This window comes from Sphingomonas sp. Ant20 (assembly GCF_000783375.1).
In the GTDB taxonomy this organism is placed as follows: domain Bacteria; phylum Pseudomonadota; class Alphaproteobacteria; order Sphingomonadales; family Sphingomonadaceae; genus Sphingomonas; species Sphingomonas aerolata.
The window spans coordinates 1-43,767 of record NZ_JRVI01000004.1; the positions used below are offsets into that span (position 1 = coordinate 1).

Consider the following 43,767-nt stretch of genomic DNA (forward strand, 5'->3'; position numbering starts at 1 on the left):
TGAGCCGATCGAGCGGCGCGCGGCCGGCGTCGACCTCACCGATCACCGCATCGGCATCGACCTCCACCCCGTCGAAGTCGAGCCGTGCGGCGAGGCTCGCATCGGCAAGCCGCTCAGCGTTCGCGCTGAGCCCGGCGGCGTCCTTCGGGACCGCGAACAAGGTGATCCCGTCGGCATCGTCCGCGCCGCCTGCGGTACGCGCGGCGACGATGATCAGGTCGGCGGTGTGGCCATGCGCGACGAAGCGCTTTGCGCCGGTCAGTTTAAAACCGTTGCCGGCGCGTTCGGCGGTCATCGCGATGCTGTCGCGGTGCTTGGCGGCCTCGTCGATCGCCAGCGCTGCTACCGTTTCGCCGGCGATGATGCCGGGGAACCAGCGTTCGGCCTGGCCGGTGCCCTTGAGCGCCTCGACCGCGGCAACGGCGGTGGTCAGGAACGGGGAGGGCGACAGGTTGCGACCGATCTGTTCGAGCACGACGCCCGCCTCGATATGGCCGAGGCCGAGTCCGCCCTGGTCCTCGCCGATCAGGATGCCGGTGAAGCCCATTTCGGCGAACTGCTTCCACAGGTCGCGCGAAAAGCCCGTGGCGTCCTCCGCATCACGCACGCGCGCATATGGCTGACGGGGGCGTGTTCCGCCACAAAGTCGCGGATCGTGTCCTGAAGGACGGTCTGGTCGTCGTCGAGATAGAGTGGCATTTCTGTTCCCCCGCGGAGGCGGGGGCCCAGGAGCCCCGCGCGCAGCGTTCGTGATTCTGGCTCCCGCTTCCGCGGGAGAACGGTAGAGCTCAGGCCGGCAGTTCGAGGATTCGCTTGGCGATGATGTTGAGCTGGATCTCGCTCGTCCCGCCCTCGATCGAGTTCGCCTTGGTGCGGAGCCACGAGCGCGGGATCGCACCGCCGCGCGAGCGGTCGCTGTCCCATTCGAGCGCGTCCGAGCCGCCCGCCGCCATCATCAGTTCGTAGCGCGACTTGTTCAGCTCGGTGCCGTAATATTTCATCATGCTCGGCTGCGCGGGGTGCGCCTTGCCCGCCTTCAATTCATCGATGAAGCGTTCGGACATCGCCCCGAACGCCTTGGCGCGCACCTCGAACAGCGCGATCGACGCACGAAGCAGCGGGTCGGCAAGACGGCCGTCATGGCCGAGCCCGACGGTGGCGATCGCACCGTCGATCAGCGGGTTGCCGCCCGACGAGGCGAGCCCCATGCCCGAGATCATCTCGCGTTCGTGGCCGAGCAGATATTTGGCGACGTCCCAGCCCTTGTTCTCCTCGTACACGCGGTTGACCTTGGGGACCTCGACATTGTCGAAGAAGGTCTCGCAGAACGGCGAATTGCCGCTGATCAGCAGGATCGGCTTGGTCGAGACGCCCGGGGTCGCCATGTCGAACAGCACGAAGCTGATCCCGCCCTGCTTCGAGCTCTTGTCGGTGCGGACGAGGCAGAAGATCCAGTCCGCCTTGTCCGCGTAGCTGGTCCAGACCTTCTGGCCGTTGACGAGATAATGGTCGCCCTTGTCCTCCGCCGAGGTCGCGAGGCCGGCGAGATCGGAGCCCGCATTGGGTTCGGAATAGCCCTGGCACCAGCGGATCTCACCGCGCGCGATCTTGGTCAGGTGATCGAGCTTCTGCTCCTCGGTGCCATATTTCAGCAGTGCCGGCCCGAGCATCGAGATGCCGAAGCTGTTGAGCGGGTTGCGCGCCTTGATCGCTGCCATCTCCTCGCGGAGGATCTTGGTCTCGGCAGGCGACAGGCCACCGCCGCCATAGGCCTTGGGCCAGTCGGGGACAGTCCATCCCCTGGCCGCCATCCGGTCGAGCCAGTCCTTCTGCGCGGGGCTCGATGGCTTGAACTGGCGACCGCCCCAGCAGACATCGTCCTCCGAGCGGACGGGCTTGCGCATCTCGGGCGGGCAGTTTTCCGCGAGCCAGGCGCGGGTTTCGGTGCGAAAGGTGTCGAGGTCGGTCATCGGGTCTTCCTTTCTCCCTCTCCCCTGAGGGGAGAGGGCGTAGAATTTACTTGATCTTTCCACCGCTCGCGGCGGCATCCTTCAGCGACTTGGCAACCGGGAAGCCGTATTTCTCGAGCCCGGCGACGACCTTTGGCAAGCCTTCCGACTGCGCCCAGAACATCGGCCCGCCGCGATAGACCGGCCAGCCGTAACCGTAGATCCAGACGACATCGACGTCGGACGCACGCTGCGCCTTGCCCTCTTCGAGGATCAGCGCGCCTTCGTTGACCATCGTGTAGAGCGTGCGCGCGACGATCTCCTCGTCGCTGATCTCGCGCGGGGTGACACCCGACTTGGCGCGGAAATCGTCGATGATTTCGGCGACGCGGGGGGAGTTGGACGGCGTGCGCTTCTCGTCATAGTCGTAGAAGCCCGCCTTGGTCTTCTGGCCCCAGCGGTTTTCGGCCGCCAGCGCATCGCGGATATTCTCGATCCGGCTCGGGTCCCGGTGCCAGCCGATGTCGACGCCTGCGAGGTCGCTCATCTGGAACGGGCCCATCGGCATGCCGAACGCGACATGGACGCGGTCGATCTGCTCGGGGCTTGCGCCTTCGAGCAGCAGCTTGGTCGCCTCGACCTGGCGCGGCATCAGCATGCGGTTGCCGATGAAGCCATAGGTGACGCCCGCGACCACCGCGACCTTCCTGATCTTCTTGGCGAGCGCCATGACGGTCGCGAGCACGTCGTCCGCGGTCTTGTCGCCACGGACCACCTCGAGCAGCTTCATGACGTTGGCGGGCGAGAAGAAGTGCATGCCCACGACGTCCTCGGGCCGCTTCGTGCACGCCGCGATCTCGTCGATGTTCAGATAGGAGGTGTTCGAGGCGAGGATCGCGCCGGGCTTGGCGATTGCGTCGAGCTTGGTGAAGATGTCCTTCTTCACCTCCATCGTCTCGTACACCGCCTCGATGATCAGGTCGCATTCGGCGAGATCGGCGAAGTCGAGCGTGGGCTTTAGCGCGCCCATCGCCTGTTCGACCTGTTCGGGCTTCATCCGGCCCTTGGCGGCGGTCGCCTCGTAATTCTTGCGGACGACGCCGGTGCCGCGGTCGAGCGCGTCCTGCTGCATCTCGACGATCGTGACGGGGATGCCGGCGGACAGGAAGTTCATCGCGATGCCACCGCCCATCGTGCCCGCGCCGATCACGCCGACGCGTTTGATCTCGCGCAGTTTCGTGTCCGCGGGGACGTCGTCGATCTTGGCGGCCTGGCGCTCGGCGAAGAAAATGTGGCGTTGTGCGGCGGACTGGACCCCCATCATGAGCGCCATGAACTGCTCGCGCTCGAACGCGACACCCTCGGCGAAGCTCGACCCGTCGGCGGCCTTCTCGACGCAGGCGATGTTGGCGGCGGGCGCGTCGAAATTGCGGAAGCGGCGCGCGTTCTCCTTCTTGAATGCGGCGACCGCGTCGGGATCGGCCTGCGCGGTCTTCTCGGACGCGCGGGGCAGGGGGCGCTTCGCCGCGATCTCGCGCGCGAAGGCGATCGCGTCGGCTTCCAGGCTGTCCTCGCCGACGATCTTGTCGATCAGGCCGGCGTCGAGCGCCTTCTTCGCAGAGATCGGATCGCCCTTGGCGGTCATCTCGAGCGCAAGCTTGACGCCGGCGATGCGCGGGATGCGCTGCGTGCCGCCCGCGCCGGGTAGCAGGCCGAGCTTGACCTCGGGCGTGCCGATCTTGGCCGAGGGAACGGCGACGCGGTAATGGCAGCCGAGCGTGACTTCGCAGCCGCCGCCCAGCGCGGTGCCGTGGATCGCGGCGACGACGGGCTTGGACGACGCCTCGATCATGTCGACGACGGTCGGCAGGCCGGGCTCGACCATAGGCTTGCCGAATTCGGTGATGTCGGCGCCCGCGAAGAAGGTACGGCCGTCGCAGCGGATCACCATCGCGGTGATGCTCGCGTCGGCGACGCCGTCCTTGATCGCGGCTTCGAGCCCCTGGCGGACTGCGGCGCCAAGTGCGTTGACCGGCGGGTTGTTCGAGATGATGACGAGGACGTCGTCATGGCGTTCGGTGCGGATCGGGGTGGTCATTATTCTCTCCTGGTGACGGCCGCTGACGGGTCAAGTCATGGCGGCGTAGATCATCGTCTTGAGCTCGCGGCGGATGGGGTAGAGACTGCTGGGCGAGACCTGGGTCATGAAGACCATCGACAGGCGTTCGACCGGATCGATGAAGAAGGCGGTCGAGAACATCCCGCCCCAGTAATATTCGCCCTTCGACCCCGGCATCATCGATCGGACGGGATCGATGGTCACCGCGAAGCCCAGTCCGAAACCGGTGCCGGCATTCGTCGCCTCGCTGAACATCGACCGAGACATCGTCGTCAGGTCGGCGCCGCCGGGCAGATGGTTCTGCGTCATGAGTTCGAGCGTCTTGCGGCCGAGGATCCGCGCACCGTCGAGTTCGCCGCCGTTGAGGCACATCTGGCAGAAGCGTTGATAGTCCAGCGCGGTCGAGACGAGCCCGCCCCCGCCCGACAACAGCGTCGGCGGACGGCTCCACGCGCTCTTCTCGCCGCGATCGAGCATCGTGCGCCCCTTGCCCGGTGCGACCGTGTAGCAATCGGTCAGGCGATCCGTCTTGTCGGCAGGAACCTGGAATCCCGTGTCGTCCATCTTCAGCGGCACGAAGATCCGCGTCGTGAAGAAGGTGTCGAGCGTGACGCCCGAGACGCGCTCGACCACCGCGCCAAGCACGTCGGTGGCCACCGAATAATTCCACGCGGTCCCCGGCGAGAATTCGAGCGGCAGCGCGCCCAGCGCGGCGACGAACCCGTCAAGATCGAGATTGCCGTGCCAATTCTCGATCTTGCCTTCGCGATAGGCGGCGTCGACATTCGAGCGATTCTGGAAGCCGTAGGTCAGACCCGAGGTGTGGCGGAGCAGGTCGATCATCCGCATCGGCTCGGCGGTCGGTTTCACCGCAAAGGGGACCCCCGCACCGCCGCCGTTATAGACGCCGATCCCCTTGAACGCGGGCAGGACGTGATGAACCGGCGTGTCGAGCGCGACGAGGCCCTGTTCGACCAGCATCATGAACGCGACCGAGGTGATCGGTTTGGTCATCGACGCGATCCGGAACAGCGAGGTCTCGTCGATCGGCGCGCCGCCTTCGCGGGCGAGGCCCTGATGCGAGAAATGCACGGTTTCGCCGTCGCGCGCGATCAGCAGCTGCGCATTGGGGAGCTTGCCGGTGACGATATAGCGGTCTTTCAACAGCCTATCGATCGCGGCAAGCCGTGCCGGATCGAAGCCGTGCCGTTCAGCCGCCCCAGCGAACGCGGCGGTCATCGCCAGCTTCCCCGCATGCACCATACCCCCGGTTCGAACATGGGCACTCCTATTGCCTTGAGTGGCGTGCAAATCAACTCTAAACGTGCATCCGGTTGGCGGATAAGCCAAACCCGAAATTCATATTTGGAGTAGGCTGGCCTTGGCTCATGAACCAATCATCGCCCTGGACCCCAACTGGCCGGTCATGTCGATGGCGGAAACCGAACGGCGTCTGACTGCGCCCGGCGGCAAGTTCGAGATGGAGACCGTGACGATCGGCGGGGTCGCGACGCGCGTGTGGAAGAATGCGCCGCCGTCGCTGCGTTACCTGATCGAGGCCGCGCGCGGTCATGGCGAGCGCGTCTTCACCATCTATGAAGACGAGCGCGTGACCTATGAAGCGACGTGGCGCGCGGTGACGACGCTGGCGGCGCATCTGCGTACGCTGGGCATCGGGCCGGGCGACCGTGTCGCGCTGGCGATGCGCAACCTGCCCGAATGGCCGGTCGCGTTCTTCGCAGCGACCGCGATCGGCGCGGTGATGGTGCCGTTGAACGCGTGGTGGACGGGCGCGGAGATGGCCTATGGTCTCGCCGATTCGGGTGCCCGGGTCCTGATCACCGACGATGAACGCCATCACCGGCTCGAGGATATCTACGCGACGATTCCGTCGCTAGAGCAGGTGCTGGTCAGCCGCGCGGTCGCGCCGCTGACCGGTATCGCAGCGCCGCTGGAGGACGTGATCGGGGCGTCGTCGCACTGGGCGACGCTGCCCGACCAGCCGCTGCCCGACGCGGTGATCGCGCCCGACGACGATGCGACGATTTTCTATACCAGCGGCACGACCGGTGCCCCCAAGGGGGCGCTGGGGACGCATCGCAACATGATGTCGAACATCCTGACCGGGGGCTATTCGGGCGCGCGATCGGCCCTGCGGCGCGGCGAGATGCCGCCCGAGCCGACCCCGCGCGTGACGCTGACCGTCATCCCGCTCTTCCACGTCACCGCCTGCTCGGCGGGCATGATGGGGGTGATCGCGACGGGGAGCACGATGATCTTCATGCGCAAGTGGGACACCGTCCGTGCGATGGAGATCATCGAACGCGAAAAGGTGAACGTGACCGGCGGCGTGCCGACGATCGCGTGGCAGCTGATCGAGCATCCCGACCGCGGCAACTATGATCTCTCGTCGCTCGAATCGATCGCCTATGGTGGCGCGCCCTCGGCACCCGAGCTGGTCAGGCGCATCCATAGCGAGCTCGGTGCGCTGCCCGGCAATGGCTGGGGCATGACCGAGACGATGGCGACGGTCACGCATCACGGCGCGGAGGATTATCTCAACCGGCCGAGCAGCGCGGGCCCCCCCGCGCCGGTCGTCGACCTGAAGATCGTCGCGGAGGACGGCGTCACCGAGCTTCCGGTCGGCGAGGTCGGCGAGCTCTGGGCGCGCGGGCCGATGATCGTGAAGGGCTATTGGAACAAGCCGGAGCGACCGCGACGACGTTCATCGACGGCTGGGTGCGGACGGGGGATCTCGCGCGGCTCGACGAGGAGGGGTTCTGCTACATCGTCGACCGCGCCAAGGACATGATCATTCGGGGTGGCGAAAACATCTATTCGTCGGAGGTTGAGAATGTCCTCTATGCGCATCCCGCGGTCACCGACTGCGCGCTGATCGGGCTGCCTCACCGCACGCTGGGCGAGGAGCCGGTTGCCGTCGTCCACCTCGCTCCCGGTGCGCAGGCGAGCGAGGCGGAACTGCAGGCCTGGGTGCGCGAACGGCTCGCGGCGTTCAAGACGCCCGTCGCCATCCGCTTCGTGCCCGAGACCTTGCCCCGCAACGCGAACGGCAAGATCCTGAAAAAGGACCTGCAATCGCTTTTTGCGGATCGGATTCCGACCACGGCATCATAGTTTAGGGCGATTCGTTCTGCATCTCGCAGGCGGAGCGTCAACACCGCTTGAATGCCGCCCCGATTGTGACAAGGGGAAGGGCAAGCGAGGGGTAACGGCATGGCGAACGACGATTATACGGCCCAGGCGGGTACGGCGGACGTCCATGAGGGAGGGCCGCCGCCCGCTAGGGGCGGGGCAACCACGGAAACCAGCGCGGAAGGGGTGTTCGAACCCCCGATCGGCGTTGGTGTCGAGGATGCGATGCGGATCGCGCAGCGACGCGATCGCCTGCTCGCCGCGCTGACGCTGACCGCCGGAATTGGGCTGGTCATCGCATTGCCGTTCGCGTTGAAGGCAGGGGCGGAGTTCTTCCTGCCGCTGACGACCGCGCTGGTGATCGCCGTCGCACTGATTCCGGTGCTCGAATGGCTCGAACGGCGGGGCGTGCCGTCGCCGATCGCGGCGCTCGCGTGCATTCTGGTGTTCTTGGTCGCGGCCAATGTCGCGATCGCCGCGATCCTCGTGCCGGCAACCGACTTTTTTCGGCTGCTGCCGACACGGCTCGATCGGATCCAGAGCAATCTGGCGCCGCTGCTCGATCTTTATTCGAGCCTCGAGAAATATGTGAACAAGACGCTGCGGCAGGTCGCGTCGACGCCGATCAAGCAGCCTGCAACCGCGGGCGTCGCGGCACCGAGTTCGATCCTCGAATTCGCCGCGACATCCGCGCCGGCGGTCATCGTCCAGCTGCTGTTCGGGATCCTGATCGTGTTCTTCTTCCTGTCCGGCTGGACGGGCATGCGACGGCAGACGATCACGGGCCGCACGAGCTTCGACGGGGCGATGGCGACCGCCCGCGTGATTCAGGACGTGGTCGACGATGTCTCGGCCTATCTCGGCACGATCACCGTCATCAATGTCCTGCTCGGGATCGTGACCGGCACCGCCTTGTGGGCGATCGGCATGCCCTATCCGGCGATGTGGGGCGGGATCGTCGCCCTGCTGAACTACATCCCCTATTTCGGACCCGTGATCGGCGCGTTCCTGCTCGGGCTGGGCGGGTTGATGACCTTTTCGGATATCTGGATGGCGCTGCTTCCCCCGGCATTGATGTACGGGCTGCATCTCGTCGAGGCGAACGCGATCACGCCGTTCATCGTCGGCCACCGGCTGACGATCAGCCCGCTGCTGATCCTGATCTCTCTGAGCTTCTGGGGCTGGGTCTGGGGCACGCTCGGCGCGTTGCTGGCGGTGCCGCTGCTGATCATCATTCAGACCGTGCTGGGCGCAGCGGGGAAGCCCGATATCGCGGGGTTCCTGTTCGAGCATGGCACGCTGGTGCAGCAGAAAAGCGGGCGGAATCGGCGCCGGGGGGACGCGTCCGACGACCAACGTGAAACAGGCGGCTGAATGGGGGTTGACGCTATCCCAACCCTCGCCTAGTTGCCGCCTCCACGCTGTTTCAGCGGGTGTAGCTCAGTTGGTTAGAGCGCCGGCCTGTCACGCCGGAGGTCGCGGGTTCGAGTCCCGTCACTCGCGCCATCGTTCGTCGATGGTGTGAAATAGTGTCTACGACGGTGACGACTGCCAGACCGGTTTGCGGGTGCTGTGCAGAGGTCGTCATTGGGAATGCGGGTGTAGCTCAGTTGGTTAGAGCGCCGGCCTGTCACGCCGGAGGTCGCGGGTTCGAGTCCCGTCACTCGCGCCACCCTAAGGGGTGGCCGAGCCCCCCTTTAAAATATTAGCCGCCGTCCGGACAGTGACCGGGATCAGCGCCCCGTTTCCATCCAGCGCAGCACGGGTTTCAGCGGCGCTATCCAGATCAGCCCTGTGACGAGATAGAATGCCAGCTGGCCCAGCCAGTGCCAGCTGCCGACGATCGTCGACAGGCTGACGATCGCGACGCACCACAGGGTGATCAGCAACAGGATGCCGAGCATCCCGGCGGGTTTGCGCCAGCTAGGTGTCATGGCGTGATCCAGTCCTTGTCTGTGGCGATGGCGTGAAGCGGCACGTCCCAGGCGTCGGGCGTCAGCGCGTCGACCTCCTGGATCGCCAGCGCGATCCCGATTCGCCATGCGTCGGGATGCGCGAGAAATGCGCGGTCGTAATAGCCTGCGCCCTGGCCGATGCGATTGCCGTGACGATCGAACCCCACCAGCGGGGTGAGGATGATGTCAGGGGCGAGCGCAGCGGCATCGGCCGGGGGCTGGTGAAGCCCGAAGGGGCCTGCGATCAGCGCCGCCTCGGTCTCCCACGCGAGAAACCGCATCGGCTGGTCGCGGCGCACGACGTGGGGAAGCGCGATGACGCACCCTGCCTCGACAGCAGCGCGTGCGAACGGCAAGGGATCCGCCTCACCAGCCATCGGAACATAGGAGGCGACGGTCAGGCCGGGCGAAAGCCGGGCCAGGAACGCGTCCGGGACGCGGATCTCGACCGGCGCGGCGGCCGCACGGGCGGCCCGCAATGCGGTACGTAGCGCGGCCTTGTCGCTCACGGGTGCGGATCGATCATGCGGGTATCGTCCGATGACGGGAATGGTGATGTGGCGGGCCCACCATGGCCGTGTGCCGGGTTATCCACTGACGCACGGTACGTCAGGTGGGGACCATATGCTTCGGACCAGGGTCCTAACAGGGACAGCCCCCTATGGATGATGAATAGCCTCAGGGATAATAAAGGCTCGTACCGGGCAGAACCCGCCAAGGCCAATCTAGGCGCTCGGCGGGCTTTGCTCAAGGGCCTGTGCAAGTCCTTCGAGACGATCGGCGATGCGCGTCAGCGCGATCTCGCTGACCGCCGATCCTTCGGGCGGACGATGCGCGGCTTCGTCGAGATCATCGGCGAGCATCAGTGCGACGAACAGCATCGCGCGTTCGGCGCTGAGCCCCCCGGCGGCGCGGTCCGCGACCGGCCAGCGTTCGGCGAGCATCGCGCCGAGCAGACGCACGCGCGATTCCTCGCCGTCGCGACACGCGACCGCATGCGGGCGGCCACCGATATCGAGCATGACCTGTGCCATCAGTTGGGGCTCCCGCGGGTGATGACGTCGTCGAGCGCGGCGACCGCCTCCGCCATGCGCGCCTTCAGCGCGGCATGCCGCCTGGCGAGTGCGTCGCCGCTTTCGGCGCGTGCGTGGATCGCGGCTTCGATCCGGCCGATAGCGGCGTCGATCCTGTCGACCGCGGTTGGACCGTCGGGAGGCCTGTCGACGGCCGTCGGCGCGTCGGGAAGAGTATCTGGCATAGATTGCGAGATAGCATGGCCGGGGGGCGCGGCAAGCGGCTTTCGCCCGTGCCGCACACCGTCCATGGTGTTGACAGGGCGCCCCACCGCCCCGCAAAGGCAGCGCGCCCGGAACGGACTCACGGGCGTAGCGGAGATACAGCAATGACGGTCAAGGTTGCGATCAACGGTTTCGGGCGGATCGGCCGGCTCGTTGCCCGCGCGGTTCTCGAGCAGTCGAACGGCGCACTCGAACTCGTCGCGATCAACGATCTCGGCGACGCCAAGTCGAACGCCTGGCTGTTCAAGCGCGACAGCGTTCACGGCAAATATCCGGGCGACGTGTCGGCCGAGGGCAATGAACTCGTCGTCGACGGCAAGCGAATCCGCGTCACCGCCGAGCGCGACCCCGCCAACCTGCCGCACGCCGAGCTGGGCGTCGACATCGTGCTCGAATGCACCGGCTTCTTCACCGACAAGGCAAGCTGCCAGAAGCATCTCGACGCCGGCGCCAAGAAGGTGCTGATCTCGGCACCGGGCAAGAATGTCGACCTGACGGTCGTCTATGGCGTCAATCACGACAAGCTGACGGCCGAGCACACGATCGTGTCGAACGCGTCGTGCACGACCAACTGCCTGGCCCCTGTCGCCAAGGTGCTGAACGACGCGATCGGCATCGAGCGCGGCCTGATGACGACGATCCACGCCTATACCAACGATCAGAAGATCCTCGACCAGATCCACCCGGACCTGCGTCGCGCACGTGCTGCGGCGATGTCGATGATCCCGACCACGACGGGCGCCGCGCGCGCCGTGTCCGAAGTGCTGCCCGAACTGAAGGGCAAGCTCGACGGCTCGGCGATCCGCGTGCCCGTGCCGGACGTGTCGCTGATCGACCTGACCTTCACGCCCTCGCGCGACACGACTCGCGAGGAAGTGAACGCGGTGCTGAAGGCGGCGTCCGAGAGCGGCCCGCTGGTCGGCGTGCTCGACTGGTCGGACGAGCCGCTCGTCTCGATCGATCTCCAGCATACCCCGGCCTCGTCGACGATCGACAGCCTGGAGACCGCGGTGATCGACGGCAAGCTGGTCCGCGTCGTCAGCTGGTACGACAATGAATGGGGCTTCTCGAACCGCATGGTCGACACGGCCACGGCGATGGCGAAGTTCATCTGAGGTAGAGTACGAGAATGCGGTTCCGCTTCCTCCCTTGCCGTTCGCTTCGAGCGAAGTCGAAAAGTCGCGGCTCGTGACAGCTGGTGTCTCGACTGCGCTCGACACGAACGGGAAAGAGGCCGGGGCCGCAGGCACGATCGCCGGCATCGCGCGTCACGCGCGCGCGAAAGCTCCGATGGAGGTCATCGACCATGTCGAGATCACCATCGAGGCCGGTCTGCACGGTGACTTTCGCGGCTATGTAAAGCCCGGCGGCAGGGGGCGGCGCCAGGTCACGCTGCTCGAACGCGGCGACTGGGACGCGGCGATGGCCGAGGTCGGCTGTGATATTCCCTGGTACGAACGCCGCGCGAACCTTCTCGTCGACGGCTTCGACCTTCCCCAGATACCCGGCACGCGGCTTCGCATCGGCGCGGACGTGGTGCTGGAGGTGACGCGCCACACCGATCCGTGCGAACGGATGGAAGCCCTGGCGCCAGGATTGTTCGCCGCGCTCACGTCCGACTGGCGGGGCGGGGCGTGTACCCGCGTTTTGATGGGCGGCAGAATCGCCGTCGGTGACGAGATCAGGATCGAAGAACCATGAGCAAGCCATACAAGACGCTCGACGACATGGGCGATGTGCGGGGCAAGCGCGTGCTTGTCCGCGAAGACCTCAACGTGCCGATGGCCGAAGGCGCCGTCACCGACGACACGCGCTTGCGGGCGACCGTCGCGACGGTCGGCGAACTGGCCGACAAGGGCGCGATCGTCCTGATCCTCGCCCATTTCGGCCGCCCCAAGGGCAATCCGAGCCCGGAATTGTCGCTCTCGCAGGTCGTCCGGCCGTATAGCGACGTGCTGGGCCGCGAGGTTCGCTATGTCGACTGGGAGGGCGCGGACGACGCGGTCGCCATACTCGAACCCGGCAATATCGCGGTTCTGGAGAACACGCGCTTCTTCGGCGGCGAGGAGACGAATGATCCGGCGGTGGTCGCGCGTTTTGCGAGCCTCGGCGATCTCTACGTCAACGACGCCTTCTCCGCCGCGCACCGCGCGCACGCCTCGACCGAGGGTCTGGCACACGTCCTGCCGGCCTTTGCTGGTCGTGCGATGGAGGCCGAACTCGACGCGCTCCAGAAGGCGCTCGGCGCGCCGGAGCATCCCGTCGCGGCAGTCGTTGGCGGCGCGAAGGTTTCGTCGAAGCTCGACGTGCTGCGGCACCTGGTCACGCGCGTCGATCACCTGATCATCGGCGGCGGCATGGCCAACACCTTCCTCGCAGCGCGCGGCGTCGATGTCGGCAAGAGCCTGTGCGAGCATGAACTCGCCGCCACCTGCGAACAGATCATGGAGGCCGCCGACAAGGCGAACTGCACCGTCCATCTGCCGTACGACGTCGTCGTCGCGAAGGAGTTCAAGCCGAACCCCGCCACGCGCACGATCAACGTGCACGAGGTCGCAGCGGATGAGATGATCCTCGACGTCGGCCCGGCTGCGGTCGAATCGCTTGGCGACGTCCTGAAGAATTGCCGGACTCTCGTCTGGAATGGTCCGCTCGGCGCATTCGAGACGCCGCCGTTCGACACCGCCACGGTCGCGCTCGCCAGGACGGCGGCGGCACTCACCGAGGGTGGTTCGCTGGTCTCGGTCGCGGGCGGTGGCGATACGGTCGCAGCGCTCAACCATGCCAGGGTCGCGGATGCGTTTACCTTCGTGTCGACCGCCGGCGGTGCGTTCCTGGAATGGATGGAGGGCAAGGACCTTCCCGGCGTCGCCGCGCTGACCCGTTAAGGCGTCGGCGCCGGCTCGTTGAGCAGGGGCACAAGCAGCGTGTTCAGGTCGGCCAGGTCGAACGCGCCGGGTTTCGCATAGCGGACGACCCCGGCGCGATCGATGATGTAGTTGGTCGGCAGCGCGCCCATCACGCCGAACGCGCCCTTGATCCGCCGCGCCGATGGTATTGCCAGCGCCGCGAAGACCGGTTTCAGTTTGTACGCCGGGAGCGAATCTTCGGTTGCGACCGCGAAGACGCGCAGAACGTTGTCCTTGCGCAGCCGGTAATAGGTGTCGAGCAGCGGCAATTCCGCCTTGCACGGCCCGCACCATGTCGCTCAGAAATTGAGGATGACGACCTGTCCGTGCAGGTCGGTGCTGCTGATCCTGCTGCCGTCGATCAGCGTCAGCTCGAATTTTGGCGCCCGGTCGCCGACCTTGATCGTCGCTGACGCGTGAGACGGCGTCATCGCGATCGCCAGCGCCAGTGCGCTCGCGATCACGCCCTTTATCGAAACCGTCATTGCCCGCTCTCCCCCCGGAGGTTTTCCCGACGCCAACCTCGGCGTCCGGGGATGGTGCGTCAATCCGTCCCTGGCGCGCGTTCGAGTACAGTCGAGCAGGGGTTGATCAAGCGCCGCCCCTTGCCTATGTTTAACATGTTAAACGGAGACTCGGATGCTCGGCGTCAGGCTCGATAGCGACCTCGAAGAACGACTCGCGGCGGTCGCCCGCACGCAAGGGCGCAGCAAGAGCGATATCGCACGTGAAGCCGTGCGCCGCTACGTCGAACGCCACGATGAAGCGTTCCTTGCGGAGGCAAAGCGGCAATCGCTCCTCGCTGCCGCACATGATCGACACGCGAAGGACGAAGACTGGGATGCCATGTTCGCGGAGTCCCTGACGTGAAAATTACACGGGGCATGGTCGTGATCGGGGCTGGCAAAGGGGAGTCTTCCCGGAAGCCACGACCGTTCCTCGTCGTTCAGTCAGACCTGTTCGCTGATCATGGCACGGTCTCGCTGTGCCCACTCACCAGCGTCATCACCGGCACCAGCCTCTTTCGCGTGTCGCTCGAGGCGTCGCCCGAGACGGGTCTTCTCTGCGACAGCGAGATTCAGGTCGACAGGCTCGACACGCTCGACCGCAACGCCATCGTCAAGATTATCGGTACGATACCCATCACCACCATGACCCGGGTCGACGACGCGCTGCGCCGCTGGCTCGAACTCTAAGACAGGAATGACCATGACCTCGACGATCACACCGCAAATCAAGACTATCCTCGACAAGTATGAGGCCACGAGTTCGGCGGTAAAGGCGAACCTTGCGCGCATCCTGATGCAGGGCAAGCTCGGCGGTACCGGCAAGCTGGTGATCCTGCCCGTCGACCAGGGTTTCGAGCACGGCCCGGCACGCAGCTTCTCGGTCAATCCGGCGGCCTATGACCCACACTATCATTACCAGCTCGCGATCGACGCGGGGCTCAGCGCCTATGCAGCGCCGCTCGGCATGCTCGAGGCGGGCGCGGACACGTTCGCCGGGCAGATCCCGACGATTCTGAAGTGCAACAGCTCGAACAGCTGGGCGACGACGATCGACCAGGCGGTGACCGCGACCGTGGCGGATGCGGTGCGGCTCGGCTCGGCGGCGATCGGCTTCACCATCTATCCGGGCGCGGACCAGTTCTTCGACCTGGTCGAGGAAATCCGCGAGCTGAGCGAAGAGGCCAAGTCGGTCGGCATCGCGACTGTGATCTGGTCCTATCCGCGTGGCGGCGAGCTGACCAAGGACGGCGAGCTCGCGCTCGACGTCGGCGCCTATGCCGCGCACATGGCGGCGCTGCTCGGTGCGCACATCATCAAGACCAAGCTGCCGACCGATCATATCGAGCAGAAGGAAGCCAAGCCGCTCTATGCCGGCACCGACTGGTCCAAGCAGGCCGATCGCGTCCGCCACGTCGTCCAGTCGAGCTTTGCCGGGCGTCGCATCAACGTGTTCTCGGGCGGCGCGTCCAAGGGTGCCGATGCGGTCTTCCAGGATGCACGCGATATTCGTGACGGCGGTGGCAACGGCTCGATCATCGGCCGCAACACCTTCCAGCGTCCGCGCGACGAGGCACTGGCGATGCTCGACCGGATCATCCGGATCTACAAGAACGAGGAATAAGCGCGGCTTCGCCCGTCCGTCATCCCGGCTCTGCGCCGGGGTGACGGGCGCGGCGCGACCCGCTAGGGGCGGGGAATGACCGAAGAAGATCCACTGGGCCCGCTCGACCCGACATTCGCCGAGAATTTCCGTCGCGACATGCGGCGGCCGCCATGTCAGCTCTATCTCGTCTCGCCGCTCGACGTCGGCGGCGACTTTCCCGAGCGGCTTGCGCGCGCGCTCGACGCCGGGCCGGTGGCCGCGTTCCAGTTCCGCGTGAAGGACATCGACCAACACGCCGCCGCCGCGCTCGGTGCGCCGCTGCGTGCGATCTGTGCCGAGCGCGATGTCGCGTTCATCGTCAACGACGATATCGGGCTGGCAAAGCGGCTCGACGCGGACGGCGTGCATCTCGGGCAGAGCGATGGCGATCCGCGCGAGGCGCGCGCGCAGCTCGGCCCCAATGCGCAGATCGGCGTGACCTGTCACGGCAGCCGGCATCTGGCGATGGAAGCGGGCGAGGCCGGTGCGGACTATGTCGCATTCGGGGCCTTTCATCCGACCACGACCAAGACCGTCGAGCATCTGGCCGAGCCCGTGCTCTTGTCCTGGTGGTCGACGCTGTTCGAAATGCCGTGTGTCGCGATCGGCGGGATCACGCCCGACAATGCCGCGGCGCTGGCGGCGGCGGGGGCCGATTTCATCGCGGTGTCGGGCGCCGTCTGGAATGGCGACGAGGTCGCTGCGGTCAAGGCATTCGGCGAGGTGCTCGCCAAGCGTTGAGTAGGTTGTCCGTCGCCGGATGCTTCGGGCGGCGCGCTGCTTGGCTCTGGATCCTGACTTTCGTCAGGATGACGGGAGGGGTCTTGGCTGGCGTCACGGAAACAACCGTCGTTCCAACCGTTTGATGCAGTAGCGTAACGGTTGGGATGACGAGCATGACGGCATTTGTGACGAAAGCTTCGGTTCTTGCAGGTTGCCTGCTCGCGGCCCTGCCGGCGATGGCGCAGCCTGTCCCTGCCAAGCCGGTACCGATCGACCGCAACGTACTTCACGTCCAGGTGATCCTCGATCATCTGGGTTTCGGTCCGGGCGTACTCGACGGTCGCGGCGGGCAATCGCTCGTGGCCGCGCTCAAGGGATTCCAGGAGGCGAAGGGGCTGCCGATCACGGGCAAGCCCGACACGCAGACGATGCGCGCGCTGTATCCCTATCGTGCGGCACGGCCGACCGTCACGGTCGCGCTGACGCCCGATATGCTGGCGGGGCCATTCGTCAATCCGCTGCCCAAGGACCCGGCGAAGCAGGCCGAGCTTCAGACGATCGGCTACCGGACGATCATGGAGAAGCTGGGTGAGATGTTCCACACCACGCCTGCGGTAATCATGGCCCTCAACTCGCCGTCGACCAAACTGTCGGCGGGGACAAAGGTGGTGTTCCCGAACGCTCTCCCGACGTCGCGCGACTATGATCCCAAGTTCCGTCCTGACTGGCGCGCGACGCTCAACATGCTGAACGTTGATGCGAAGCAGCCCCAGGCGGATCACGTCGTCGTCGACAAGTCCGACGGCGTCCTCCGGGTGCTCGACGCGAACGACAGGCTGATCGCGCAGTTCTCCGCGACGATGGGGTCGAGCCACGACCCGCTGCCGCTGGGGACGTGGACGATCAAGGGCTCTGACTATAACCCCAAATTCCACTTCAACCCGGCGCTGTTCTGGGATGCGAAGAAGGGACAGAAGAAGGAGATGCTGCCGCCGGGGCCGAACGGTCCGGTCGGCGTCGTCTGGATGGACCTTTCGAAGGATCATTACGGCATTCACGGCACGCCCAACCCCGAGACGATCGGGCGCGCCGAAAGCCATGGCTGTATCCGCCTGACGAACTGGGATGCGGCAAGGCTATCGATGATGATCAAGCCGGGGACCAAGGCGGTCTTCCAGGCCTGATCGCATGACGCGGACGTTCTGGGTTATTCTCGCGCTGATCGTCCTGGTGGTTGGCGCGTTCGCTTCGATGCTGTCTTTTGGGGATGGCGGGCGACGGTCGGTGGCGTGGCGCGCGTCGTCGCCGACGGCGTCGAACGTCGCGGTCGCGGAGGACGGGGTTGCGGACGCGCCCCGTTCGTTGACGATGCCGGTGCTGGGTGTCCCACGCACCGCGGTCGGCAACAGCTGGAACGATCCGCGCGGCGGCGGGCTGCGCGGGCATCATGGCACCGACATCATGGCGGCGGGCGGCACGCCGGTCGTCGCGGCGGCGCCAGGACGAATCGAGAAGCTGTTCCAGAGCGCGCTTGGCGGGATCACCGTCTATGTCCGGTCACCCGACCGGCGCTGGACCTATTATTATGCGCACCTCGCGGGCTATGCGCCGGGCGTGCGCGAAGGGATGGCGGTCGCGGCGGGGGACCGACTTGGCTATGTCGGCGACACTGGTGACGCGGGCGCAGGCAATTATCACCTGCATTTCGGGGTGAGCCGGATGCAGCCGGGCCAGCGCTGGTGGCAGGGCGAAGAGGTCAATCCCTACCCGCTGCTTGCCCGCGCGCGGCCATCCCGCTAAAGCGCGCGGCTTCGGGTTTCCGCACGGCCTTGCCTGGCGGACGGCCCCTAGCTCTTTCCAGCAGGAATCGGTCATGAAGATCAACGCGGTCGAGATTCGTCCCGGCAACATCCTTGAATATGAAGGCGGCATCTGGCGCGCCGTGAAGATTCAGCACACCCAGCCCGGCAAGGGCGGCGCCTATATGCAGGTCGAGATGAAGAACCTCATCGACGGCCGCAAGAGCAACACGCGCTTCCGCTCTGCCGAGAGCGTCGAGAAGGTCCGGCTTGACACCGTCGACTTCCAGTATCTGTTCCGCGACGGCGACGCGCTGACCTTCATGGACAAGGTCAATTACGAGCAGATCACGCTCGATGCCGACATTCTGGGCGACGCCGCGGCGTTCCTGCAGGACGGCATGGATGTCGTGATGGAGCTTTGGGAAGAGCGGCCGATCTCGGTCCAGTTGCCCGACACGATCGAGGCGCTGATCGTCGAGGCCGATGCCGTCGTGAAGGGGCAGACCGCCTCGTCGTCGTACAAGCCCGCGGTGCTCGAGAACGGCGTGCGCGTGATGGTCCCGCCGCATATCGGTGCCGGCACGCGGATCGTGGTCGATGTCTATGAGCAGACCTATGTAAGGCGTGCTGATTAAGGCCGAGCGGCCGAGACGGATAGCTTAAGCTATCCGCACGACCCGCCGGCCCGGCCGGCGGGCATGGCCCGGCCGACGACGCGGGCTTTGCCCGCGGCCTGGGTCTGCGGCACTGCCCCACCCCAACCCCTCCCCTGAAGGGGAGGGGCTGAAAGGATTGAAATGCCCAGCCATTCCGGCATCATGACCGTCATCGAGCGCGCCGCCCGCAAGGCCGCGCCGCGCCTGCGCCGCGATTTTAACGAGGTCCAGCAGCTGCAGGTCAGCCGCAAGGGCCCCGCCGACTTTGTCAGCCAGGCCGACCAGCGCGCCGAGCAGACGATCTTCGAAGAGCTGAGCCACGCACGCCCCGACTGGGGCATGTTGATGGAGGAGCGCGGCGAGGTCGCGGGTGATCCCAACAAGCCGCGCTTCATCGTCGACCCGCTCGATGGCACGTCGAACTTCCTCCACGGCATCCCGCATTTCTGCATCTCGATCGCGGTCGAGGAGCCGATGCCGAACGGCAAGCGCGAGGTCACGACTGCGCTCGTGTATCAGCCGCTCACCGACGAGAGCTTCTGGGCTGAGCGAGGCCGCGGCGCGTGGCTGACCGACCAGCGCCTGCGGGTGTCGTCGCGGCGCGATCTAGCCGATTCGCTGATCGCGACAGGTATTCCGTTCCTCGGTCATGGCGATTTTGCGCAGTGGAGCCGCATCTTCGGTGCGGTCGCGCCCGAGGTGGCGGGGATCCGCCGTCTCGGCGCGGCGGCGCTCGATCTCGCCTGGCTGGCAGCCGGGCGGTTCGACGCTTCTGGGAATCGAACCTGAAGCCGTGGGACGTCGCGGCGGGGATGTTGCTGGTCAAGGAAGCGGGCGGCTACGTGACTGACTTCCGCGGTGGCGACCGCGCGATGGAGCGCAACGAGTTCCTCGCGGCGAATGATGCGCTGCATTCGCGGCTGCATAGCTGGTGGCCGGCGCGCTGCGCTGAGGCATTGGGTCGTAGGCCGGGCCGGCCTACCAAATGTCCGTCACCCCAGTTTTTTGCTGGGGTGACGGTCTTGCTGGGGGCTACGACCGGCGCCTGGCGGTTGCCGTTGCTTGCACAACCATGCAGGTAACGCAGGTTTCCCGCGACGCTCATACGGCTGTTGCGAGTGATTCTCACGGGCCGCCAGCCTTGCCCCACGGGGCCCATCGGCCTAAAGGCTCCCCATCTGTTCGCATCTGCGAGAAGCCATTTGGTCGACCTGTCGCACTATCTTCCGATCCTCCTGTTCCTCGGGGTCGCCATCGCATTGTCGAGCACGTTCGTGTTCCTGCCGATGGCTGTCTCCAGGCTCACCGGGTCGCACAAGCCTACGCCTGAGAAGCTGAGCGAATATGAGTGCGGCTTCCCCGCATTCGAGGATCCGCGCAGCCAGTTCGACGTGCGCTTCTACCTGATCGCCATCCTCTTCATCATCTTTGATCTCGAGGCGGCGTTTCTGTTTCCCTGGGCCGTCTCGGTCTTCACGCTCGGCTGGACCGCGTGGATCTCGATGATGATCTTTATCGGCGAACTGGCCCTCGGCCTCGCCTATGCATGGAAGAAGGGAGCACTCGATTGGGAGTAGAGCTCACATCGCAGCCCGGTTCCGGTCTGCTGGCACCCGCCGGCGGTGGCGCGATCGTGCCGCCCGACCAGGGCTTTTTCGACGGCCTGAACGGTGAACTGACCGACAAGGGTTTCCTGGTCACCTCGACCGAGGAGCTGTTCCAGTGGGCCCGTACCGGCTCGCTGTGGTGGATGACGTTCGGGCTCGCCTGCTGCGCGGTCGAGATGATCCACGTCAACATGCCGCGCTACGATCTCGAGCGCTTCGGTGCCGCACCGCGCGCGTCGCCGCGTCAGTCGGACGTGATGATCGTCGCCGGAACGCTGTGCAATAAGATGGCGCCCGCACTTCGCAAAGTCTACGACCAGATGTCGGAGCCGAAATACGTGATCTCGATGGGATCATGCGCGAACGGCGGCGGCTATTATCATTATAGCTACAGCGTCGTGCGCGGCTGTGACCGGATCGTCCCCGTCGACATCTACGTCCCCGGGTGTCCGCCGACCGCGGAAGCGCTGCTGTACGGCATCATGCAGTTGCAGCGGAAGATCCGGCGGTCCGGGAGCATCGAACGGTGAGGGCGCCCGCACCAGCCTATGCCGCCAATGACGGCACGATCGACGCGGCCCGCGCCGCGCTCGGCGGCATGCTGCTCGACGCGGTCGACAAGGTCGGCGAGGTCGCTCTCCACGTTCGTCGCGAGGACCTGTATGACGCGATGATCGCACTGCGCGACACGCCGGGGCTTGCCTATCAGCAGCTCATGGAGATCGCCGGCGTCGACTATCCCGATCGTGCCGAGCGGTTCGAGGTCGTCTATTGCATGCTGTCGCTGACGCGGAACCACCGCCTGCGCGTCCATGTCGCGACCGACGAGGACAAGCCGGTACCGTCGGTGACCGACATCTGGCCGGTCGCCGGCTGGCTCGAGCGTGAAGTGTACGACATGTACGGCGTGCTGTTCAGCGGCAACCCGGACCTGCGCCGCATCCTGACCGATTACGGCTTTCGCGGGCATCCGCAGCGCAAGGACTTCCCGCTGACGGGCTATGTCGAGCTGCGCTATTCGGAAGAGGCGAAGCGCGTCGTGTACGAGCCGGTGCAGCTCGCACAGGATTTCCGCACGTTCGACTTCATGAGCCCGTGGGAGGGCGCCGAATACGTCCTTCCGGGTGACGAGAAGGGCGCACTGCCGCAGGCCAAGGGGGCGCAGACCCCGCTGTCGGCCGATACGATCGTCAAGGCGGATGCCGCACAGAGCGCGACCAAGGCGCCCGATGCGCCGAGCGAGCCCTATGCGAAGAAGGACGTCCAGAACACTACGCAGAGCGGTGCGGGCGAGCCCGATCCGGGCAACCAGAAGCAGGACAAGCCCGTGGAGTCGGACGTTATCCCGACCAAGGGCGGAGGACAGAACCAGTGAGTCTCTATGTAGAGGAGCTTCTGGGCGAGGGCGATGCGGCCGATCCCACGACCGGCGACGTCACGATCCAGAACTACACGATCAACTTCGGTCCACAGCATCCCGCGGCGCACGGCGTGCTCCGCCTGGTCATGGAGCTCGACGGCGAGATCGTCGAACGTGTCGACCCGCATGTCGGGCTGCTTCACCGCGGCACCGAGAAGCTGATCGAGTACAAGACCTACACGCAGGCGCTCCCGTATTTCGATCGTCTCGATTACTGCTCGCCGCTGTGCATGGAGCATAGCTGGGTGCTGGCGGTCGAGAAGCTGCTCGACCTCGAAGTGCCTGAGCGGGCGCAGTATCTGCGCGTGTTCTTCGCCGAGCTGACGCGCATCTCGAACCACATGCTCAACCTCGGCAGCCACGTCATGGACGTCGGCGCGATGACGCCGAACCTGTGGCTGTTCGAGATCCGCGAAGACTGCATGAACTTCTTCGAGCGCGTCAGCGGCGCGCGCATGCATTCCAACTATTTCCGTCCGGGTGGCGTGCATCAGGATGCACCGCTCAAGCTGCTCGCCGATATCGGCGACTGGCTCGACACGCGCCTGCCGCGGCTGTTCGAGGATGCGATTTCGCTCGTCGCGGACAACCGCATCTTCAAGCAGCGCAACGTCGACATCGCGATCGTCAGCCGTGACGATGCGATCAAATGGGGCTTTTCGGGCCCGATGATCCGCGGGTCGGGCATCGCCTGGGATCTGCGCAAGTCGCAGCCCTATGACGTCTATGCCAAGATGGACTTCGACGTGCCGGTCGGCACGCGTGGCGATTGCTATGACCGGTTCATGGTGCGCGTCGAGGAAGTGCGTCAGTCGGCACGGATCATGAAGCAGTGCCTGCGCGACATGCCCGAGGGTCCGATCGCGTCGCTCGACCGCAAGGTCGTGCCGCCCAAGCGCGCTGAGATGAAGCAGTCGATGGAAGCGCTGATCCATCACTTCAAGCTCTATACCGAGGGCTTCCATGTGCCCGCCGGCGACGTCTATGTCGCGACCGAAAGCCCCAAGGGCGAATTCGGCGTGTATCTGGTCGCCGACGGCAGCAACAAGCCGTACCGCTGCAAGATCCGCCCGACCGCGTTTTCGCATCTCCAGGCCTTCGACTTCATGGCGAAGGGTCACATGCTGGCAGATACGACCGCGATCCTCGGCGCGATGGATATCGTTTTTGGTGAATGTGACCGCTGATGGCTGAAGCTCCGAAAATTCCCGACGAGGCAGAGACCCGCGCACGCTGGGGCTCGTTCGCCTGGACGGACGAGAACCAGGTGAAGGCGAACGAGATCCTCGGGCGCTACCCGAAGGGCCGCGAGCAGTCGGCGTCGATCCCGTTCCTCGATCTTGCCCAGCGCCAGGTCGGTGCGGAAACGCAGACCCAGGGCTGGTTGCCGGTGCCGGTGATCGAGTTCGTCGCGCGTCAGATCGGCGTGCCGTACATGCGCGTCTATGAGGTCGTGACCTTCTACACGATGTTCAACCTCGCGCCGGTCGGTCGCTATCACGTGCAGGTCTGCGGCACGACGCCGTGCATGCTGCGCGGGTCGGACGACGTGCTGGCCGCGTGCAAGAACCGGGGCCTCGTCAAGGGCGGTACGACGCCGGACGGCATGTTCACGCTGACCGAGGTCGAGTGCCTGGGCACCTGCGCGAACGCGCCGATGGTTCAGATCAACGACGATAACTTCGAAGATCTCGACTACGACAAGACGACCGAAATCCTCGAGGCGCTTGCCAGTGGCGGCACGCCGACGCCGGGGCCGCAATTCGGCCGCCGCGCGAGTTGCCCCGAAGGCGGCCCGACCTCGCTCAAGGCGATGGTCGACGCGAACCACGATTACCGGGGGGAGTGGGCCTGATGCTCGCCGACAAGGACCGCATCTTCACCAACGTCTACGGTTTTCAGCCGTGGAATATCGACGCGGCGATCATGCGCGGCGATTGGGACAATACCAAGGACCTGATGGCGCTCGGCCAGGACGCGATCATCGATGTGATGAAGGCGTCGGGTCTGCGTGGCCGTGGCGGGGCAGGGTTCCCGACCGGCACGAAATGGTCGTTCATGCCCAAGGAGCCAAAGCCCGACCGGCCGAACTTCCTCGTCATCAACGCCGATGAATCCGAGCCGGGCAGCTGCAAGGATCGCGAGATCATCCGTCACGATCCGCACAAGCTGATCGAGGGCGCGCTGATCGCCGGGTTCGCGATGCGCGCGCGCGCCGCCTACATCTACATCCGCGGCGAATATATCCGCGAGGCGGAGACGCTGTTCGCAGCCGTCGCCGAGGCATATGATCGTGGCTTCGTCGGCAAGAATGCGTGCGGTTCGGGCTACGACTTCGACGTGTTCGTTCACCGGGGTGCGGGCGCCTATATCTGCGGCGAAGAGACTGCGATGCTCGAGAGCCTCGAGGGCAAGAAGGGCCAGCCGCGCCTCAAGCCGCCATTCCCGGCGGGCGCAGGCCTCTATGGCTGCCCGACGACGGTCAACAACGTCGAGTCGATCGCGGTCGCACCGACGATCCTTCGGCGTGGTGCTGCCTGGTTCTCGAGCTTCGGCGCAGAGAACAACCGCGGTACCAAGCTGTTCCAGATCAGCGGGCATGTGAACAAGCCCTGCGTCGTCGAGGAAGAGATGAGCATCTCGTTCCGCGACCTGATCGAGACGCATTGCGGTGGGATCCGTGGCGGCTGGGACAATCTGCTCGCGGTGATCCCGGGCGGCTCCTCGGTGCCGCTGGTGCCCGCCGCGCAGATCATGGACTGCGCGATGGACTTCGATGGCCTGAAGGCAGTCGGTTCGGGCCTCGGCACCGCGGCGATCATCGTCATGGACAAGTCGACCGACATCGTCCGTGCGATCAGCCGTATCTCCTACTTCTACAAGCATGAGAGCTGCGGCCAGTGCACACCGTGCCGCGAAGGCACCGGCTGGATGTGGCGCGTGATGGAGCGGATGCGCACCGGCGATGCCGAGCTGTCCGAGATCGACATGCTCCAGCAGGTCACCAAGCAGGTCGAGGGTCACTCGATCTGTGCGCTAGGGGACGCCGCAGCCTGGCCGATCCAGGGCCTGATCAAGCATTTCCGCCCAGAAATGGAACGCCGTATCCGCGAACGTGGTGGTGACACCGCGCCGATGATGGAAGCCGCAGAGTAATGCCCTTAGTCAAAGTCGATGGCGTAGAGATTGAGGTGCCGCAGGGTGCCACCGTGCTGCAGGCGTGCGAGCTTGCCGGCAAGGAGATCCCGCGTTTCTGTTACCACGAGCGGCTGAGCATCGCCGGCAATTGCCGGATGTGCCTGGTCGAGGTGAAGCCCGGTCCGCCCAAGCCGCAGGCGTCGTGCGCGCTGCCGGCCGCGGACAAGCAGGAGATCTTCACCAACTCGCCGATGGTCAAGAATGCCCGCGAGGGCATCATGGAATTCCTGCTGATCAACCATCCGCTCGATTGCCCGATCTGCGATCAGGGCGGCGAGTGCGATCTGCAGGACCAGTCGGTGGCCTATGGCCGCGGCCATTCGCGCTATGACGAGAACAAGCGCGCGGTCACCGAAAAGTATATGGGGCCGATCGTGAAGACGGTCATGACCCGCTGCATCCAGTGCACGCGCTGCATCCGCTTTGCCGAGGAAGTGTCCGGCGTCGAGGAGATCGGTGCGATCTTCCGCGGCGAGGACATGCAGATCACCTCGTATCTGGAAAACGCGGTCAAGAGCGAGCTGTCGGGCAACGTCGTCGATCTGTGCCCGGTCGGTGCGCTGACCTCGAAGCCCTACGCGTTCGAAGCGCGTCCGTGGGAATTGCGCAAGACGCTGACGATCGACGTCATGGACGCGGTCGGCACAAATATCCGGCTCGACAGCCGTGGTCGCCAGGTGCTGCGTTGCGTGCCGCGGATCAACGAGGACGTGAACGAGGAGTGGGCGACCGACAAGACGCGCCACGCGATCGACGGTCTCGTGCGTCGTCGCCTCGACAAGCCCTATGTCCGCGTGAACGGCAAGCTGGTTCCTGCGACATGGGACGAGGCCTTTGCAGCGATCAAGGCAATTGATGCCGGGTCGAGCGTAGCCGCGGTCGCAGGCGACCTGGTCGACTGCGAGACGATGTACGCCGCCAAGGCGCTGGTCGCGAAGATGGGCTCGACGATGCTCGAGGGCCGCCAGACCGGCATGGCCTATGACGCGTCGAACATCGCCGCGGTCAATTTCAACACGACGATCGCCGGCACCGAGCGTGCCGACGCGATCCTGCTGGTGGGTACCAACCTGCGCTGGGAAGCGCCGCTGGTGAACACGCGGGTCCGCAAGGCGATCAAGAAGGGCGCGAAGGTCTTCGCGATCGGGCCCGAGACCGAGCTGACCTACAAGGTCGAGTGGCTCGGCGACGATCTGGCGCTGCTCGGCAATCTGCCCGACGCGGTGACCGAGGCGTTCGGCAAGGCCGAGCGTCCGATGGTGATCGTCGGTGGCGCGGCGCTGAAGGGTGGCCACGGCGCCGCGCTGAAGCTCGTCGACACGCTGGGCCTCGTCAAGGACGGCTGGAACGGCTTCAACGTGGTCCATATGGCGGCGTCGCGGATGGGCGGGCTGATGCTCGGCTATGCGCAGACGGGCGGCATCGCCGACGTGATGGGGGCGAAGCTCGGCTTCTTCCTCGGCGCGGACGAGGTCGATTTCAGCCAGTTCGCGGGCTTCAAGGTGTTCGTGGGTCATCACGGCGACAAGGGTGCGGCGGCTGCCGACGTCATCCTGCCGGGCGTGACCTATGCCGAGAAGTCGGGAACCTGGGTCAATCTCGAAGGTCGCGTACAGCGCGGCGAGCGTGCAGTGTTCGCCCCCGGCGATGCGCGCGACGACTGGTCGATCTTCCGCGCGCTGTCCGATGCGCTCGGCCACACGCTGCCGTTCGACAGCTTCGAGGGGCTGCGCGAAGAAATGTTCGCTGCCGTTCCCGCGCTGCGTCATCAGGCGCTCGCGACATTCGAGTGGAACCCGCCGTCGCTCGGCGGTGCGGGTGAGGGGGTTCTGGCCGGTTATCCGATCAAGGACTTCTATCTGACCAACGCGATCTGCCGCGCATCGCCGACGATGCAGCGCTGCTCGGCTGAACTTCTCCACGGGGAAGACTTTGCGGAGGCAGCCGAATGATCTCCTGGTTCGAATCCTCGCTCGGTTACGACTGGGCGTTCTTCCTCGCGACGATCATCGACATTCTCGCAATCGCGCTGCCGGTGATGCTGGCGGTCGCGATGATCATCTATGCCGATCGCAAGATCTGGGCGGCGATGGCGCTTCGGCGTGGTCCGAACGTGGTGGGTCCCTTCGGCCTGCTGCAGAGCTTTGCCGACGGCCTGAAGGTGTTCCTGCAGGAGACGATCGTCCCCGCGGCTGCCAATCGCGCGCTGTTCCTGCTGGCGCCGATCATCACCTTCACGGTCGCGCTGATCGTCTGGGCGGTAATCCCGTTCCAGCCCGGCGTCGTGCTCGCCGACATCAATGTCGGCTTGCTCTACGTGCTCGCGGCGTCTTCGCTCGGCGTGTACGGGATCATCCTCGCGGGCTGGGCGTCGAATTCGAAATATCCGTTCTACTCGGCGCTGCGTGCGGCCGCGCAGATGGTCAGCTACGAAGTCGCGATCGGGTTCATCCTGATCTCGGTCGTCCTGTGGTCGGGCACGTTCAACCTGTCCGGCATCGTGACCGCGCAGCAGAACATGTTCGGGCTGCATATCAACGGCTATATCGTCAATCCGCTGCTGTTCCCGATGGCGGTGATGTTCTTCATCTCGAGCCTGGCGGAAACGCAGCGTGCACCGTTCGATCTGACCGAGGCGGAGAGCGAGCTCGTCGCCGGTTATCAGACCGAATATTCGTCGATGGCGTTCGCGCTCTTCTGGCTCGGTGAGTACGCCAACGTCATCCTGATGTGCGCGCTCAACGCGACGCTTTTCTGGGGTGGGTGGCTGCCGCCGGTCGACTGGGCACCGCTCTATTACGTGCCTGGGATCATCTGGCTGTTCGCCAAGATCCTGTTCTTCTTCTTCCTGTTCAGCTGGGTGAAGGCGACCGTGCCGCGCTATCGCTATGATCAGCTGATGCGGCTCGGCTGGAAGATTTTCCTGCCCGTCTCGCTGTTCTGGGTTTTCCTCGTGTCGGGCGTGTTGATGCTGACGCGCGTTGGAGTGGGTTCATGAGCGTTGCTCAGATCATCAAGTCGTTCACCCTGTGGGAATTCGTGAAGGCGCACGCGTTGACGCTTCGCTATTTCTTCAAGGAAAAGGCGACGATCAATTATCCATACGAGCGTAACCCGGTGTCCCCGCGGTTCCGCGGCGAGCATGCGCTGCGTCGCTACCCCAATGGTGAAGAGCGGTGCATCGCGTGCAAGCTGTGCGAGGCCGTGTGCCCCGCCCAGGCGATCACGATCGAGGCCGAACCGCGCGACGACGGCTCGCGCCGCACGACGCGCTACGACATCGACATGACCAAGTGCATCTATTGCGGCCTGTGCGCCGAGGCATGCCCGGTCGATGCGATCGTCGAGGGTCCGAACTACGAATTCTCGACCGAGACGCGCGAAGAGCTGATCTACGACAAGTCGAAGCTGCTCGATAACGGCGATCGCTGGGAAAGCGCGATCGCGGCGAACCTTGCCGCCGATGCGCCGTACCGTTAAGCGAGCGCCGCGATGACACAGATTAACTCCGTCATCCCAGCGCAGGCTGGGATCTCCCCGTTTCCGAGCGCGCCTGCGCGGCGTGAGACCCCGGCGTTCGCTGGGGTGACGAGGACCTCATGATCCAGGCCTTAGCCTTTTATCTCTTCGCCTCCGTCGTCGTCCTGTCGGGCGCCATGACGATCGCGTCGCGCAATCCGGTCCATTCGGTGATGTGGCTGATCCTCGCCTTCTTCAACGCGGCGGGTCTGATGATCCTCGTCGGGGCCGAGTTCATCGCGATGCTGCTCGTCATCGTCTATGTCGGTGCGGTCGCGGTGCTGTTCCTGTTCGTCGTCATGATGCTCGACATCGACTTTGCCGAGATGCGTGCCGGCGTGGCGCGGTACTTCGGTATCGGGCTGGCGCTCGCGGTTGCACTCGCCGCCGAGGTGATGATCGCGATCGGCGCATGGAGCACGGGGCCAATCCAGCTCGCGCGGCGCGCGGCGCCGATCGATGCCCGGGTGCCCAACATCCAGGCGATCGGCAATCTGCTCTACACGCGCTATTTATTCGTGTTCGAGGCGGCCGGGCTCGTCCTGCTCGTCGCGATGATCGGTGCGATCGTGCTGACGCATCGCCAGCGTGGCGGCGTGAAGGCGCAGAACATCAGTCGTCAGAACGCGCGCCGTCCGCAGGACGCAACGCGCAACACGCGCCCGGTCGTCGGGCAGGGAGTCGAACTGTGACGATCGGTCTCGTCCACTACCTCGTCGTCGCGGCGATCCTGTTCACCATGGGGGTGCTCGGCATCTTCCTGAACCGCAAGAACCTCATCGTCATCCTGATGGCGATCGAGCTGATCCTGCTCGCGGTGAACATCAATCTCGTCGCCTTCTCGGCCTTCCTCAACGATCTCGTCGGACAGGTGTTCGCGATGTTCGTGCTGACGGTCGCGGCGGGTGAGGCCGCGATCGGCCTGGCCATCCTGGTCATCTATTTCCGCGGTCGCGGCACCATTGCGGTCGACGACGTCAACCGGATGAAGGGGTAATACGGTTGATCCAGCTTATCGTCTTCCTGCCGTTACTGGCCGCGATCGTTGCCGGGTTCGGCAATCGCGCGATCGGCAACGTGCCGGCGAAAATCGTCACCACGGCCGCATTGTTCGCGTCGTGCCTGTTGTCCTGGCCGATCTTCCTCGGTTTCATGGCGGGCACCAGCAGCGCGACCGTCGAGCCGTTGCTCAACTTCATCCAGTCGGGCGACATGAACGTCGCGTGGTCGCTGCGCGTCGATGCGCTGACCGCGGTGATGCTCGTCGTCGTTACCTCGGTCTCGGCGCTCGTCCATCTGTATAGCTGGGGCTATATGGACGAGGATCCCGACCAGCCGCGCTTCTTTGCGTATCTGTCGCTGTTCACCTTCGCGATGCTGATGCTCGTGACCGCGAACAACCTCGTCCAGATGTTCTTCGGCTGGGAAGGCGTGGGCCTCGCGTCTTACCTCCTGATCGGGTTCTGGTTCCGCAAGCCGTCGGCCAGCGCGGCCGCGATCAAGGCGTTCGTCGTCAACCGCGTCGGCGATCTTGGCTTCATGCTCGGCATCTTCGGCACGTTCCTGGTGTTCGGCACGGTCTCGATCCCCGAGATCCTGGCCGCGGCGCCCGGCATGGCCGGCTCGACGATCGGCTTCCTCGGCTACCGCTTCGATACGATGACGGTGCTCTGCCTGCTGCTGTTCGTCGGCGCGATGGGCAAGTCGGCACAGCTTGGCCTGCACACCTGGCTGCCGGACGCGATGGAAGGCCCCACCCCGGTGTCGGCGCTGATCCACGCGGCGACGATGGTCACCGCGGGCGTGTTCATGGTCTGCCGCCTGTCGCCGATGTTCGAGATGAGCCCGGTCGCGCTGACCGTCGTCACCTCGGTCGGGGCCGCGACCTGCCTGTTCGCTGCAACGTGTGGCCTCGTCCAGACCGACATCAAGCGCGTCATCGCCTATTCGACCTGTTCGCAGCTCGGCTACATGTTCTTCGCAGCTGGCGTCGGCGCGTACGGCGCGGCGATGTTCCACCTGTTCACGCATGCCTTCTTCAAGGCTTTGCTGTTCCTGGGTGCCGGCTCGGTGATCCATGCGATGCACCACGAGCAGGACATGCGCTATTATGGCGGTCTGCGTAAGAAGATCCCGGTGACGTTCTGGGGCATGATGGCGGGTACGCTCGCGATCACCGGCGTCGGCATCCCCGGCATCTTCGGCAACACCGCATTCGGGTTCGCAGGCTTCCACTCGAAGGATGCGATCATCGAGGCGAGCTGGGCGGCCGGTCAGCCGGGCGTGTGGTTCGTCGGCGTGCTCGTCGCATTGCTCACCAGCTTCTATTCGTGGCGCGTGATGTTCCTCACCTTCTGGGGCAAGCCGCGCTGGGCCGCATCGGAGCACATCCAGCATGCGCTCCACGACGCCCATGGTCACGACGATCATGCGCACGACGCGCATCATGTCGACGATCACCACGCGAACCCGGCTAAGGCCGAGGACGCAGGCCATGCGCCGCATGATCATCACGATGCCGTGCATGCGCCGGCGGAAGGCGATGGCGGGTATCACCCGCATGAGAGCCCGCTGCCGATGCTGATCCCGCTGATCGTCCTGTCGATCGGTGCCGTGCTCGCAGGCTTCGTCTTCCACGGTTACTTCATCGAGCCGAGTGCGGGCGAAGAGTTCTGGAAGGGCGCACTCGCGTTCCGCGAACATCTGATGCACGAGATGCACGGCGTGCCGCTCATCATCAAGCTGTCGGCGACGATCGCGATGCTGCTCGGCCTGCTGACCGCCTGGTACGCCTATATCAAGAACCCGTCCTTCCCGGGCAAGGTGATCGAACAGTTCGGCGTGCTCTACGACTTCCTGCTGCATAAGTGGTATTTCGACGAGCTGTACGACCTGATCTTCGTCCGCCCCGCCTTTGCGATCGGCCGCTTCCTGTGGCACCGCGGTGACGAGAAGACGATCAACCGGTTCGGCCCCGACGGGTCGGCCTGGCTGGTCCAGGTCGGCGCGCGGGTCGCCGGCCGCTTCCAGACGGGATATCTCTACACCTATGCCTTCGTCATGCTGATCGGCCTGACAGCCGCCGTAACCTGGGCGATCGGACTCTATTGATGACCGGCTTTCCTATCCTTTCCGTCCTGATCGCGGTCCCGATGATCGCGGCCATCGCATGCCTGTTCGTCTCGGCGAACACGGCCCGGATGCTCGCGCTGGCGGCGACGCTGATCGACTTCGTGCTCGGCATCATGCTGTGGATGAACTTCGACATTGGCGGCGCGCAGTGGCAATTCGTCGAGCACGCCCCCGGCATCTTCGGGCCGTTTGGCTGGTCGCTCGGCATCGACGGCTTCGCGCTGATGCTGATCATGCTCAGCGTGTTCCTGATGCCGATCTGCATCGGCGCCAGCTGGCGCTCGATCACGACCCGCGTGCCGGAATATATGGCGGCGTTCCTGTTCACCGAAGTGCTGATGATCGGCACGTTCGCGGCACAGGACCTGTTCCTGTTCTACGTCTTCTTCGAAGCCGGCCTGATCCCGATGTACCTGATCATCGGCATCTGGGGCGGGGCGAACAGGATCTACGCGTCGTACAAGTTCTTCCTGTACACGCTGCTCGGCTCGGTCCTGATGTTCATCGCGATGCTGTACATGGCGAAGACCGCGGGCACGACGAGCATTCCGGCGCTGCTGAACTACGACATCCCGGCGCACGTGCAGACGTGGCTGTGGCTGGCGTTCTTCGCGTCGTTTGCGGTCAAGATGCCGATGTGGCCGGTCCATACCTGGTTGCCCGACGCGCACGTGCAGGCGCCGACCGCAGGGTCGGTAATCCTGGCGGGCGTGCTGCTCAAGCTCGGCGGATACGGCTTCCTGCGCTTCCTGCTGCCGATGTTTCCCGAAGCCTCGGGCCAGCTCACCTGGCTGATCTTCGGCCTGTCGGCGGTCGCGGTGATCTACACGTCGCTGGTCGCGCTCGTGCAGTCGGACATGAAGAAGCTGATCGCCTATTCGTCGGTCGCGCATATGGCGATCGTCACGATCGGTCTGTTCGCGTTCAACCGGCAGGGCATCGAAGGCGCGATGATCATGATGCTGAGCCACGGGCTGGTGTCGGGTGCGTTGTTCCTGTGCGTCGGCGTGATCTACGATCAGCTCCATACCCGCGAGATCTCGCGCTATGGCGGCCTGGCGATCAACATGCCGCGCTATGCGATCTTCTTCCTGTTCTTCACCATGGCGTCGATCGGTTTGCCGGGCACCAGCGGCTTCGTCGCCGAGTTCCTGTCGCTGATGGGCACCTATCAGGTCTCGACCTGGACGGCGCTGCTCTGCACGACGAGCATCATCCTCGGTGCGGCGTACATGCTGTATCTCTACCGTCGCGTGGTCTTTGGCGAGATCAAGTCGGACGAGGTTCGCGGCATGGTCGACCTGTCGGCGCGCGAATTCTGGTTGCTCGCACCGATCGCAGCCGTCGTGCTGTGGATGGGCGTCTATCCCGAGAGCTTCCTCGCGCCGATGCGCAAGGATGTGAGCGTCCTGCTCGCGCGCGTCGACCGCGCCAAGCCGGCCAGCGATTCGAACCCAACTGCGGGGAAGGCTGCCACCGTGCATGAAGCCGCGCACGGGGAGGCACACTGATGGAATACGCCGCTAACATCGCAATGACGCTGCCCGAGCTGGTGCTGGCACTGGGCGCGATCGCGCTGATGCTCGTTTCGGCCTGGGGCGGGGACACGTCGACGCGCGCCGTGTCGATCGCATCCGTGTTCGTCCTGGTCGGCGCCGGGATCGCGCTGGTCGGCCCGGCATCGTCGGGCGGCTATGCGTTCGACGGCCTCTACCGTGCCGATGCGTTCGGTGCCTTTGCCAAGGTGCTGATCTACATCGCCTCTGCCGTCGCGATCATGATGGCGCCGAGCTTCTTCGCACGGTCGCAGGGCGAGGATCTTCGTCCCGAATATCCGGTGCTGATCCTGCTGTCGGCCTGTGGCATGGGCATCATGGTCTCGGCCAGCGACATGCTGACGCTCTATGTCGGTCTCGAGCTGCAGAGCCTTGCGGCGTATGTCCTCGCCAGCTTCATGCGGCGCGACGGGCGGTCGGCCGAGGCGGGTCTGAAGTATTTCGTGCTTGGCGCGCTCGCCAGCGGCATCCTGTTGTACGGTATTTCGCTGGTTTACGGGTTCAGCGGTACGACGCTGTTCTCGGGCATCGCCGACGCCTATGCCGGGACCAAGTCGCTTGGCTTGCTGTTCGGTCTGGTGTTCGTCTTCGCAGGCCTCGCATTCAAGATCAGCGCAGTGCCGTTCCACATGTGGACGCCCGACGTTATGAAGGCGCACCGACGCCCGTCACCGCCTTCTTCGCCTCGGCTCCCAAGGTCGCGGCAATGGCGATGGCGGTACGCGTCGCGATCGAGGCAATGGGGCCGGCGACGGACCAGTGGCGTCAGATCGTGATCTTCGCGGCGCTTGCCTCGATCATCCTCGGCGCGGTCGCGGCAATCGGTCAGACCAACGTCAAGCGCCTGCTGGCCTATTCGTCGATCAACAATGTCGGCTTCGCACTGATCGGTCTCGCTGCAGGGACGCCGGAAGGTGTGTCGGGCGTGCTGATGTATCTGACGATCTATGTCGCGATGACCTTGGGCTCGTTCCTGGTCGTGCTGCAGATGCGCGGCGATGACGGGCAGCCGGTCGAGACGATCGCGAGCCTGGCGGGCATGTCGCGGACGCGGCCGGGGCTTGCCGCCGCACTCGCGATCTTCATGTTCAGCCTTGCCGGTATTCCGCCGCTGTTCGGCTTCTATGCGAAGTTCGCGGTGTTCAGTGCGGCAGTCGATGCAGGCCTCTTCCCGCTCGCCGTGGTCGGCATCGCGGCATCGGTGATCGGCGCCTATTATTACCTGCGCGTCGTCAAGACGATGTACTTCGACGATCCGGCACCCGCCTTTGCGCCGATGGAGAACAAGGTCGAGGGCGGGTTGATCGCGCTGGCGGCGGTATTCGTCTCGCCGGCCGGCTATCTGCTCATCCCCGTGCTCGGCGCATGGACGATGGCGGCAGCGCGGGCGTTGTTCTGAGCATTATCCGTACCGTTGCGGAAACAGGATCGACCAATGCCGACCTGCTGGCGCTGGCTCGCACCGGCGCCGATGACGGCCTCTGGCTGAGGGCGGTTCGGCAGACTGCAGGACGCGGCCGGCAGGGGCGGGAATGGTCGTCCCCCGACGGCAATCTCTATGCGAGCACGCTGGTGCGGTTGCGCCTGGGCGATCCGCCCGCCGCCAGCCTCGCGCTCGTCGCGGCAGTCGCGTTGTATGAGACCGTGTCGACCCTTCTCATCGACGGTATCCGGCAGGCGACGACGGACTCGAGCGCGACACTGCTACTCAAATGGCCGAACGACCTGCTGCTCGCCGATGCCAAGCTTTCCGGTATCCTGCTCGAGCGCGCGGACGACTCGGTCGTCGTTGGTTTTGGCGTCAACATTGCACACCATCCCGAGCTGGCCGATCGTAAGACGACCGATCTCGCGGTGCACGGCGTCGTCGTTGAGCCGTCGTCGTTCCTCGACATCCTTGCAGACGGCTTTGCGCGCTGGGTTGCGCGTTGGCGGACCGAGGGGCTGGCGCCGGTCCGCGCGCGCTGGGTCGATTGCGCGCATCCGGCGGGCACCGCGCTGACCGCGCGGCTCGCGGACGGGGAGGCGGTCGACGGGCTGTTCGAGGGGCTCGATCTCGATGGCGCGTTGATCCTGCGCACAGCGTCGGGCGAGCGTCGTGTCATCCACGCCGCCGACATATTCCTGCTGTGATGCGGCGCGTCATCGCCATCGCCGCGGGTCTCGACTATGCACTATCCGCACGGAAAGGTTGAAGGTCCCCGCATGCTGCTCGCCATCGATGCCGGCAATACCAATGTCGTGTTCGCGCTCGTCGAGAAGGGCGTCATCGTCGCGCGGTGGCGGATCGCGACCGATCCACGCCGCACCGCGGACGAGTATGCGGTGTGGCTGAGCCAGCTGATGCAGCTTGGCGGGCATGATCGGGGGGCGGTCGAGGGCGTCATTATCGCGACGGTCGTGCCGCGCGCGCTGCACAATCTGCAGGTGCTCGCGTCGAAATATTTCGCGACCGAGGCGCTGATCGCCGGCCGCGCGCCGGTCGAATGGGGGATCGCGATCGATGTCGACGAGCCCGCCTCGCTGGGCGCTGATCGTGCGGTAAATACGATCGCCGCGCATGCGCTGCACGACGGCGACCTGATCGTCATCGATTTCGGCACCGCGACGACGTTCGACCTCGTCGACTATCGCGGCGCGTATAAGGGCGGCATCATCGCGCCGGGGATCAACCTGTCGCTCGACGCGCTGGTCACCGCTGCCGCCAAATTGCCGCGGATCGCGATCGAGGCGCCCGCCGATACCAGCGTGATCGGGCTGAACACGGTCTCGCAGATGCACATCGGCATCTACTGGGGCTATGTCGCGATCATCGAGGGGCTGGTCGCGCGGATGAAGGCCGAGGTCGGGCGTCCGGTCAAGGTCATCGCGACCGGCGGACTTGCCACCCTCTTCGAAAAACAGACCGACGTGTTCGACGTCATCGAGGCCGACCTGACGATCCAGGGGCTGGCGATGATGTGGGACCGTCACCATATCTAGGGCCATTGGGCTCGCGCCAACCGGCCTGCGGGCCACATTCCCCTGTAATCCTGAAAGTAATCAATGACTCCGAAGAACGAACTCCTTTTCTGTGGCCTTGGCGGCTCCGGCGAAATCGGCATGAACGTCAACCTGTATGGCTGCCAGGGCAAATGGGTGATGGTCGATCTCGGCATCACCTTTGCCGATCCGCAATATCCCGCGTCGACGTCATCCTGCCCGACCTGTCCTTCATCGAGGAGCGGATCGACGATCTGCTCGGCATCGTGATCACGCACGGGCATGAAGACCATATCGGATCGCTGCCCTATCTCGCCGAAGATCTGGGCGTGCCGATCTATGCGACGCCGTTCACGATGGGCCTGGTCCGCGGCAAGCTCGAGGAAGAGGGGATCGCCAACCGCGTGAAGCTCAAGATGATCCCGATGGGCGGCAACTTCCAGCTCGGGCCGTTCGGCTTCACCTTCGTTGAAATGTCGCATTCGATCCCCGAGGCGAACGCGCTGCTGATCGACACGCCCTATGGTCGCGTGTTCCACACCGGCGACTGGAAGCTCGACAAGAACCCGGTGATCGGCAATCCGACCAAGCCCGAAGGCTTCATGGCGATCGGCGACAAGGGCGTCGACGTCTTGGTCTGCGATTCGACCAACATCTTCAACACCACCGCGTCGGGCAGCGAGAGCACGGTCCGCAAGGGCCTGTTTGAGGAAGTCAGCAAGGCCAAGGGCCGGGTGATGATCACCAGCTTCGCGTCGAACGCCGCACGGCTTCACACGTTCGGCGAAGTGGCGAAGGAAACCGGGCGCAAGCTTTGCGTCACCGGACGCTCGCTCGACCGGATCATCAAGGTCGCGCGTGCGACGGGGTATCTGAAGGACTTCCCCGAGACGATCGATCCTGACACCGCGATGCGTCTGCCCAAGAACAAGGTTCTGATCATCGCCACCGGCGGGCAGGGTGAGGAGCGCGCCGCGCTCGCGCGGGTTGCCAATGGCAGCCACACGATCACGCTCGAGGCCGATGACACGGTGATCTTCTCGTCGAAGCAGATCCCCGGCAACGAGGTTCAGATCGGCCGCATCCAGAACACGCTGGCCGCCAAGGGAATCCGCATGGTGACCGAGCGCCAGGCGCACGTCCACGTCTCGGGCCATCCCGGCCAGCCGGAGCTCGCGCAGATGTACGAGTGGCTGCGTCCCGACACGCTGATCCCGACGCATGGCGAGATGCGCCACATGATGGAGCATGCGCGCTTCGGGCTGGAGCAGGGGATTCCCCGTGCGCTGGTGCAGAGCAACGGCGACATCGTCCGGCTGGCGCCCAAGGGGCCGGTCAAGATCGGCAATGCGACGGTCGGCCGCCTGGTCCTCGATGGTGACGTGATCCTGCCGGCGGACGGCACCACGCTGAACGAGCGTCGCAAGCTGGCGATCAATGGCCAGATTTCGGTCGCGGTGGCGATCGGCAAGGACGGGCGGATGCTCGGTCAGCCGCAGGTCCGCGTCCAGGGCGTGCCGGTGGAGGAAGATCGTGCCGCATTCGTCGCGGATGCGGTCCAGGCGGTTGCCGACACCGTGCGGGGCGGCAAGCGCGATATCGACAAGATGCGCGAGCAGGTCCGACTTGCGGTCCGCAAGGTCTCGACGCGCTGGACCGGCAAGAAGCCGATCGTCGACGTTCTGCTGATCGAAGGCTGAGCCGATGCGCTGGACCTCGGCACTCGCGATCTACGTCCTGTTCTGGGCGTTCTCGGTGTTCCTGGTCCTGCCATTCGGTGTGCGGACGACGCGCGAGGTCGGGGGCGAGACCGTCCCCGGCCAGTCCGAGAGCGCGCCGCATGATTTCCACGCCGGGCGCGTCGCCTGGCGCGTGACGATCGTTGCGACGACGCTGTTCGTGCTGTTCCAGCTGAATTACGCTTACGGCTGGATCACGCCGCAGATGTTCGACCTGTTCGACACACGCGACATGGTCCGCCGCTAGCGCGACCGGGGCGGGCGCCCCTTTTAGCGGAGGCGTTCGATCGCCTGTGCTAGCGCCACGTAGAGCTTGCCCATATCCGACGAGAGCAGGGTGACACCGAGCGGTGAGCCGTCGCGCTGTGCCAGGATCGCACGCAACATCGATTCGAAGTCGTGGATGTAGCGGTTCACCATCTCGCGGAAGCCCGCATCGTCGTCATACAGGTTCGCGATCGATCGGGCATCGTTCGCGTCGAGGATGCGCACCGCACGGCGGGTGAAGACGCCGCGATCACCCTTGAGATAGGCCGCCCAGGCGCTGTCGGCGACTTCGGGCGCGAACGCCTTGGCGATGTCGATCGAGGCGGAGTTCAGCGATTCGATGAGCAGCGAGACCCGCCGCGCGAATGTGTCGCGATCGGCGGTTTCGCGGTCGTTGCGTGCCTCTTCGAGCCGGGTTTCGACGACCGCGGTCTGCTGTGCGATCGCCTCGACCTGTGCCGCCAACCGCTCGGTCGCGCGCGTCGTCGCGTCGACCGCGGCGTCGGTCGCGTCGCCGATCGCCTGGATCTGCCGATCGACGGTGTCGCCGGTCGCGCGGCGCAGCGCAGCACTGCTGGCGAGCTCGAGCGCCTGCGCGGCGCGGGAATGACCTGAGCGAGCGTGTGGCGCGCTGTATCCGCCGCCGCGGTCGCGGTCTCGCGGACGCGCAGCAACGCCTCGACGAGACGGGGTGCGGCCTCTTCGGAGAAGCTGTTGGTGCGATCGATCGTCTCGTCGACCATCTGGCCCAGTGCGTCCGCCTTGGCGCGACCCGAGGCCAGCGTGTCGAGCAGCGTGTTCGACAGGCGATCGAGCACGCTACGCTGTTCGGCGATGACACCGGCAATCGCCTCAATCGCGTCGTGCGTACTTTCGGCCGCGGTGACGAGCGCGAGCAATTCGGGCTTTGCCGCGACCACGATCGCCTTGCTGTCGGCGACGCGCCGGTCGAGCCGGGACAGCGCGTCAGGCAGGGTTTCGTCGATCTCGCGCGCCGCGGCGTCGAGGGCGATCAGCAGCGATTCGGTCGTGCCGATCGTCCGCCCCGCCATCGCCTCGCCCGAGCGGAGCGCCTCGGTCATCGCGTCCGCCGAGCCGCCCAGTGCGCTGATCGACGCAGCGAGCAGCTGGGTTCGTTCGACACCATGATGGTGGAGCGTGTCGATCCGCGTCTCGACCTGGTCGAGGCCTGAACCGAGCGAGCCGAGGATATCCTCCCCGGCTGTACGCTGCTCCTCTAGGCGGCGCGCCACCTGGGCGATCGCCGAATCGACGCCGGCGATCCGGTCGGCAATCGCCTCGGCGCTCGCGCGCGTCGCGCCGTCGCGCGCCACCTGATTGGCGCGGACCATCGCCAGCACCGCGTCACCCTGCGCGGCAATGCCCTTGCGTGCGTCGTCGACCGCATCCGCTGTACGCCCGAGCAGTGCGTCAACCTCCGCGGACATCGTCTCGGTAACCGCCTCGAGCCGGGCGCCTGCGGTTTCACTGGTCGCCTCCATCCGGATAATATGTGCGGCCAGCCGCTGCGCCGCGCCGCTCGCCACCGCATCGGCCTCCCGCCCACGGGCCGCCAGCGCGCCGATCTGCGCATCGAGGGCACCGGCATGCTCGCTGGCGGAAAGGCCGGCGCGTTCGAGCTGGTCCGCCATCGCTTCGGTCTCGGCATGCGCGCGCGGCAGCGAGGCAAGCAGGACACCGAGCGACGTCTGCGTCGCGTCGGCCGCGGCAACGAGGCTGCGCGTGTGCGCGTCGCGCGTCGATCTCGGTCGCGAAGCCTTCGCCGATCGCGCCGAGAAACTGATGCGCGGTCTCGCCCATCGTCATCAGCGTGTCGACCTGGTCCGCCAGATGACGGCGATTGCGGTCGATCGTCTGCGCGGTCGCGGCGACCGCCTGTTCGAGCCGGGCGGACTCCGCCTGCATCGCGCGCGCCGTGACCCCGAACCGCGCCGCCTCGGCCCGGCTCGTCCGCATCGCGAGCAACCAGATGATGCCGATCAGCGCCGGCACGACGCACAGCGCTGCGAGGAGCTGGACCAGCGCGACCGGTCCGATCGCACCGATCTCGCCGCGGACGAGCCAGAGCATGACGGCGAGCCAGAGCAGGACCGCGGCGATCGCCGCACCCGCGAAGATCCGCCCGCGATCGGCGCCGTCGTCGTCCGCCGGCAGGATATAGTCGTCGATAAACACGGGTGCGCGTTCCTTCAAAGGCGGTGGTGGGACGTCGCCAAGGTCCGGATCCCGGGCAGGGTCCGCGCGCAGGCCGATGATGGAAGAACCCCCGTTCATGTCCGGGTTTTACCATGAAATCGGCTTTGACAAAGCGAATAGCGCAACCTCCCGTTAAGTCGGTCGCGTGTACGCCCCATCTCATGGCCTATGATCCCGGAGCAATCGACGCCGCCCTGGCAGCCGCGGTCGGGGACGATCCGCTGCTGATCGCCGACCTGCACCTCGCCTTCACCCACAGCGCCGCCGACGCGCTGGACGCTATGGTGGACGCATCCGACGCCGAGGCATGGCGCGCCGCGGCATGGCGGCTGAAGGGGCTGGCGGCGAGCTTTGGCGCGATGCCGCTGATGACGCTGGCGCGCGCGGCGGCCGACACCCCGCCCGGCGACGACGACATGCTGCGTCGGCTGCGCGACGCGGTAAAGCAGCTTTGACCCGGATGCAGGGCGGTGATCTGCGCGTGCTTCTGACGCACGGGCTTTGCATCCGTCGTTTCGACGCCTAACAGCCGCAGATGCTTGCCGGGCTTCTCTTTGCTATTCACGATGCCGACGATCGCCCCGATCGCCTGGCTGCCACTTTGCCGTTCAGCGGCGTCACGCTGATCGAGTATCAGGCGCGGTTGCTGATTGCAGCCGGCGTGCGTCAGGTCATCGTGGTCGTCGCGCGGCTGACGCCTGAGTTGCTGGGCGCGATCAATCGCATCAACCGCCGTGGTGTCGCGGTCGATACCGTCCGGACTGCGGCCGAGGCGATGGAAAAGCTCCATCCGCTGGCGCGCGTCTTGATGCTCGGCGATGGGCTGGTGACGACCGAGAGCATCGTCGCGGCGATGGCGAACGAGGGCGGCGATGCGCTGCTCGTCGTGCCTGAGGACGATGCGGGACCCGGGTTCGAGCGCGTCGGTGGCCAGATGGCATGGGCCGGTGTCGCCCGGCTGGAGCCCGCACGGATCGCCGAAGTCGCGGGCCTGCCCAATGATTACGACCTTCAATCGACGCTGCTGCGGATCGCGGTGCAGGCGCGCGCGGTGCAGATCCTGCTGCCGACCGATGCAATTCGCAGCGGGCACGGCATCGAGCGCGAGGCGCGGACGCTGGAAGAACGCGGCCGTGCCGTGCTGGCGACGATCGTGTCGGGGCGCAGCGGCTGGTTCGACCGTTTCGTGCTCGCGCCGATCGCCAGGCTCGGCCTGCCGTTCCTGGTCGATAAGAGCGTTGCTGGCACGACCGTCGGCGCGACGTCGCTGGGTATCGCCGCAGCCGGGCTTGGCGCCATGCTGTTCGGCTGGCTGGCGACCGGACTGGTGCTTGCCAGCACGGCCTGTGTCGGTCTGGCGATCGGCTCGGTGCTGAGTGGCCTGCGCGACGATGAGTCGGTCGCGACGATGCAGACGCGCGGAATCGGCGTCGTCAGCGCGCTCGCCGTTCTGCTGTTTGCCTTTCTGTGGGCGGGCTATTCGGCCGACAACAGCGCGCTGGTCATGGCGGCCGCACTGCTCGCGATCGCAGCGCTGGGCGAACGCGCGATCGTCGAGCGGGCGCGTCGCATGTGGTGGGGCAGTGCGCCGGCCTATCTGCTGATTGTCACGATCGTCGCGATCCTCGGATTTCCGCTGTTGGGCCTTGCGATCGCCGGGCTGTACGCGACGGTCACGCTGGCTGCGGCAATCGAGCATCTTCGTCTTCAGCCTTAGTACCGCCTTAATAATAAGGGGGTAGGCACGGCGCATGTCGGTTGGCTCTGAACCCTTGCCTGATCCCGCGCTGTCACGCGCGAGTGCGATCGCGCGCGCCGCGCGTGCGCGTCAGCGGGCCGACGACCGGCTGGAAACCACGATCACCGACTTTTTCCTGACCGCCGATGCGCGGCTGGAGGAACGTACGCGGTTGATGCTGGCACATGTCCTGCGCGGCATCATCGGGGCGATCGAGGCGGATATCCGCCGTCATGCCGCCCGCGTTCTTGCCGGGCTGGGGGAGACGACGCGGGCGGAGGCGATCCTGACGCAGGGCGGCGCCTTGCTGCGGCTGACGCGGTCGGGGGTGTTGCGCGACCGCGATCTGATGAAGGACCTGATCGCACGCGTCCGGCATGACCTGATCGCCGATGCCCTTCCCGCCGCGATCGCCGGTCCCGAGGAGCCGAGCCTGTTGATCCGCCTGACGGGGGTGTCGGATACGACCGTCGCCACCGCGGCCGGCGCGCTGCTCGCGGCGGAAAGCCGGCGTCGCGCGGCCAATGAATCGGGAATGATCGCGGGAAGCGACGTGCCCGCCGACCTGCATCGCCGCCTCGTCTGGTGGGTAGCCGCGGCGGTGCGCGACGGGCTTGACGATGCCTTGAAGGACGCTGGCGAGATGGTCGCGATGCAGGGCCGCGGGCAGAGCGATCAGGCGATCACCGAAGCGGCGCTGCGCAGCCTTGCCGCGCATGATGACGCGGAGCGCCCCGAAGCCGTCGCGATCCGCCTCGCCGCAGCGATCGATGCCCGTCGCGACGAATTGCCGGCGCTGCTGGTCGAGGCGCTCGGCGACCGGCGTCTGACCCTGTTCGTCGCGGTGCTGGCGCATGCGATCGGGATTGATGCCGAACAGGTCCGGGTGATCGTACTCGATCCCGACGGAGAGCAACTGTGGCTGGCACTGCGGGCGGCGGATCTCGACCGGGAGACGATCGCGCGGATCGGACTGGCGCTGGCCGATGCCGATCCGCGCCGTGATATCGAAAGTTTCGCCGACGCGCTCGACAGCATCGCGAGCGTCGCGGTCGACGATGCGCGCGCGGCGATCGCACCGCTGGCGATGCACCGCGAGTTTCGCGCGGCGTTGCGGGCGCTGGCCGGGGCAGACCGACGATGACGGGATATATGACAGGCGACACTGCGGTCGCACTGGCGGAAGTGGCAGGGGACGGCGTGTTGCTGTCGGCGGATCCGATCCTGCTTGCGCTCAACAGCCGCGCCGGGGGGGTGATCGGCGCGCCGATCGCGGTGCCGCAGCTCGCAATGATCGCACGCCTGGCGCGCCGGCTGGGAATCGCGGTTTCGCGCAGCGTGGTGATCGCCGATGACGACGTCGATCTCGATCTGTGGGTCCGTGCGCAGCCCGAGGGCGATACGGTCGGCCTTGCGGTGAGCGGCTGGCGCGAACTCCAGCCGTGGCGTCCAGCGGCACCAAACCCCGGTGCAGGCGTCGATTTCCTGTCGAGTGGTGCCGACTGGCGCTGGGAGACCGACGCTGCACTTCGCCTGACATTCGTATCGCCCGACGCAGGGCCCCGCATGGGCGTCGACCCGCTCGCGCTGCTCGGCAAGCCGCTGACGAGCCTCGTCATGCTCGACAGCGGCGATGACGGCGCGCTGCCGATCCTCGACGCGGTCGCGCGCCGCCAG

40 protein-coding genes, 2 tRNA genes and 7 pseudogenes are annotated in these 43,767 nt (G+C 65.7%); 38 read left to right on the top strand and 11 right to left on the bottom strand.

Annotated elements, in window-relative coordinates; all coding sequences use genetic code 11:
* Positions 1-642 (bottom strand): annotated as a pseudogene (locus NI18_RS01155) (acyl-CoA dehydrogenase family protein); the annotation flags it as partial.
* Between NI18_RS01155 and NI18_RS26160 the strand changes: the two are divergent.
* Entirely contained in the window at positions 616-753 is a 138-nt protein-coding gene (locus NI18_RS26160) for a hypothetical protein (protein ID WP_306286156.1), read from the top strand. The pseudogene NI18_RS01155 and the gene NI18_RS26160 sit on opposite strands and share 27 nt — an antisense overlap.
* 35 nt (positions 754-788) lie before the next feature.
* On the opposite strand, the gene NI18_RS01160 is transcribed toward NI18_RS26160, so the two are convergent.
* Genes NI18_RS01160 through NI18_RS01170 form a run of 3 tightly spaced genes read right to left on the bottom strand, consistent with a single transcriptional unit; the run spans position 789 to position 5,307 of the window.
* The gene (locus NI18_RS01160; RefSeq protein WP_037527502.1) at positions 789-1,970 is read right to left on the bottom strand and encodes an acyl-CoA dehydrogenase family protein; all 1,182 of its coding nucleotides are present in this window, start codon (positions 1,968-1,970) and stop codon (positions 789-791) included.
* Between the two features lie 46 nt (positions 1,971-2,016).
* Positions 2,017-4,047: a 3-hydroxyacyl-CoA dehydrogenase NAD-binding domain-containing protein gene (locus NI18_RS01165; protein WP_037527504.1), complete on the bottom strand. Its 2,031-nt coding sequence runs from the start codon at positions 4,045-4,047 to the stop codon at positions 2,017-2,019.
* Positions 4,048-4,077: 30 nt separating this feature from the next.
* Complete coding sequence (locus NI18_RS01170) at positions 4,078-5,307, bottom strand: serine hydrolase domain-containing protein (protein ID WP_031394456.1); 1,230 nt, start codon at positions 5,305-5,307, stop codon at positions 4,078-4,080.
* 187 nt (positions 5,308-5,494) lie between these two features.
* On the opposite strand from NI18_RS01170, the pseudogene NI18_RS01175 reads away from it, so the two are divergent.
* The 4 genes and pseudogenes from NI18_RS01175 to NI18_RS01190 all read left to right on the top strand — a co-directional run bounded on the left by NI18_RS01175 (position 5,495) and on the right by NI18_RS01190 (position 8,893).
* Positions 5,495-7,203: pseudogene (locus NI18_RS01175) on the top strand (class I adenylate-forming enzyme family protein).
* 243 nt (positions 7,204-7,446) lie between these two features.
* Positions 7,447-8,595, top strand: coding sequence for an AI-2E family transporter (locus tag NI18_RS01180; protein ID WP_081874318.1), 1,149 nt, complete (start codon positions 7,447-7,449; stop codon positions 8,593-8,595).
* Positions 8,596-8,650: 55 nt separating this feature from the next.
* Positions 8,651-8,727: transfer RNA gene (locus NI18_RS01185), tRNA-Asp, on the top strand.
* Between the two features lie 89 nt (positions 8,728-8,816).
* Positions 8,817-8,893 (top strand) — tRNA-Asp (locus tag NI18_RS01190).
* Between the two features lie 61 nt (positions 8,894-8,954).
* Here the strand turns inward: NI18_RS01190 and NI18_RS01195 are convergent.
* The 4 genes from NI18_RS01195 to NI18_RS01210 all read right to left on the bottom strand — a co-directional run bounded on the left by NI18_RS01195 (position 8,955) and on the right by NI18_RS01210 (position 10,434).
* Positions 8,955-9,155: a DUF2842 domain-containing protein gene (locus NI18_RS01195; protein WP_031396564.1), complete on the bottom strand. Its 201-nt coding sequence runs from the start codon at positions 9,153-9,155 to the stop codon at positions 8,955-8,957.
* Positions 9,152-9,685, bottom strand: a complete 534-nt coding sequence (locus NI18_RS01200) for a 5-formyltetrahydrofolate cyclo-ligase (protein ID WP_037527506.1) — start codon at positions 9,683-9,685, stop codon at positions 9,152-9,154. The genes NI18_RS01195 and NI18_RS01200 overlap by 4 nt, the downstream gene beginning before the upstream one ends.
* A gap of 216 nt (positions 9,686-9,901) precedes the next feature.
* The gene (locus tag NI18_RS01205) at positions 9,902-10,198 is read right to left on the bottom strand and encodes a cell division protein ZapA (protein ID WP_260171439.1); all 297 of its coding nucleotides are present in this window, start codon (positions 10,196-10,198) and stop codon (positions 9,902-9,904) included.
* 11 nt (positions 10,199-10,209) lie between these two features.
* Positions 10,210-10,434, bottom strand: coding sequence for a hypothetical protein (locus NI18_RS01210; protein WP_031396567.1), 225 nt, complete (start codon positions 10,432-10,434; stop codon positions 10,210-10,212).
* Between the two features lie 144 nt (positions 10,435-10,578).
* Here NI18_RS01210 and gap point away from each other — a divergent pair, with 144 nt between their 5' ends.
* The 3 genes from gap (at position 10,579) to NI18_RS01225 (ending at position 13,362) form a co-directional block, all read left to right on the top strand.
* Positions 10,579-11,589 carry a type I glyceraldehyde-3-phosphate dehydrogenase gene (gap, locus tag NI18_RS01215; protein WP_031396568.1) on the top strand — a complete coding sequence of 337 codons (1,011 nt, stop codon included), beginning with the start codon at positions 10,579-10,581 and terminating at the stop codon, positions 11,587-11,589.
* Positions 11,590-11,764: 175 nt separating this feature from the next.
* Positions 11,765-12,175 (top strand): MOSC domain-containing protein, encoded by a 411-nt coding sequence (locus NI18_RS01220; RefSeq protein WP_052148901.1) that lies wholly within the window; start codon positions 11,765-11,767, stop codon positions 12,173-12,175.
* A complete protein-coding gene (locus NI18_RS01225; protein ID WP_037527509.1) occupies positions 12,172-13,362 on the top strand; it encodes a phosphoglycerate kinase in 1,191 nt (396 codons plus the stop codon). The genes NI18_RS01220 and NI18_RS01225 overlap by 4 nt, the downstream gene beginning before the upstream one ends.
* Here NI18_RS01225 and NI18_RS01230 read toward each other — a convergent pair.
* Positions 13,359-13,814: pseudogene (locus NI18_RS01230) on the bottom strand (TlpA disulfide reductase family protein). The gene NI18_RS01225 and the pseudogene NI18_RS01230 sit on opposite strands and share 4 nt — an antisense overlap.
* Before the next feature lie 208 nt (positions 13,815-14,022).
* Between NI18_RS01230 and NI18_RS01235 the strand changes: the two are divergent.
* From NI18_RS01235 to NI18_RS01360, 26 genes and pseudogenes are all read left to right on the top strand, one after another.
* Entirely contained in the window at positions 14,023-14,253 is a 231-nt protein-coding gene (locus tag NI18_RS01235; protein WP_037527511.1) for a ribbon-helix-helix protein, CopG family, read from the top strand.
* The gene (locus tag NI18_RS01240; protein WP_081877811.1) at positions 14,250-14,579 is read left to right on the top strand and encodes a type II toxin-antitoxin system PemK/MazF family toxin; all 330 of its coding nucleotides are present in this window, start codon (positions 14,250-14,252) and stop codon (positions 14,577-14,579) included. The genes NI18_RS01235 and NI18_RS01240 overlap by 4 nt, the downstream gene beginning before the upstream one ends.
* A 13-nt stretch (positions 14,580-14,592) precedes the next feature.
* Positions 14,593-15,513 carry a class I fructose-bisphosphate aldolase gene (locus NI18_RS01245; RefSeq protein ID WP_037527538.1) on the top strand — a complete coding sequence of 307 codons (921 nt, stop codon included), beginning with the start codon at positions 14,593-14,595 and terminating at the stop codon, positions 15,511-15,513.
* Positions 15,514-15,588: 75 nt separating this feature from the next.
* Positions 15,589-16,275 (top strand): thiamine phosphate synthase, encoded by a 687-nt coding sequence (gene thiE, locus NI18_RS01250; protein WP_031440955.1) that lies wholly within the window; start codon positions 15,589-15,591, stop codon positions 16,273-16,275.
* A 155-nt stretch (positions 16,276-16,430) separates the two neighbouring features.
* A complete protein-coding gene (locus NI18_RS01255; RefSeq protein WP_037527541.1) occupies positions 16,431-17,441 on the top strand; it encodes a L,D-transpeptidase family protein in 1,011 nt (336 codons plus the stop codon).
* 4 nt (positions 17,442-17,445) lie between these two features.
* Entirely contained in the window at positions 17,446-18,057 is a 612-nt protein-coding gene (locus NI18_RS01260; RefSeq protein WP_031440953.1) for a M23 family metallopeptidase, read from the top strand.
* 73 nt (positions 18,058-18,130) lie between these two features.
* Positions 18,131-18,694: an elongation factor P gene (gene efp, locus NI18_RS01265; protein ID WP_037527514.1), complete on the top strand. Its 564-nt coding sequence runs from the start codon at positions 18,131-18,133 to the stop codon at positions 18,692-18,694.
* Positions 18,695-18,856: 162 nt separating this feature from the next.
* Positions 18,857-19,667: pseudogene (locus NI18_RS01270) on the top strand (inositol monophosphatase family protein).
* Positions 19,668-19,917: 250 nt separating this feature from the next.
* The gene (locus tag NI18_RS01275) at positions 19,918-20,292 is read left to right on the top strand and encodes an NADH-quinone oxidoreductase subunit A (RefSeq protein ID WP_031393845.1); all 375 of its coding nucleotides are present in this window, start codon (positions 19,918-19,920) and stop codon (positions 20,290-20,292) included.
* Positions 20,283-20,852, top strand: a complete 570-nt coding sequence (locus NI18_RS01280; RefSeq protein WP_037527518.1) for an NADH-quinone oxidoreductase subunit B — start codon at positions 20,283-20,285, stop codon at positions 20,850-20,852. Before NI18_RS01275 ends, NI18_RS01280 begins: the two co-directional genes overlap by 10 nt.
* Positions 20,849-21,697 (top strand): NADH-quinone oxidoreductase subunit C, encoded by an 849-nt coding sequence (locus tag NI18_RS01285; protein ID WP_037527520.1) that lies wholly within the window; start codon positions 20,849-20,851, stop codon positions 21,695-21,697. The genes NI18_RS01280 and NI18_RS01285 overlap by 4 nt, the downstream gene beginning before the upstream one ends.
* Positions 21,694-22,929 carry an NADH-quinone oxidoreductase subunit D gene (locus tag NI18_RS01290; RefSeq protein WP_031393842.1) on the top strand — a complete coding sequence of 412 codons (1,236 nt, stop codon included), beginning with the start codon at positions 21,694-21,696 and terminating at the stop codon, positions 22,927-22,929. The genes NI18_RS01285 and NI18_RS01290 overlap by 4 nt, the downstream gene beginning before the upstream one ends.
* Positions 22,929-23,597: an NAD(P)H-dependent oxidoreductase subunit E gene (locus NI18_RS01295; protein WP_031393841.1), complete on the top strand. Its 669-nt coding sequence runs from the start codon at positions 22,929-22,931 to the stop codon at positions 23,595-23,597. Before NI18_RS01290 ends, NI18_RS01295 begins: the two co-directional genes overlap by 1 nt.
* Complete coding sequence (gene nuoF / locus NI18_RS01300) at positions 23,597-24,898, top strand: NADH-quinone oxidoreductase subunit NuoF (RefSeq protein ID WP_031393840.1); 1,302 nt, start codon at positions 23,597-23,599, stop codon at positions 24,896-24,898. The genes NI18_RS01295 and nuoF overlap by 1 nt, the downstream gene beginning before the upstream one ends.
* Complete coding sequence (nuoG, locus tag NI18_RS01305; protein ID WP_037527522.1) at positions 24,898-26,892, top strand: NADH-quinone oxidoreductase subunit NuoG; 1,995 nt, start codon at positions 24,898-24,900, stop codon at positions 26,890-26,892. The genes nuoF and nuoG overlap by 1 nt, the downstream gene beginning before the upstream one ends.
* Positions 26,889-27,938 carry an NADH-quinone oxidoreductase subunit NuoH gene (nuoH, locus tag NI18_RS01310; RefSeq protein ID WP_031393838.1) on the top strand — a complete coding sequence of 350 codons (1,050 nt, stop codon included), beginning with the start codon at positions 26,889-26,891 and terminating at the stop codon, positions 27,936-27,938. Before nuoG ends, nuoH begins: the two co-directional genes overlap by 4 nt.
* Positions 27,935-28,420 (top strand): NADH-quinone oxidoreductase subunit NuoI, encoded by a 486-nt coding sequence (nuoI, locus tag NI18_RS01315; protein ID WP_031393837.1) that lies wholly within the window; start codon positions 27,935-27,937, stop codon positions 28,418-28,420. Before nuoH ends, nuoI begins: the two co-directional genes overlap by 4 nt.
* 119 nt (positions 28,421-28,539) lie before the next feature.
* Entirely contained in the window at positions 28,540-29,151 is a 612-nt protein-coding gene (locus tag NI18_RS01320) for an NADH-quinone oxidoreductase subunit J (protein ID WP_037527524.1), read from the top strand.
* A gap of 2 nt (positions 29,152-29,153) precedes the next feature.
* Positions 29,154-29,456: an NADH-quinone oxidoreductase subunit NuoK gene (nuoK, locus tag NI18_RS01325; RefSeq protein ID WP_081874317.1), complete on the top strand. Its 303-nt coding sequence runs from the start codon at positions 29,154-29,156 to the stop codon at positions 29,454-29,456.
* Between the two features lie 5 nt (positions 29,457-29,461).
* On the top strand, positions 29,462-31,570 hold the full coding sequence (gene nuoL, locus NI18_RS01330) for an NADH-quinone oxidoreductase subunit L (RefSeq protein WP_037527526.1): 2,109 nt from the start codon (positions 29,462-29,464) through the stop codon (positions 31,568-31,570).
* Positions 31,570-33,102: an NADH-quinone oxidoreductase subunit M gene (locus NI18_RS01335; RefSeq protein ID WP_037527528.1), complete on the top strand. Its 1,533-nt coding sequence runs from the start codon at positions 31,570-31,572 to the stop codon at positions 33,100-33,102. The genes nuoL and NI18_RS01335 overlap by 1 nt, the downstream gene beginning before the upstream one ends.
* Positions 33,102-34,546, top strand: a pseudogene (gene nuoN, locus NI18_RS01340) (NADH-quinone oxidoreductase subunit NuoN). Before NI18_RS01335 ends, nuoN begins: the two are co-directional and overlap by 1 nt.
* Positions 34,513-35,280, top strand: coding sequence for a biotin--[acetyl-CoA-carboxylase] ligase (locus NI18_RS01345; RefSeq protein ID WP_192008327.1), 768 nt, complete (start codon positions 34,513-34,515; stop codon positions 35,278-35,280). Before nuoN ends, NI18_RS01345 begins: the two are co-directional and overlap by 34 nt.
* A gap of 72 nt (positions 35,281-35,352) precedes the next feature.
* A complete protein-coding gene (locus tag NI18_RS01350; RefSeq protein ID WP_037527544.1) occupies positions 35,353-36,129 on the top strand; it encodes a type III pantothenate kinase in 777 nt (258 codons plus the stop codon).
* Positions 36,130-36,192: 63 nt separating this feature from the next.
* Positions 36,193-37,829, top strand: a pseudogene (locus NI18_RS01355) (ribonuclease J).
* A 4-nt stretch (positions 37,830-37,833) separates the two neighbouring features.
* A complete protein-coding gene (locus NI18_RS01360; protein WP_031393778.1) occupies positions 37,834-38,115 on the top strand; it encodes a DUF1467 family protein in 282 nt (93 codons plus the stop codon).
* Positions 38,116-38,138: 23 nt separating this feature from the next.
* On the opposite strand, the gene NI18_RS26170 is transcribed toward NI18_RS01360, so the two are convergent.
* Positions 38,139-38,600, bottom strand: a complete 462-nt coding sequence (locus NI18_RS26170; protein WP_306286153.1) for a hypothetical protein — start codon at positions 38,598-38,600, stop codon at positions 38,139-38,141.
* A 1,020-nt stretch (positions 38,601-39,620) separates the two neighbouring features.
* Positions 39,621-40,331, bottom strand: a complete 711-nt coding sequence (locus tag NI18_RS26175) for a hypothetical protein (RefSeq protein ID WP_306286154.1) — start codon at positions 40,329-40,331, stop codon at positions 39,621-39,623.
* Between the two features lie 182 nt (positions 40,332-40,513).
* Between NI18_RS26175 and NI18_RS01370 the strand changes: the two genes are divergently transcribed.
* The 4 genes and pseudogenes from NI18_RS01370 to NI18_RS01385 form a co-directional block, all read left to right on the top strand.
* Positions 40,514-40,807, top strand: coding sequence for an Hpt domain-containing protein (locus tag NI18_RS01370; protein WP_031440942.1), 294 nt, complete (start codon positions 40,514-40,516; stop codon positions 40,805-40,807).
* An 80-nt stretch (positions 40,808-40,887) separates the two neighbouring features.
* Positions 40,888-42,069, top strand: coding sequence for a hypothetical protein (locus NI18_RS01375; protein ID WP_037527531.1), 1,182 nt, complete (start codon positions 40,888-40,890; stop codon positions 42,067-42,069).
* Positions 42,070-42,103: 34 nt separating this feature from the next.
* On the top strand, positions 42,104-43,234 hold the full coding sequence (locus NI18_RS01380; RefSeq protein ID WP_031394560.1) for a DUF2336 domain-containing protein: 1,131 nt from the start codon (positions 42,104-42,106) through the stop codon (positions 43,232-43,234).
* Positions 43,235-43,242: 8 nt separating this feature from the next.
* Positions 43,243-43,767: pseudogene (locus NI18_RS01385) on the top strand (PAS domain-containing sensor histidine kinase); the annotation flags it as partial.

What these genes read in the sequence shown, in the direction of transcription:
- NI18_RS26160 (WP_306286156.1), top strand. Translation starts at nt 616, where the DNA reads ATGGCTGACGGGGGCGTGTTCCGCCACAAAGTCGCGGATCGTGTCCTG.
- NI18_RS01160 (WP_037527502.1), bottom strand. Translation starts at nt 1,970, where the DNA reads ATGACCGACCTCGACACCTTTCGCACCGAAACCCGCGCCTGGCTCGCG.
- NI18_RS01165 (WP_037527504.1), bottom strand. Translation starts at nt 4,047, where the DNA reads ATGACCACCCCGATCCGCACCGAACGCCATGACGACGTCCTCGTCATC.
- NI18_RS01170 (WP_031394456.1), bottom strand. Translation starts at nt 5,307, where the DNA reads ATGACCGCCGCGTTCGCTGGGGCGGCTGAACGGCACGGCTTCGATCCG.
- NI18_RS01180 (WP_081874318.1), top strand. Translation starts at nt 7,447, where the DNA reads ATGCGGATCGCGCAGCGACGCGATCGCCTGCTCGCCGCGCTGACGCTG.
- NI18_RS01195 (WP_031396564.1), bottom strand. Translation starts at nt 9,155, where the DNA reads ATGACACCTAGCTGGCGCAAACCCGCCGGGATGCTCGGCATCCTGTTG.
- NI18_RS01205 (WP_260171439.1), bottom strand. Translation starts at nt 10,198, where the DNA reads ATGCTCGATATCGGTGGCCGCCCGCATGCGGTCGCGTGTCGCGACGGC.
- NI18_RS01210 (WP_031396567.1), bottom strand. Translation starts at nt 10,434, where the DNA reads ATGCCAGATACTCTTCCCGACGCGCCGACGGCCGTCGACAGGCCTCCC.
- gap (WP_031396568.1), top strand. Translation starts at nt 10,579, where the DNA reads ATGACGGTCAAGGTTGCGATCAACGGTTTCGGGCGGATCGGCCGGCTC.
- NI18_RS01220 (WP_052148901.1), top strand. Translation starts at nt 11,765, where the DNA reads ATGGAGGTCATCGACCATGTCGAGATCACCATCGAGGCCGGTCTGCAC.
- NI18_RS01225 (WP_037527509.1), top strand. Translation starts at nt 12,172, where the DNA reads ATGAGCAAGCCATACAAGACGCTCGACGACATGGGCGATGTGCGGGGC.
- NI18_RS01235 (WP_037527511.1), top strand. Translation starts at nt 14,023, where the DNA reads ATGCTCGGCGTCAGGCTCGATAGCGACCTCGAAGAACGACTCGCGGCG.
- NI18_RS01245 (WP_037527538.1), top strand. Translation starts at nt 14,593, where the DNA reads ATGACCTCGACGATCACACCGCAAATCAAGACTATCCTCGACAAGTAT.
- thiE (WP_031440955.1), top strand. Translation starts at nt 15,589, where the DNA reads ATGACCGAAGAAGATCCACTGGGCCCGCTCGACCCGACATTCGCCGAG.
- NI18_RS01255 (WP_037527541.1), top strand. Translation starts at nt 16,431, where the DNA reads ATGACGGCATTTGTGACGAAAGCTTCGGTTCTTGCAGGTTGCCTGCTC.
- NI18_RS01260 (WP_031440953.1), top strand. Translation starts at nt 17,446, where the DNA reads ATGACGCGGACGTTCTGGGTTATTCTCGCGCTGATCGTCCTGGTGGTT.
- efp (WP_037527514.1), top strand. Translation starts at nt 18,131, where the DNA reads ATGAAGATCAACGCGGTCGAGATTCGTCCCGGCAACATCCTTGAATAT.
- NI18_RS01295 (WP_031393841.1), top strand. Translation starts at nt 22,929, where the DNA reads ATGGCTGAAGCTCCGAAAATTCCCGACGAGGCAGAGACCCGCGCACGC.
- nuoF (WP_031393840.1), top strand. Translation starts at nt 23,597, where the DNA reads ATGCTCGCCGACAAGGACCGCATCTTCACCAACGTCTACGGTTTTCAG.
- nuoG (WP_037527522.1), top strand. Translation starts at nt 24,898, where the DNA reads ATGCCCTTAGTCAAAGTCGATGGCGTAGAGATTGAGGTGCCGCAGGGT.
- nuoH (WP_031393838.1), top strand. Translation starts at nt 26,889, where the DNA reads ATGATCTCCTGGTTCGAATCCTCGCTCGGTTACGACTGGGCGTTCTTC.
- nuoI (WP_031393837.1), top strand. Translation starts at nt 27,935, where the DNA reads ATGAGCGTTGCTCAGATCATCAAGTCGTTCACCCTGTGGGAATTCGTG.
- NI18_RS01320 (WP_037527524.1), top strand. Translation starts at nt 28,540, where the DNA reads ATGATCCAGGCCTTAGCCTTTTATCTCTTCGCCTCCGTCGTCGTCCTG.
- NI18_RS01335 (WP_037527528.1), top strand. Translation starts at nt 31,570, where the DNA reads ATGACCGGCTTTCCTATCCTTTCCGTCCTGATCGCGGTCCCGATGATC.
- NI18_RS01345 (WP_192008327.1), top strand. Translation starts at nt 34,513, where the DNA reads ATGGACGATGGCGGCAGCGCGGGCGTTGTTCTGAGCATTATCCGTACC.
- NI18_RS01350 (WP_037527544.1), top strand. Translation starts at nt 35,353, where the DNA reads ATGCTGCTCGCCATCGATGCCGGCAATACCAATGTCGTGTTCGCGCTC.
- NI18_RS01360 (WP_031393778.1), top strand. Translation starts at nt 37,834, where the DNA reads ATGCGCTGGACCTCGGCACTCGCGATCTACGTCCTGTTCTGGGCGTTC.
- NI18_RS01370 (WP_031440942.1), top strand. Translation starts at nt 40,514, where the DNA reads ATGGCCTATGATCCCGGAGCAATCGACGCCGCCCTGGCAGCCGCGGTC.
- NI18_RS01375 (WP_037527531.1), top strand. Translation starts at nt 40,888, where the DNA reads ATGCTTGCCGGGCTTCTCTTTGCTATTCACGATGCCGACGATCGCCCC.
- NI18_RS01380 (WP_031394560.1), top strand. Translation starts at nt 42,104, where the DNA reads ATGTCGGTTGGCTCTGAACCCTTGCCTGATCCCGCGCTGTCACGCGCG.